Below are 56,870 nucleotides of genomic sequence, written 5' to 3' on the forward strand. Positions count from 1 at the left end.
GGACGACGACGGGCGTGCGGGGCCGGAGGGACGACCGCGCGCTGCGCGTCTGGGGGATGTGGACGATGGACCCGACCAAGCGGGGACCCGGCGAGTACGGTCACGGCGACGACCGGTCCGGAGACGACGGCGGGCGCCGACGGCAGCCCCGCGACCCGCTGACACCCGACTTCGGGCATCAGACACCGCAGAAGTCGCGCACCGTGCAGCTGATATCGGGCGACTTCCTGCTCACGGTCAACCCGGTCGACGGCAGCGAGATAGAGCCCTGCAGGCCCGGCGAGCAGCCCGGCACACCCGCGCGCCACACCGCCGCCCGCCGGGTGGAACGCGAGCGGGCGGCCGCGCCGCCCGTCCCACCCGGGCCGCCGGCCCCGCAGATGCCGCTCCTCGAACGCGAGGAGGAGCGGGAGAAGCTGGTACGGCTGCTCGCCCGAGGGCGGTCCGTCCGCCTCACCGGACCCGCGGGGTCGGGCCGCACCGCCCTCCTGGACGCCGTCGCCGCCGACTGCGCGGATCTCGCGCCCGACGGGATCGTGCGGCTGTCCGGCCACAAGCGCACCGCCGGGGAGCTGCTGTACGGGCTCTTCGAGGCCGTCCACGACGCCCCGCTGCACCGGCCCGGCCCCGAAGACCTGCGGACGCTGCTCAACGGGATCGGTGCCGTCGTCGTCATCGACGACCTGGAGATCGGCGGGTCCCAGCTCCAGGAGCTGCTCGACGCCACCCCCGAGTGCGCCTTCCTCCTCGCTCCCGCCCCCGAGGCACCCGCCCCCGAGGCCGAGGCGAACCTCGACGAAGTACCTCTCACCGGTCTCGGCCGCAGCACCTCGATCGAGCTCATGGAGCACGTCCTGGAGCGCCCTCTCACCGACGAGGAGGCGAACTGGGCCGGCGACCTCTGGTTCGAGTCCGAGGGGCTGCCCCTGCGCTTCGTCCAGGCCGGGGCGCTGCTCCGGAGCCACGACGACATGCGCGCCGGCCAGGAGGAGCCCGACCCCGACGACGACCCCGACGACGCGCCCTTCGGCCGGCGCCCGGAGCCGGCAGCCGTGCCGCTGCCCAGCCTCGGCGAGGGTGCCGCGCCGGCGCCCCTGATCGCCTCACGGCTGAGCGAGGCCGCCCGGGAGACACTGCGCTTCGCCGTAGCGCTCGGCGGCGAGGTTCCCCACCAGGCCCATCTGCCGGCCCTGGTGGGGGACACCCACGCGGACGCCGCCCTCGGCGAGCTGGCCGGCCACGCCCTGCTCTCCCCGGCGGGCCCCCGCTACCGGCTCGCCGCCGGAGTGCTGGCCCAACTGGAGGCGAGCGGCTACGGCGACGGCGCCGAGGAGTACGCCCGGAGCGCCGCACAGCACTACACCTGGTGGGCGGGGCACCCCTCCGTCACCCCCGGACGTGTGGCGGCCGAGGCCGACGCGATCCTCGCCTCGATGGCGCGCCTCGTCCCCGGTGACACACCGGGACAGGCCAGCGTGGTGGTCCTGCTCGCCCGCAGCGCCGCTCCCGCCTTCGCGGCGGCCATGCGGTGGGGCGCCTGGGAGAAGAGCCTCAGGACGGGCCAGGAGGCCGCTCGCATCGCCGGTGAGGTCGCCGAAGAGGCCTACTTCCACCACGAGTTGGGTGTCCTCGCGCTCTGCAACGGCCAACTGGACCGGGCCAGGGCCGAACTGGAGACCGCCATCGGCATGCGCGGCGCGCTCGCCGACAAGCCCGGCGCGGTGGCGGGGCGCCGGGCGCTCGCGCTCGTCGCCGACCGCTCCGGCGATCCGCTGCCCACCACCCTGGCCGGGGACGACATCCCCCTCGCGCCCCGGGACGAGCCGGCCGCGCCTCCCCGCGGCGTCCCGCCGGCCGCACCGCTCTTCCCCCGGGTGACGGAGACCTCGGCGACCCTGATCGCCCGTCAGGACCTGCCGCCCGCCAACCCCTCCAAGGGCCCCGCGGGCGTCCTCAAGGGCGCCAGGCGCAACCTGGTCGCCGTCGGGGCGGGGGCGCTCCTGGCGGCGGTCCTCGGCACGGTGGTGACCCTCGGAGCCACCTCGGGAAGCGGTGACGACCCGGAGGGGCAGAACGTCACCACCGAGCGGTCCGCGAGCGAGGACGGCGCCGACGACGGCTACACCGAGGACGAGCCGGCCGCGGGCCCGGCCACCGGTGCCCCGTCCACGGCCGGCACGCCGTCACCGGGGCCGTCCGGCACCGCCGGGCCGTCCACGAGCGGCACGCCCTCGGCGGGCACCTCGGCCCCCGGTACGAGCCCTTCGGAGACCCCGTCCGAAGGCGCCACCACGAGCCGCCCCCCGCACGGCTCCCCGTCGCCGACGCAGACGACGAGGCCGCCCACGCCCAGCGAGTCCGACACCCCGACCGTGACCCCCACCGACCCCGAGTCGCCCTCGCCCACACCGTCGGAGACGGAGACCACCACGGAGCCGTCGACGTCGGACTCCGCGAGCGGCCCCACGGCGACCGTCACCGCGTCGTCCGCGACGCAGGACACCACCGCCTCACCGACGGACACGGCAACCGCCTGAAACGCGGAACGCCGTACGGAGCCGGGAGACCGGATCCGTACGGCGTTCAGCGTTTCAGGCGGGCCCGGCTCAGAAGAGCCGCAGCTTGTCGTCCTCGATGCCGCGCATCGCGTCGTAGTCGAGCACCAGGCAGCCGATGCCCCGGTCCGTCGCCAGCACGCGGGCCTGCGGCTTGATCTCCTGCGCGGCGAACACGCCTCGCACCGGAGCGAGATGCGGATCACGGTTGAGCAGTTCCAGGTAGCGGGTCAGCTGCTCCACGCCGTCGATGTCGCCGCGTCGCTTCAGCTCCACCGCGACCGTCGCACCGTCCGCGTCCCGGCACAGGATGTCGACCGGGCCGATCGCCGTCGGGTACTCGCGGCGGATCAGGGTGTACCCCTCGCCGATCGTCTCGATGCGGTCCGCGAGCAGTTCCTGGAGGTGCGCCTCCACACCGTCCTTGATGAGCCCCGGGTCGACACCCAGTTCATGGGACGAGTCATGGAGGATCTCCTCCATGGTGATGATCAGTTTCTCGCCCGCTTTGTTCACCACCGTCCAGACGCCCTCGTCCTCGCCCGCGCCCTCCTTCAGGGTGCACGGCGGGGACATCCAGTTGAGCGGTTTGTAGGCCCGGTCGTCGGCATGGATCGAGACGCTGCCGTCCGCCTTCACCAGGATCAGACGGGGGGCGGAGGGCAGGTGGGCGGTGAGCCGGCCCGCGTAGTCGACGGAGCAACGGGCGATGACGAGACGCATGGTCGGCAACGCTACTCGACGACCCGTGCCCGGCGCGATTCCCGCCCGCCTCGTCCGGCGGGGCCCTTGACGCCCGGGGATCGGGCTTGCCCCTCTTTGCGAGTGTTCGACAATGGCCGGTTGTGTTCCCAATCTCCTGGTGCGGCCCGGACTGCGCCCTTACCGTGGAAGCAGGAGGTCGCCGCATGTGTACGCAGCGTCGCCGTCCTGCCCCGCCCGTAAGGCCCCGGTCACCCGCCGGGACCGCGAGAGGAGAACCCATGTCGCTCGACGTCTCACCGGCCCTGTTGGAACAGGCCGAGCGAGGCGAGGTCGACGAAGCCGACTTCGTCGACTGCGTCCGGACCTCCCTGCCCTTCGCATGGGAGATGATCAGCTCCCTGGTGGCCCAGCTCAAGGTCGACGGCGGAGAGTTCGCCGACAACCAGACGCCCCCGCCGGACGAGCAGGCACGTGGCCAGCTGCTGCGCGCACTCGCCAGCGACGCGATACGCGGCGCGCTGCAGCGGCACTTCGGAGTACGCCTGGCATTCCAGAACTGCCACCGCGTGGCGGTGTTCCCCCTGGACGCCTCGGCCGACGAGCGGCTGGCCCGATTCACCTCGGTGAGGGGCCAGTTGCTCAACCAGTCACCCGAACTCCGCGACTGCTGAGCGCATCTGCTGCCGCCCCTGAGCCGCGGGAGGTGCAACTGGCCCCGGGGCGGCAGTACCCGCACCACCACCAGGACGAGCACGTGAACGGGTCACACCAGCATCGGCAGCACTTCCGTGCCCAGCCGCTGCACATTCGTCTCCGTCGCCGCGAGATCCCCCGACCCCTCCACCATGAGGGCGAAGCGGGTGATGCCGGTGCGCTCCGCCGTGGCCGCGAGCCGGTCCGCCGCCAGACGAGGCGATCCCACCGGGTGCAGGCCGCACAGGAACTCCGTGTACGCCACGGGGTCCCGCATCACCCGGTGCCGCCCGTCGACCGTCACATGGGCGTCGAGCCCCTGCCGCAGCCACCCCGGCATCGCCTTCACGAGCGTCTCCACGGCGTCGGCGGGACGGTCGGCGATCTGAGCCACCCCCGCGGACACATGTGCCACCCGCTCGACCACCTCCGCCGGCTGACCGGCGTCCCGGGCGGCCGACCGCCACAGGGCGACCATGTCCGCCTTCTCCTCGTCGCCGCAATGCATCCCGAGGAGCATCGGCAAACCCTTTTCAGCGGCGAGTTTCACGCTTTTCGGGGAGGTGCACGCGACGACCACCTCGGGGCTCGGAGGACCGTCCCCGAGGATCTCGTCGGCACGCGGGACGACCGCGACCTCCCGGAAGGAGAAGCGTTCCCCGCGCCCCGCCACCCGGGGCTTGCCGAGCCAGTCGAGCAGGAGGTCCAGGGACTCGGGGAAGCCCTTCTCGTAGGCCTCCAGACCGCTTCCGAACACCTCCAGATCGACCCAGGGGCCGCCCCGCCCCACCCCGAGGGTGAAACGGCCGCCGCTGGTCAGGTGGAGCAGGGCCGCCTGCTCGCCGACCGTCACCGGGTGCTGGCTCGGCAGCACGGTCACCGCCGTGCCCACCCGGATCCTCCGGGTGCGGCCGAGCAGCAGGGCGGCCAGTGTCGTGGCGGACGGGCACACCCCGTACGGCACGAAGTGATGCTCCGCCAGCCAGACGGAATCGAGCCCGGACTCCTCCGCCACCTCGGCGGAGCGTACGGCCCGGTGCAGGGCCTCACCCTGCCCCTGGCCGGGAAACTGAGCTGCCAGTACGAACGTTCCTACGCGCATCGCCTTCTGCCTCCTTGCGGCCGACGCGGCTGCCCCCTCACGGGCAACAACGTCTGACACGTGCCAAAGGCACGGTCCAGGGCGAAGTTGTTGCGATTTTCCGGTAACCCACCCGCCCCGGCGGCGCACACGCGCCACTCCTGACACGTGCCCGCCGCCGATGGCTCTAGGCTGGACGGAACGATCCGCCCGTCACCGTTCCGTGAGGTGTTCCGTGTCCCCGCGCCGTAACCGCCCCCGAGGCGGCGAGAGTCCCACCGGCAACACGAGCGGGCTGGGGGAGCGGTACGGCGCCGGAGGCGCCACGGAGAGCTGGCAGGGCGAGGAGTGGTCCGTGCGCCCGGTGAGCGGCGCGAGCGCGGCCGGCAAGCGCTACCGCTGCCCCGGATGCGACCAGGAGATCCCCTCCGGGGTCCCGCACCTCGTCGCCTGGCCCGAGTACGGCGGGATCGACGACCGCAGGCACTGGCACAAGGCATGCTGGAACGCGAAGGACCGCCGCACCACCCGGGTGCAGCGGTCCAGGAACGCCCCGCGTCACTGAGCGGGACGCCTCAGACGTCCCGCCGGTCCAGCGCCACGAAGGCGCCGCCCATCGTCACCGCGGTCACCCCGAGGATGACCCACAGCGGCTCCCAGCCGGACGGCCCCGACCCGGTCACCGAGGCGTCGTACATCGCGCCGAGCTGGTTGGGGATCGAGTACTCGAAGAGCGCCATCCGCACGTCGGAGAGCGTCGCCGAGAACATGAACATCGCCAGCACCAGCGGGAGCAGCACCAGGGCGATCATGACGGTGATCGCGCCCGCCGAGTGCCGGATGAGGGCGCCGACCGCGAGCGAGAGCAGGCCGAGCGTCGCGACGTAGAGGCCGACCCCCACCGTCGAGCGCACCCAGAGTCCCGTGTCGGGCGTCGCGCCGTCCAGGAGCGCCGTCTGCAGGACACCGACGACGCCCGTGGTCACCGTGGTGATGGCGAAGGCCAGCAGGAAGAAGACCACCGACTTGGCGGTCAGGATCCGGGCCCGGCTCGGGCACGCCGTCAGCGTCGTACGGATCATCCCGGTGCCGTACTCGGACGTGATCGTCAGCACCCCGAGGGTGATCACACAGATCGAACCCAGCAGCACGCCGAAGAAGCCCAGGCTGAGTACGGGGGTCTCGTCCAGCGTGGCGTCCGACACGCTCACCGCGAAGGCGGTCAGCAGCCCGATGCCGAGCAGCAGCACGATCATCACCCCCAGCGTCCACATGGTGGAGCGCACGGAGCGGATCTTGGTCCACTCGGAGGCGATGGCGTCGCCGAGACCAGGAGTGCGCACGGGGATGGGCGACGAGTACATGCCGCCGTGAGCGCCCTCGTGCCGCCACGGCTGCTCATAGGGCGTCCGCGAGGGCTGCGGCGCGGACGGAGGAGTCGCCGGCATGGTCATCGGGGGTCCTCGCTGGTCTCGGGGCGCTGTCCGTCGGTGGTGACGGCGGGCGTGGGCGCGGGTGCGGCGGCGTACGGATTCCGACCGGGGGGAGGCGGCGCGTACCAGCTCTGCTGGGGGACCTCCGGGGGAGTCCGCGGCACCGGACCGGGCCCGTAGGGGGCATGACCGGGCGGCGGCGCCTGGAGCCCCGCCTTGGCGTCCGCCGTCGAGCGGTAGTCGACGGCACCCTGCGTCATCCGCATGTACGCCTCCTCCAGCGACGCCTGGTGCGGTGAGAGCTCCCACAGCCTGACGCCGGCGGCGTGTGCCAGATCGCTGATCCGGGGCAGCGGGAGTCCGGTCACCCGCAGGGCGCCGTCGGGCTCCGGCATGACACGGCCGCCGGCCTCCGCCAGCGAGGAGGACAGCTTCTCCTTCGGCCCCGCTTCGTCCGACGCGACCCGCACCCGGGCGAAGTCCGCGGAGTTGGCGGAGATGAAGTCGGTGACGCTCATGTCGGACAGCAGCTGTCCACGGCCGATCACGATCAGATGATCGGCGGTCAGCGCCATCTCGCTCATGAGATGGCTGGAGACGAAGACCGTGCGGCCCTCGGAGGCCAGCCGCTTCATCAGGTTCCGGACCCAGAGGATTCCCTCGGGGTCCAGTCCGTTGACCGGCTCGTCGAACAGCAGCACCTGGGGGTCGCCGAGCAGGGCCGCCGCGATGCCGAGGCGCTGCCCCATGCCGAGGGAGAAGCCGCTGGAGCGCTTCCTCGCGACCTCCCTGAGCCCCACGACGTCGAGCACCTCGTCCACCCGGGCTGCGGGGATCCCCGCCAGCTGCGCCAGGCACAGCAGGTGGTTGCGGGCGCTGCGTCCGCCGTGCACCGCCTTGGCGTCGAGCAGGGCCCCCACCTGACGCGGAGCGTTGGGCAGGCCCCGGAACGAGTGGCCGCCGATCGTCACATGTCCGGACGTCGGGCGGTCCAGGCCCAGGATCATGCGCATGGTCGTCGACTTCCCCGACCCGTTGGGGCCGAGGAAGCCGGTGACGGCGCCCGGCCGCACCTGGAAGGAAAGGTTGTGCACGGCCGTCTTCGCGCCGTAGCGCTTGGTCAGGCCGACCGCCTCGATCATTCTCCAGCCCCATCGACTTGTCCGTCGTCGGGGCCCCGGCGCTTCCCGCCCGCACGCCCCCGGTAAGAGTTAGGAGGATAACCAGCGCCCGGCGGTTCCGGCCAAGCCGCCGGGCGGTGCGCCCCTCACCGGGAGGAAGCCTCAGGCGTCCCGACTCCGCAGGACGAGGTAGCCGCCGGCGAGGGCCGCGATCACCCAGAGCACCATGATCCCGAGACCGCCCCAGGGTCCGTACGGCGCGGGGTCGCTGTTCATGGCGTCCGGGACCACCTGCATCACCTTGGAGCCGGCCTGGTCGGGGAAGTAGCGGGCGACGCTCTTGGCCCCGGGGACGGCGGAGAGGATCTGCGAGACGAGGAAGAAGAAGGGCATCAGGATGCCGAGCGACAGCATCGAACTCCGCAGCATCGTGGCCACGCCCATGGAGAAGACCGCGATCAGCCCCATGTAGAGGCCGCCGCCGAAGACCGCGCGCAGCACGTTCTGCGCACCGAGGTCGGTGCCGCGGTCCCCGAGCATCGCCTGGCTGAGGAAGAAGGTCACGAAGCTGGTGGCGAGCCCGACCAGCAGCGCCAGGACCCCTGCCACGGCGATCTTGCCGAAGAGGAAGGACCCGCGCTGGGGCACGGCCGCCAGCGAGGTGCGGATCATGCCCGAGCTGTACTCCGTGCCCACCACGAGGACGCCGAAGACGACCATCGCCAACTGACCCAGGACCATGCCGGAGAAGCTCACGAACGTCGGGTCGAAGGTGGCCTGCTCGGCCGCCGGGAGATCGTCGAACTGGCTGTTCAGCAGAGCGCTCAGGGCCGCTCCCATGGCCACCGTCACGAGGAACGCGGAGATCAGCGTCCAGGTCGTCGACGAGACCGTACGGATCTTGGTCCACTCCGAGTTGAGAACCGCGGGTACCGTTGCCATGGCGGTCACACCTCCTTCGCGCGGTCGTCGGCCACAGGGGCGGCGGACCGCCCCACGTCCCACCCGTCGCCCCATTGCGGGCCTGCCTGCGGGGGCGGCGCACCGGCGTCCCGCTCGGAGTGCGCGTGGTACTCCACCGAGCCCGCGGTCATCTGCATGAACGCCTCCTCCAGGGAGGCCCGCTGGGCGCTCAGCTCGTGCAGCACGATCCCGTGCCGCCCGGCGAGCTCGCCCAGCCGCTCCGGTGCCTCGCCGTCGATCTCCAGGGTGCCGTTGCCCGACTCGACCGCCACGACGCCCTCGGCGTGCAGCAGATCGCGCAGACGCTCCTGCTCGGGGGAGCGCATCCGGACGAAGCTGCGCGAGTTCTCGTGGATGAAGTCGGCCATCGAGGTGTCGGCGAGCAGCCTGCCCTGGCCGATGACGATCAGATGGTCGGCGGTCAGCGCCATCTCGCTCATCAGGTGGGAGGAGACGAAGATGGTCCGGCCCTCGGCGGCGAGGGTCTTCATCAGGTTCCGGATCCAGTGGATGCCCTCCGGGTCCAGTCCGTTCACGGGCTCGTCGAACATCAGGATCTCGGGGTCGCCGAGCAGCGCGGCCGCGATCCCCAGCCGCTGCCCCATCCCGAGGGAGAAACCCTTGGACTTCTTCTTCGCCACCGCGCTCAGACCCACCGTGTCGAGCACCTGCGAGACGCGGCTCGTCGGGATGCGGTTGCTCTGGGCGAGGCAGAGGAGGTTGTTGTAGGCGCTCCGGCCGCCGTGCATCGACTTCGCGTCGAGCAGCGCCCCGATGTGCTTGAGCGGCTCCTGGAGCTCGCGGTAGTGACGGCCGTCGATGCGCACCGACCCGCTCGTCGGGTTGTCGAGATCGAGCATCATGCGCATCGTCGTGGACTTGCCCGCGCCGTTCGGGCCGAGGAATCCGGTCACCATGCCGGGTCTGACCCGGCATGAGAGATGGTCGACGGCAACCTTGTTGCCGAAGCGTTTGGTGAGACCGTCGAGCTCGATCATGCGGCCACGCTAGAACGGCCGCGCGCCCGGCGCCACCACAAAGGCGGAACCGGGCGCGCAAGCGGTACTGCTGATGTACGTGCCCTCGGGTCAGCGGGTCTGCTGGGCGGGGACCCCGCGGGTGGCGGACTCGTCCTCGACGGGGGAGCCGGCTGCGGCGACAGCGGCGCCCGTCAGCGTCGCCAGCATCTCGCGGACGTTGGTCAGCTGGGCGTTGATCGAGTCACGGCGGTTGGTGAGCGCCGCCAGCTCGCGCTCCGACTCGCTGCGGATCCGGTCGGCCTTGGCGTTCGCGTCGGCCACGATGTCCTCGGCCTGGCGCTGGGCCGTCTCCACCGTCTGGCGGGCCCGGCGCTCGGCGTCCGTACGGAGCTTCTCCGCCTCCAGGCGCAGCTGCTCGGCGCGGTGCTCGATCTCCGCGAGGCGCTTCTCGGCCTTCGCCTGACGGGACGCGAGGTCGCGCTCCGACTGCTCACGGCGCTTGGCGAGGTTGGTCTCGAAGTCCGCGGCGGCCTGGGCGGCCTTCGCGCGGGTCTCCTCGAAGAGGGCGTCGGCCTCCTCACGCTTCTGCTGGGCGTCCTTCTGGGCGTCGGAGCGCAGCGTGCTCGCCTCGCCCTTGGCCTTCTCGACGATGCGGACGCCCTCGTCCTCGGCTTTCGCCTTGCGCTCGGCGGCGAAGGTCTCCGCGTCGTTGCGCACCTGCTGCGCGGCCGACTCGGCCAGCTCGCGGTGCTGCTCCGCCGCGCGGCGGGCCTCCTCACGCAGGTCCTTCGCCTCCTCCTCGGCGAGGCGGAGGATCTTCTCGACGCGGGCGCCGAGACCGGCGTACGACGGCTCGGCGTCGTTGACCTGGGCCTGGGCGTTCTGCGTCTCGAGGTGGAGCTCCTCGATGCGCTTTTCCAGAGAGGTGATGCGGGCGAGAGCACTGTCACGGTCGGCGACGAGCTTCGTAATGCGGTCGTCCACCTGACCGCGGTCGTATCCACGTCGCACGAGCTCGAAGCCGAAGGGGGAGGAAGGGTCGCTCATGGGGTTCCTGTCGAATGAGACCGGTGAGGTGTTAGAGGGAATCCTAGGGGCCTGGGCGGCGTGTCAAAGTGAAGATGCCGCTTTGGTATGGAGAATGACACCCCTTTTGAGTGGCTGGCCCCCGGAGCGCTTGCGACCCGAAGGCTTGAATGTTCACGGCTAAGTCCCTGGACGGCTACCCGTCCGAAGCCTTGCCGCCGGACCGCGTGCCCGCCGACGCCCCGGCCTTGACGCCCCCGGCACCGCCCGACGCCTTGCCCGATCCACCCGGAGCCTCGAAAGACTCCAACGCCTCGAGGACGTCCTGGACACGGGAGATCTCCGTATTGATGTCCTCGCGCCTCCTGACGAGCAGGTCCAGCTCCCGCCGGCCCTCGTCCACCATCTGGCTCGCCTCGGCCTCGGCGTCGGCGCGCAGCTTCTCCGCAGCGCGCGTCAGCTCGGTCTTCTTGGTCTCCGCCTCCTTGAGCAGCGACTCGGCGCGCTTCACGGCGGCGATACGGACCTTGCTCGCCTCCGAATTCGCGTCGGCCAGCAGCTCCTTGGCCTTCGTCTCGGCCTCGGCCCGCTGTTCCGTCGCCGCCTTCATCAGCTTGTCGACACGCTCGCCGGCGGTCTTCATCTGCTCGGAGGTCTCGCGCCGGGCCCGCTCGTGGAGCTCCTCGATCTCGGCCTCGATCCGGGCCCTGAGCTCCTCGGCCCGCTCCCGGGTGGCGGTGGCGTCACGCCGGGCGCCGACGAGCAGTTCGTCCGCGTCCGTACGGGCCCGCTCCACCAGGGAGTTGCCCTCGACCGTGGCGTCCGAGGTGATCCGGACGGCCTCGTTGCGGGCGGCGCCGACCATCCGGTCCGCCTGCTCCTCGGCCTCGGTGGCGGCGCGCAGCGCCTCCTCCTGGGCCTTGGCGACGAGCTGGTCGGCCTGTTCGGCTGCGTCCGAACGCCGCTTCGCGGCAGCCTCCCGCGCCTCGTCGAGCAACCGGTCCGCCTCCTGGCGGGCCTCGGCGCCGGCCTGCTCGGCGGCGGCCTCCGCGTCGGCGCGCAGCCGCTCCGCCTCCTCACGGGTGCGGGCGGCGTGCTCCTGGGCGGAACCGACGGTCTGCGCGGCCTCCGCCCGGAGCCGTTCGGCCTCGTCGGCGGCCTCGCCCACGGTGCGCTCGGCCTGTTCGGCGGCCTCCGTACGCACCCGCTCGCTCTCGCTCGTCGCCTCGGCCAGCAGCCGGTCGGACTGCTCCGCGGCCTCCGTACGGATCCGGTTGGCGTCCTCGCGGGCCTCGCCGCGGGCGCGCGAGGCGTCCTGCTCGGCCGACGCCTTGGCGTCCGAGGCCTCCGTGCGGATCCGCTGGCTGTACTCGGAGGCGTCCGAGCGCAGCTTCTCCGACTCGGTGATGGCCTCGGAGACGGTCCGCTCGGCCAGGGACTTCGCGGCCTCCGACTCCTCGTGCGCGACCTGCCGGATGCGGTTGGCGTCCTCCGTGGCACGCTCGCGCTCGGCGTAGGCGTCGGTACGGACCCGGTCCGCCTCCTCCTGCGCCTCGGTCCGCGTCCGCTCCGCCGCGTGCTCGGCGGCGGACCGCAGCCCGGTGATCTCCTGCTCGGCCTGCTCCTGCAGCCCGGCAACGGAGTCCCGTACCTGCTGGGCCGTCTGTTCGGCCGCGGAGACGATCTCGGCCGCCCGGCTCTCCGCCTCCTCGACCAGACGCTGAGCCTCGGCCTGCGCCTCCTCGACCCGCTTGCGGGCCGAGGCCAGCAGTTCCTCGCTCTGTTCGCGCGCCCGCTCCCGCTCCTGCTCCGCCTCGGCACGAGCGGAGTCGAGCGCCTCCTCGGCGCTGCGGCGGCGGCGGTTGGCCTCCTCCTGGGCGGCGGCCAGGGCCTCGGCGGCCTCGGTCCCGACCCGCTCGGCGGCGGCAGCCGCCTCGGAGCGCACCCGGTCCGCCGTCTCCTTGGCCTCGCTCCTGAGCCGCTCGGCCTCGGCCGCGGCCTCGCTGCGCAGGCGTACGGCGACGGCCTCGCCCTCCGCGCGGGACTCCGCGGCGTCGGCCGCAGCCTCGGTACGCAGCCGCTCGGCCTCGGTCGTGGCCTGCTCCTGGAGCGTGCGTACCCGCTCGGCGGCCTCCGCGCGGAGCCGCTCGGACTCCTCGCCCGTCTCGCGGCGGATGCGCTCCGCCTCCGTACGCGCCTCGCCCAGCGCCTCCTCGGCCGCGGCGACCCGGGACTCCGCCTCGGTGTGCAGCCGGGAGAGCTCCTCGGCCGCCTCCGCCTTGCGCGCCTCCACGCCGCGCTCGGTCTCCTCGCGCAGCTCCCCGGCGGCCTTCTCCGCCGCGGCGGTCAGGGCGGCCGCCTGCTCCTCGGCCTCGGCGCGGAGCTTCTCCGCCTCGGCGCGGGCGCGTTCGAGGGCCTCCTCGGCCTGCTTGCGCAGCGTGGCGGCGCGTTCGGCGGCCTCGGCCTTGACCCGCTCGCTCTCGGTGCCGGCGGAGGTCCGCAGCTCCTCGGAGTCGGACTTGGCCTTGGTGAGCAGCTCCTCGGCGGTGCGGGCACCCTCCTCGAGCTGCTGGACCGCCTCACGGCGTGCCTCGCCGCGGATCCGCTCACCCTCGGCCACGGCCTCGGAGCGCAGCTGCTCGGCCTCACCGCGGAGCCGACGGGCCTCCTCCTGCAGCTCGACCGTCTTGGCCCGGTACTCCTTGGTGTCGTCCTTGGCGGCGCCCTTGAGCTGGTCCGCCTGCTCCGCGGCCTCACCGCGCAGCCGGTCGGCCTCCGCCTCCGCCTCGCGGCGGATGCGGTCGGCCTCCTCACCGGCCGCCCTGGTCGTCGACTTCGCGTCCTCGGAGGCCTTGGTCAGGACCTCCTCGGCGCTGCGTGCCGCCTTGGCGAGCTGTGCGGCGGCGTCCTCCGCGGCGAGGGTGCGGGCCTTCTCCGCGGCCTCGGCGACGACCCGCTCGGCCTCGGCACGGGCGTCCACGAGGGCCTGTTCGGCCTCTTCCTTGAGCGTCTCGGCCTGCTTGGTGGCCTCGCCGACCAGCCGGGCGATCTCGGACTTCGCCGTACGGGTGCGCTGCTCGTTCTGCGACTCGGCCCCGGCCAGCCGCTTGACCGCGGCCTCCTTGGCCTCGGCGAGGACCTTCTCCGCCTCCAGCCGGGCCTCGCGCAGCCGGGTCTCGGCCTCCTGCATGCGCTGCTCGGCGGCGCGGTTCAGCTCCGCGGTCTGCTGCCGGGTCTGGTCCGTCTCGGCCGTGGCCGTGGAGCGCAGCTGCTCCGCGTGGCTGGTGGCCTCCTGGGCCTGGGTGGAGGCGGCGTCGAGCAGCCGCTCGGCGTCCCGCCGGGCCCGCAGCAGGGTGGCCTCGGCCTCGGCACGGGCCGCCTCCGCCTCGGAGCCGACGCGGCGCCTGGTCTCGTCCGCCAGCCTGGCCGCCTCGGCGCGCGCGGTGGCGAGCGACTGCTCGGCCTCCGCGCGGGACTCGTCCAGCAGCCTGCGCGCCTGGGACTCGGTCCTGGCGCGCAGCTGCTCCGCCCAGGCGACGTTCTCGTTGACGTGGGACTCGACGGTCTGACGGCGTTCCGCCAGCTCCTGGTCGAGCCGCTGGCGCCGCTGCACGGCCTCGGTGTGCAACTCGGCCTGCAGACGGGCCTGGTGCTCCGCGTGCTCCTGCAGGATCCGCTGGGTCTGCGCCCTGGCCTCGCGCAGTTCGCGCTCGGCGTCGCTGCGCAGCTGGTCGGCCTGGATCTGTGCGTTGCGGAGCATCTGCTCGGCCTGGTAGCCGATGTCCGCACCGTCGTGCGCCGGACGGGTCGCCAGAGTGCGCCTCGCCTCGTGCAGCTTGGCGCGCAGTACCTCGACCTGGTAGCCGAGGTCCTCGGCGTGCTGGACGGCCTTCTCCCGGTCGGTCCTCAGCCGGTCCATCTCGGCTTCGAACCGCGAGAGATGGTCGTCGTCAGCTCGGTGGCTCTGCTGGCTCTCGTAGCCCCGCATTGCGCGGTCCCATCCTTCCCCGAGCTCTCGACTTCTTCCCCAAGCTCTGAACTTCGTCCGAGCAGGGGATGCCCCACTGAGCAGGGGAGACCCCAACCCTGTCCGCAAACTCCAAACGAGCACCGCTCGCGGGCGAGCGGTTCCCCCGGGGAATGGTGACAGATCGAAGACGAGGACGCGGCGCGGCCCCGACCCGGCCCCGGCCCGGAACCGCCCACTCTACCGGGCCGGGTATCGGTCGGGTCAGTGCTCCTGTGCCGAGGTGACCAGTTCGGTCAGCACACCGTGGCAGTCCTTGGGGTGGAGGAAGGTGATGCGGGAGCCCATCGAGCCGGTCCGGGGCTCGTCGTACAGCACCCGTACGCCCTTTCCGCGGATGTCCGAGGAGTCGGCGTCGACGTCCGCGGTCCCGAAGGCGATGTGGTGCACACCCTCGCCGTTCTTCGCCAGCCACTTGCCGACGGCCGAGTCCTCCCGGGTCGGTTCCAGCAGTTGGAGGTAGGACGCCCCGCCGTCGGAGGTGCCGTTGATCTTCAGCATGGCCTCGCGGACACCCTGCTCCTCGTTGATCTCGGTGTGGTGCACCTCGAATCCGTAGGTCGCGCGGTAGAACTCCACCGTCCTGTCGAGGTCGAAACAGGCGATTCCGATGTGGTCGATTCGCGTCAGCATGGAACCAGTGCAGCGCCCCGGAGATGGTTACGCAACGTGCGCGCGATCACACCGACAGGCGGATGACGGGCGCCGTACCGCTCAGTACATTCAGGCGGGAGGGGCCGGAACATGAGGGGTGGAAGAAGGAGCAGGGCTGGGTGCGTGCAGCTGCAAGGCGGAGGAGGGAGGTATGGCGGAGCCATGCCGACCGACGACAACGCCGCGGATGTGCGTGCCCGGGCCTGTGACGCCGCCCCTCATGTTCCGGCCCCTCCCCACCCTCGTTCACAACCGATCCCAAGGGGCTGTGCCTCATGTCTGGAACGACCGGAACCACGTCAGTGATCGTCGCGGGCGCGCGCACGCCCATGGGCCGGCTCCTCGGCTCGCTGAAGAGCTTCTCCGGGGCCGACCTCGGAGGCGTCGCCATCAAGGCCGCGCTCGAACGGGCCGGCATCGGCGGCGACCAGGTCGAGTACGTGATCATGGGCCAGGTGCTGCAGGCCGGGGCGGGGCAGATCCCGGCGCGTCAGGCCGCGGTCAAGGCGGGCATCCCGCTGAACGTCCCCGCGCTCACCGTCAACAAGGTGTGCCTCTCGGGCCTCGACGCGATCGCGCTGGCCGACCAGCTGATCCGCGCCGGGGAGTTCGACGTCGTGGTGGCCGGCGGCCAGGAGTCCATGACCAACGCCCCGCACCTGCTCCCGAAGTCCCGCGAGGGCTACAAGTACGGCGCGGTCGAGATGCTCGACTCGATGGCGTACGACGGTCTGACGGACGCCTACGAGAACATCCCGATGGGCGAGTCCACCGAGAAGCACAACACCCGCCTGGGCCTGGACCGCGCGGCCCAGGACGAGATCGGCGCCCTGTCCCACCAGCGGGCGGCCGCGGCACAGAAGAACGGCGTCTTCGAGGCCGAGATCACCCCGGTGGAGATCCCGCAGCGCAAGGGCGACCCGGTCCTCTTCTCCAAGGACGAGGGCATCCGCGCCGAGACGACCGTCGAGTCGCTCGGCAAGCTGCGCCCGGCGTTCACCAAGGACGGGACGATCACCGCGGGCACCTCCTCGCAGATCTCGGACGGTGCCGCGGCCGTCGTCGTCATGAGCAAGGCCAAGGCCGAGGAACTGGGCCTGGACTGGATCGCCGAGATCGGCGCCCACGGCAACGTGGCGGGACCCGACAACTCGCTCCAGTCGCAGCCGTCGAACGCGATCCGGCACGCCCTGAAGAAGGAGGGCATCGGGGTCGAGGACCTCGACCTGATCGAGATCAACGAGGCGTTCGCCGCGGTCGCGGTCCAGTCCATGAAGGACCTCGGCGTCACCTCCGACAAGGTCAACGTGAACGGCGGCGCGATCGCGCTCGGCCACCCCATCGGGATGTCCGGTGCCCGGGTGGTGCTGCACCTCGCGCTGGAGCTGAAGCGGCGCGGTGGCGGCACCGGGGCGGCGGCGCTGTGCGGCGGCGGCGGCCAGGGTGACGCGTTGATCATCCGCGTACCGGGCAAGTAGTACTCCGTACGAGCGAGCGAGGAGGCCGAGCGTGAAGGTGGACGTCCCCACCCTGGTCGAGCAGGCGCGTGAGGGCAGGCCGCGGGCGGTGGCCCGGCTCATCTCCCTGGTGGAGGGGGCCTCGCCGCAGCTGCGCGAGGTGATGGCGGCGCTGGCCCCCCTGGCGGGCGGCGCCTACGTCGTCGGCCTGACCGGATCGCCGGGTGTCGGCAAGTCCACCTCCACCTCGGCGCTGGTCTCCGCCTACCGGAAGGCCGGCAAACGGGTCGGCGTCCTGGCGGTCGACCCGTCGTCGCCGTTCTCCGGGGGCGCGCTGCTGGGGGACCGGGTCCGGATGTCGGAGCACGCCTCCGACCCGGGCGTCTACATCCGCTCGATGGCCACCCGAGGCCACCTGGGCGGACTGGCCTGGGCGGCGCCGCAGGCGATCCGGGTGCTGGACGCGGCGGGCTGCGAGGTGATCCTCGTGGAGACGGTGGGGGTGGGCCAGTCGGAGGTGGAGATCGCCTCCCAGGCCGACACCTCCGTCGTCCTCCTCGCACCGGGCATGGGTGACGGGATCCAGGCGGCGAAGGCCGGAATCCTGGAGATCGGCGACGTGTACGTCGTCAACAAGGCGGACCGGGACGGCGCGGACGCCACCGCCCGGGAGCTCAACCACATGCTGGGCCTCGGGGAGTCGCGGGGGCCCGGTGACTGGCGGCCGCCGATCGTGAAGACGGTCGCCGCCCGGGGGCAGGGCATCGACGAGGTCGTCGAGGCGCTGGAGAAGCACCGGGCGTGGATGGAGGAGCACGGCGTGCTCGCCGAGCGGCGCACCGCGCGCGCGGCCCGCGAGGTCGAGACGATCGCCGTGACCGCGCTCCGCGAACGGATCGCCGATCTGCACGGCGACCGCCGGCTGGACACGCTCGCCGAACGCATCGTGGCCGGTGACCTCGACCCGTACGCGGCGGCGGACGAACTGGTCGCGGGACTCACGGGCGGGCACTGACGCCCCGGGGGCGGCGTGCGGGCCGCCCCCGGAGGCGTGGGCCCCTTGTGCCGCGAGCGGGTGACTCATCGCGCCCCGTGTGCCTCGCGCGATCGGTGTCCGCCGTGGCCGACTCGCCGGGTTCACCCGACGGCTCCGGGGCCGCGCGGTGGCGGTGGGTGCTGCGGCCTGCCGCGGCGGAACGTGAGTGCCTGGGCCTGCCGCGGCGGCCGGCGGGTGCTACGGCTTGCCGCGGCGGCCGCGCAGATGGTCGGCGATCGGGGTCAGCGACGCGTGCAGGGCGGCGAGTTCCTCGGGCGGCAGGAGGTCCACGAAGTGCCTGCGGACCGACTCGACATGGTGAGGGGCGACCTTCCGCATCGTCTCGCCACCGAGATCCGTGAGCACCGCGAACAGGCCGCGGCGGTCTGACTCGCAGTGCTGACGCCGCACCAGGCCGGCGTTCTCCATGCGGGTGATCTGGTGGGAGAGCCGGCTCTTCGACTGCAGGGTGGCCGCGGCGAGATCGCTCATCCGCATCCGCCGCTCCTCCGACTCCGAGAGGTTGACCAGGATCTCGTAGTCGTTCATGGTCAGTCCGAACGGCTGGAGGTCCTTCTCCAACTGGTGCGTCAGCAGCCTGCTGACGTCGAGGTGGGTGCGCCAGGCGCACTGCTCCGCGTCGGTCAGCCAGCGAGTGGCCGTCTCGGTCTCCATGTATGGATTCTACCTAAGAAGTTGAAAGCCGGACGAAGTCGGGGGGTGTGACACCGCGCACGCGTTCGCACGGCGTCACACTCCGCAGACTACCGTTCACAGCCCGAAGCGACGCTGGAGGTCCCCCAGCTGACCGGGCATGCGGGGTGTGGAGCCATGTTGACCCCCGGGTCCGGGACCGCCGCCGGGGACGCCCGGCTGGTGCGGGACCGCGCCGGTCGCCTGCTCGGGCATCAGCACCTCCGTCGACTGCAGCAGGACGGTCCCCGCACCGACGAACTCGAACTGGTGCTCCTCGCCCGAGGTGCCGCCGACCCCGGTGAGCGAGCGGAGTCCGCCCATCACCCCGGTCATGTAGCCGTGGTCGTAGTGGTGGCACGGCGACGGGCAGTCCGCCCACCCCACCAGCGCCTGCGGGTCCACCCGCAGCGGCGGCTCCATGAAGACCACCGGCCCGTTGGACGCGGCGACGAACTTCCCCGTACCGATCAGGGTGAGGAAACCCGGCACGATCGACTGCTTCAGGGCCAGCGTCGGCTGGTACGCGAGCAGGTTGCCGGACCGGATCGTGAGGTTCCCGTCCTCCAGGTCGTAGGAGTTCACGTCGAAGGCGCGGTCGGCGAGCAGCATCTTCCCGCTGCCCTCGGCCACCACCCAGTCGCTCGCGTGCAGCGGGGAGTGGAAGCTCGTACGGATCAGACCCTCGAAGCGGCCGTGGCCGATGCCGCTGAAGTCGATCTGCCCGTAGTAGGCGATCATCTTGCCCTTCTGGAGGAACCAGCGGCTCCCCTTGAGCTCCACGCAGAAGGTGTACGCGTTGACGTTGTCGTCCACCGGCAGCGTCATGGGATCGAAGACCACCGGGCCGCTCACAGCTTCTCCTCCGACGCCTGGACGTACACCGCACCACTGCCGCTCAGCTCCAGCTGGAAGGCCTCGCCGGAACCCCGTCCCACCATGTCGCGCCAGCCGAGCGCGGTGGACAGCTTGTTGGTCACGTCCCCGTGGTGCGCGACGTACGCCTGCGGGTCCACATGGACCGGACGCCCCGGGGTGACGGGCAGCTCGATGACCCCGCCGTGCGCCATGACGGCCACCGCGCCGTGTCCCCTGAGGGTCGTCGTGAACAGGCCCTGCCCGGTGACCTGGCCGCGCACCATGCCCATCACCCCGCCCTGCGAGCCCATGAACATGGTGCCCTGCTGGAGCGTGCCGTCGAAGGCGAGCAGCCGGTCGGCCTCGACGTAGAGGGTGTCGCCCGCCAGGTTGATCACCTGGATGTGGTGGCCCCCGTGGCCGAACATCACCGTGCCGCTGCCCTCGACCGTCATCAGCGGGGTGGCCTCGTTCGCCACCCGCCGGCCGATCATCGACGCCAGGCCGCCCTGGCCGCCCTGGATGTTCGGGGTGAAGGAGACCTCGCCCCGGTACGCGATCATCGCGCCCCGTTGGCTGTACATCTTCAGGCCGGGAGTCACCTGGGCCTCGACCATCTTCGAGTTGACCTCACGGAACGGCATCAGACATCGCCCCCGACGGTGTTCCGCTCGCTGGGCTGGACGTAGACGAGGCCGTCGCCCTCGAAGCGGATCTGGAAGGACTCGCCCGACCCCTCGCCCATCAGCGTCCTGAAGTTCACGCCGGACTGGAAGTGCTGCTGGAGCCTGCCCTGGTGGGCGATGTAGGCGCCCGGGTCGACGTTCAGCGGGTACTGGGGCGTCACCCGCAGCACGACGGCCGAACCGTCCGACATGATCGCCGCCTGTCCGGTCCCCTCGACGGTCGTGGTGAACAGCCCGTTGCCGGTCGCGCCGCCGCGCAGACCCGTGAACGTGGTGCCGGTGCGCAGACCGGCGTCGGTGGCCAGCAGGTTGCTCGCCTCGACGTACAGCGTCTCGCCGCGCAGCGAGACGAGGTTGATCTCACTCGCGCGGTCCGCGAAATAGCAGGTGCCCTGGCCGTTCACCTCCATCATCACCATCTGCTCGCCGGTCAGCCTGCGGGTCACCATGCCGCGTAGGCCGTCACCGCCGCCGGACAACTTCTTGAACGCCATCCGGCCGTCGTACGCGACCATCGAGCCGTTCTTCGCCTTCACCGCATCGCCCGTCAGGTCGACGGCGAGCGTCTTGCTGCCTTGGAGCCGGAACATCGCCACGGACCGACGGTAGCCGCAGGGAGGTGCGGCAGACCAGGGCCCGTCGTCCCGTTCCGTCCCTGATATGCCCCTGAAATGCACCGGTACGTGCCCGGGGGGCAGGGCGCGGACCCCCCGCCGTCACGGGGTACGGCCGATGCCACAATGGGAGGGCTTGTGCCCGCGTTCACAAGCCGACACGCCCCTCCCACCGAAGGTGCCCTCGTGGACATCAAGACCGCTTCCGCCCTGCACCGGCTGCGCCTCATCTCGCTTCCCGAGGCGCTGTCCTTCCCGGCGCTGATCCTCTTCGGCTCGGTCCTGAGCCGGATCTCGGACATCGACTTCCTGATGATGCCGCTCGGCATGCTGCACGGAATCCTCTTCACCATCTACCTGGTGTTCCTCCTCGACGTCTGGTCCAAGGCCAAGTGGCCGCTGGGCCGCGTCGCCCTGTTCTTCCTGCTCGCCGTCCTGCCCTTCGGCGGTCTCTACGGCGAGAAGCTGCTCAAGAAGTACGAGGCCGACGGTGTCATCGCCGCCCGCGCCCGCGCCGAGGGCACGGTGAACGCATGATCGTCGCCTTCTCCGTGAGCCCGCTGGGCGTCGGCGAGGACGTCGGCGAGTACGTCGCCGACGCCGTCCGGGTCGTCCGGGAGTCGGGCCTGCCCAACCGCACCGACGCCATGTTCACGTCCGTGGAGGGCGAGTGGGACGAGGTCATGGACGTCGTCAAGCGTGCCGTCGCCGCGGTGGAGGCGCGCGCGGGCCGGGTCTCGCTGGTACTGAAGGCCGACATCCGGCCGGGCGTCACCGACGGGCTCACCTCCAAGGTCGAGACGGTGGAGCGGTACCTCGCGGACTGACGCGCCGTCGCGAACGCCGCCCCGCACGAAGAGCCCCCGGTCGCCGGGGGCTCTTTCCGTTCGGGCTATAAAACCCCCTCACTCGGACCTGCCGGTTCGACAGATGATGGTTCGTCCCTTTTTCTGTGGGGATACCGGCATGTCCGATCATGGGAGGCGTGATGCCGTCGGAGGTACAGGACCACGACAGCCGCTGCCGTCTCGCGGGACCGCTCGCGCGGCAGCCGGTCACGGCGGAGCACCGGACGGAGCGCCGCGGCCGGTCCCACGGCGAGACACACCGAATAGGAGCCGCGCTCCTCACGGCCCTGGCCCCGCTCCTCGCCGGAGCGCTGCTGATCCACCTCCTGTGGCCCACCCGGTGGACCGGGCAGGGCGCCTGGCCGGTCGTCGCCGACTCCGTGTCGTTCCTCACCGCCTGCCTGGCCGAGCTCGTCCTGCTCGCGTACGCGGCCGGTGTCGTCCACGCCGTCGCGGTGGCCGGTGACCCCGCCCCCGCTGCCCCGGCGCCGGACACCCGGACCGCCTTCCTCGCCACGTACGTGCCCGGTGCGGATCCCCTCTCCGGAGTGCGGGCCACCCTGGAAGGTGCCGTACGGATGCGGCCCCCTGGACCTCTGGACGTGTGGCTGCTCGACGAGGGCGACGACCCGGAGGCGCGGATGCTCTGCGCGGAACTCGGGGTGCACCACTTCACCCGCCTCGGCGTCCCCGAGTGGAACACGGAGCGGGGCCCGCACCGAGCCTGGACCCGGCACGGGAACCTCAACGCCTGGCTCGCCAAGCACGGGGGCGACTACGACGTCCTCGCGTCCGTCGCCCCCGGGTACGTCCCCCTGCCGGAACTGCTGGAGCGGATGACCGGGCACTTCCGTCGCGCCGGTGTGGCCTTCGTCGTGGGCCCGGAGGCGCGGAGGAGCGGCGGAGGCGCCCTCACCGGGGCCGCGGGGAGCGGGCGCCACCTCCACGCGCTCCTCCAGCGCGCGGGCAACCGCTACGGCGCGCCCCTCCTCGACGGCGCCGCCACCGCCCTCCGGGCCGAGGCGCTGCGCCGGGCCGGAGGCTTCCGCGACTCCGCCGCCGGGGACCTGGCGACGGGCTTCGAGATGCTCCGGCAGCGCGATCCCGGCACCGGCGCGTTCCAGGACGCGGTCCGGATCCCCGACGCGGTCGCCGGAGCCGCCGAGGACACGCCCGCCGCCCGGCCGGCCACCGGCGGCCGACGCCCGGGCGAGGTGTGGGGGGCGCTCCTGCGGAGCTACGCGGGCGAGGCGTTCGGGATGTCCTGGGGCAGGCTGCTCGCCTGCACGCTGACGCTCCTGCGGCGCCCCGTCACCGCGGTCACCCGCCTGCTCGCCGGCCTGAGCCTCGTGGTGGCGTGCACCCACACGGGGAGAGGCGTCTGGGCGCTGCTCCCCGTGGCGGCCGCGCTGGTGCCGGAGGCCGTCAACGCCACGGTCCTCCTGCGGGAGCGGGCGCGGCGCGGGACCGGGCACCGGCCCCGCGCGGCCGCCCGTGCGAAGGAAGGGGCGCCGGCCGCCGCCCCGGCCCGGGGGAACTGACCCCACAGGTGCGGTGCACGCTCAGGTCTCCTGGGCCGCCAGCGCGATGCCCAGCGGGGTGCGCTCGTACAGCACCTGGTGGCCGTACCGCCGAGAGGTGAGCAGGCCGGCCGCGCGGAGCACCGACAGGTGCTCCGACACCGAGGACGGGGCCAGCGACAGCCGGTGCGCCAGGGTGCTCGTCCCGGCCGGCTCGCCCAGGGCGCACAGGACGTCGGCGCGCGAGCTCCCCAGCAGCCGGGCGAGCGCGTCCGGCGTCCGGTCGCGCGGCTCGGTCCACAGCCCGCCGATGCCGCGCGCCGGGTAGATCACGGCGGGCTGCCAGGGTGCCTCGTAGCCGCCGATCACATCCGGCCACGCGAACACGCTCGGCATCAGCACAAGACCTTGTCCGCCCAGGACGCGGCTGTGGTTCCCCCGGGTCCCGGCCACCGTCAGCGTCGAGTCCGCCCAGCGCAGCTGCGGGCTGATGTCGCCGAGCAGCCGCTCGAAGCCGACCTCGGCAAGGCGCCGCGAGTGGAAGGCGATGTCGGCCTCCAGCAGGGCCCGCAGGCGCGGCCAGTGCGGCTCGACCATCACGTGCCAGGCCCGCTCCAGAAGGTCCGCCAGATCCTGGACGGCCTGCTCCGGGTCGGCCAGCATCCGGCGTCCGGCGGCGGACCGCGGCCCGCCGGGGGTGTCGGCGAGCGCCAGCGCGATGTCCGCGCGGGCGGTCGCCGGATCCGTCGCGCGTACGCCCGCGATCTCCTCGGCGAAGGTGGCGAGCGGCCCGAGCGGGGGCGGGCAGATGAAGTCCGGGTTGTAGCCGGCGTCGGGCATCAGCATCCACAGCGGGGTGAGGTCCAGCGACGCCGCGTCCGCCTCGATCCGCCGGAGCCAGGGCACGTGGTAGCCGTGCCGGGCCGGGCGGTTGAGCGTGCGTACCGCCTCCTGCGTCTCCCAGAGCGGTGAGAGGGCGAAGCGGACGCGGAGCAGATCGCTCTCGTCGAAGTGCAGATGGAACGGCATGGGCCCCACTCAGGATTCGGTGTGGGCCGAAAGACTACGGCTGGGCCCGGCCGGCCGCCAGGCTGCCTCCATGCCTCAGGACACCACGACGGGTGCGACCCGTGACGAGCCCGCCGCCCCGCCCGCTCCGCCTGCCTCCCCGCCCGGCCCCGGGACGGACGGGGAGCCGGGCGGCTACCGCGCCGTGTTCGCCGTACGGGAGTTCCGGGCGGTCTTCGCCGCGCATCTGCTCTCCCTCCTCGGCGTCGTCGTCAGCGAACTCGCGCTCACCGTGCTCGTCTACGACCTCACCGGCTCCCCGCTGCTCTCGGCGCTCACCTTCGCGCTGGGCTTCCTTCCGTACGTCGTCGGCGGCACGCTGTTCGCCGGGGTCGCCGACCGCTACCCCGCACGCCGGGTCCTGGTCACCTGCGACCTGATCTGCGCGGCCTGCGTGGCGGTGATGGTGCTGCCGGGCACCCCGGTCGGCGCGCTCCTCGCCCTGCGCTGCGTGGTGGCCGCGGTGGCGCCCGTCTTCACCGGGACCCGGACGGCGGCCCTCGCCGACGTCCTCGGCGAGGGTGACCTCTTCGTCCTCGGGCGATCCCTGCTGCGCCTCGTCTCGCAGAGCGCCCTGCTCGTGGGGTTCGGCGTGGGCGGTGCGCTGCTCACCGTGCTGTCGCCCCGTGCGGCGATCACCATCACGGTGCTGACCTTCCTCTGCTCCGCCGCCCTGCTCCGTCTCGGCACACTGGACCGGCCCGCACGGGGAGGCGCCGGCGGCACCCTCCTGAAGGAGTCCCTGGCCGGTGCCCGGGCGGTCCTCGGGGACCGGCGCACGCGCGGACTCCTGCTGCTCTTCTGGGTGCCTGCCTTCTTCGTGGTCGCCCCGGAGGCCCTGGCGGCGCCCTACGCCGACGCGATCGGCGCCGGTCCCGCCGGTGTCGGGCTGCTGATGGGGGCGATGGCCGTCGGGCACATCGGGGCCGAGCTCTACGTGGGCACGGCCCTGGGCCAGGCCGCCCGCTCCCGGATCGTGCTGCCCGTCGCGGCGCTCGGCCTGGTCCCTCTGGTGCTCTACGGCTTCCGGCCCGGTACGGCCCTGTCCGTGGGGGCCCTGGTGCTCACGGGTGCAGGGGCGGCGTACGTCATCGGCCTCGACCAGTGGTTCGTCGACGCGGTCCCCGAGGAGCTCCGGGGCCGTGCCATGACGCTCCTCACCGCCGGACTGATGACGGTCCAGGGGCTCGGCATGGCCCTCGCGGGGCTGGCGGCCGAGTTCCTGCCGGTGCACCAGGTGGTGGCGTGGTCCGGCGCGATCGGCACGGTCTGCACGCTCCTGCTCGTCCTGGAGGTACGTAGAACGCGTGTCCGGTACCGAAGTGCGAGACAGGGCTGAGCGCCATGTGACCAGTGGGTAAGGTCGTGCCGTGCCGAAGCCGCTCAGCCTCCCCTTCGATCCCATCGCCCGCGCCGAGGAACTCTGGCACCGGCGCTGGGGGCCGGTGCCCTCCATGGGCGCGATCACCTCGATCATGCGTGCGCAGCAGATCCTGCTCGCGGAGGTGGACGCGGTGGTCAAACCGTACGGACTGACCTTCGCCCGGTACGAGGCCCTCGTGCTGCTCACCTTCTCCCAGGCCGGTGAGCTGCCGATGTCGAAGATCGGCGAGCGGCTGATGGTCCACCCCACGTCGGTGACGAACACCGTCGACCGGCTGGTGCGCTCGGGGCTCGTGGACAAGCGCCCCAACCCCAACGACGGACGCGGCACGCTGGCCTCGATCACGGACAAGGGGCGTGAGGTCGTCGAGGCGGCCAGCCAGGACCTGATGGCCATGGACTTCGGGCTCGGCGCGTACGACGACGAGGAGTGCGCGGAGATCTTCGCCATGCTGCGGCCGCTGCGGGTCGCGGCCCAGGACTTCGAGGACAAGCGGTAGGCCCTCGCGTCCACCGGTGGGCGGGGCATGGCCGATCCCGCGCCCTGCGCCCCGGCCCGCCGGGGTGAGGCGGTCGGGGTCCGGGGCGCCGCAAGATCGCCCCGGGTGTCCGGTTACGCTCGATGGCATGAAACGCAGTGTGCTGACCCGATACCGGGTGATGGCCTACGTCACCGCCGTGATGCTGTTGATCCTTTGCGTGAGCATGATCTTCAAGTACGGCTTCGGCACGGGTGAGAACGTGACGCTCGTCGTCTCGCAGATCCACGGTGTCCTCTACATCATCTACCTGATCTTCGCCTTCGACCTGGGGTCCAAGGCGAAGTGGCCGGTCGGCAAGCTGCTCTGGGTGCTGATCTCCGGCACGATCCCGACGGCTGCCTTCTTCGTCGAGCGCAAGGTGGTCCGCGAGGTCGAGCCGCTGATCGCCGACGGCTCGCCGCAGGCCGTCAAGGCCTGACGCGCACGACCCGAACCGCCCCGCGCGAAGCGCCGGGCGGTTTGCCGTCGACATTTACTAGGACGTCCTAGTAAATTTGTGCCATGGACGCATCTGCGATCGAGGAAGGCCGCCGGCGCTGGCAGGCCCGTTACGACAAGGCCCGCAAGCGTGACGCGGACTTCACCACGCTCTCCGGTGATCCCGTGGAGCCGGTCTACGGCCCCCGCCCCGGCGACACCTACGAGGGGTTCGAACGGATCGGATGGCCCGGTGAGTACCCCTTCACGCGGGGCCTCCACGCCACCGGGTACCGGGGCCGCACCTGGACCATCCGCCAGTTCGCCGGCTTCGGCAACGCCGAGCAGACCAACGAGCGGTACAAGACCATCCTGGCCAACGGCGGGGGCGGCCTGAGCGTCGCCTTCGACATGCCCACCCTCATGGGCCGGGACTCCGACGACCCCCGCTCACTGGGTGAGGTCGGCCACTGCGGCGTCGCCATCGACTCCGCCGCCGACATGGAGGTCCTGTTCGGGGACATCCCGCTGGGCGACGTCACCACCTCGATGACGATCAGCGGACCGGCCGTCCCGGTCTTCTGCATGTACCTGGTCGCCGCCGAGCGTCAGGGCGTCGACCCGTCGGTGCTCAACGGCACGCTCCAGACGGACATCTTCAAGGAGTACATCGCCCAGAAGGAGTGGCTCTTCCAGCCCGAACCCCATCTGCGCCTCATCGGCGACCTGATGGAGCACTGCGCCAGGGAGATCCCCGCCTACAAGCCGCTCTCCGTCTCCGGCTACCACATCCGCGAGGCCGGGGCCACGGCCGCGCAGGAGCTGGCGTACACGCTCGCCGACGGCTTCGGCTACGTGGAACTCGGCCTCTCCCGCGGGCTGGACGTCGACGTCTTCGCGCCAGGGCTCTCCTTCTTCTTCGACGCGCACCTCGACTTCTTCGAGGAGATCGCCAAGTTCCGCGCCGCCCGCCGGATCTGGGCCCGCTGGATGAAGGAGACGTACGGCGCGAGGACCGACAAGGCGCAGTGGCTCCGCTTCCACACCCAGACCGCGGGGGTGTCGCTGACCGCCCAGCAGCCGTACAACAACGTCGTACGCACCGCGGTGGAGGCGCTCTCCGCGGTCCTCGGCGGCACCAACTCCCTGCACACCAACGCCCTGGACGAGACGCTCGCGCTCCCGTCCGAGCAGGCCGCCGAGATCGCCCTGCGCACCCAGCAGGTGCTCATGGAGGAGACCGGCGTCGCCAACGTCGCCGACCCGCTGGGCGGTTCCTGGTACGTCGAGCAGCTCACCGACCGCATCGAGGCCGACGCGGAGAAGATCTTCGAGCAGATCAAGGAGCAGGGCACCCGCGCCCACCCGGACGGCAAGCACCCGATCGGGCCGATGACCTCGGGCATCCTGCGCGGGATCGAGGACGGCTGGTTCACCGGTGAGACCGCCGAATCCGCCTTCCGCTACCAGCAGTCGCTGGAGAAGGGCGAGAAGCGGGTCGTCGGGGTGAACGTCCACCACGGCTCCGTCACGGGGGACCTGGAGATCCTCCGGGTCAGCCACGAGGTGGAGCGCGAGCAGGTGCGTGTGCTCGGCGCGCGCAAGGCGGACCGCCAGGAGGCGAAGGTCCGTGACGCGCTGGACGCGATGCTGGCCGCCGCGCGCGACGGCTCGAACATGATCGCCCCGATGCTGGACGCCGTGCGGGCCGAGGCGACGCTCGGCGAGATCTGCGGGGTGCTGCGCGACGAGTGGGGCGTCTACACCGAGCCGCCCGGCTTCTGACGGGGCGGTGGCGGTCCTCCCGGGCCGGGATCAGCCCCGCGGAGAGGCCGCCGCCCCCAGCCCCGAGAGCAGCAGCTCGGTGAAGCGCCGGGCCCAGTCGGCGTCGACGGGCTCGGCGCTCACCAGAGCCCGGTGCACGACCGCGCCGGCGATCACGTCGAAGATCAGGTCCGCGGTGCGCGCGGCCGCCGCCGGGTCGGGCTCGGCGGGCAGCTCCCCGCGTCCCGTCGCCCGCTCGCGCCCCTCCAGCACCAGCCGCTTCTGCCGGGCGACGATCGAATTCCGTATCCGGTCCCGCAGGGCCTCGTCCCGCGTGGACTCGGCGACGACCGCCATCAGGGCCGTCTTGGTCTCCGGCCGCTCCAGGAGGGCGGCGAACTGCAGGACGACCGCCTCCACATCGGCCGCCAGACTCCCGAGGTCCGGCAGCTCCAGTTCGTCGAAGAGCACCGCCACCGCGTCCACGACCAGCTCGTTCTTGCCCGCCCAGCGGCGGTAGAGCGTCGTCTTGGCCACCCCGGCCCGCGTCGCCACGTCACCCATCGTCAGCTTCGACCAGCCGAGGTCGACCAGCGAAGCACGGGTCGCCTCCAGGATCGCGGCGTCGGCCTCGGCGCTGCGGGGACGCCCGGATCGGGAGGGTTCGGTGGGGCTGCGGCTCAGCATGCGGGTGACCATACCGGCCGGTAAGTAGATGTGACCGGCCCGGGAGCGGGTGAGACAGATCACCGGGCACTCTTGCCCAGCAGGGGGTGTGGGCAGTTACGCTACGGCTCGTAGCGTAAGGAGCGACGGTCCGTCCGTCGCCGCGCCACGAACGATCGACAGCCACAGGCACCGGGTGGGGACCCGGTACCGACCGCGGGGTCCCAGGACCCCCGAACCGTTCTCCGTCCGCGTGTCACGCACTCCGGTGTGGCCGGGGACGGGGGCGGTTCACGGATCGCTTTCCGGAACGGCGCGCACAGGGGGGAGGATGTACGTATGCAGCCTAGGAACATGTCCATGAGCGGTGTCGTCGACCTCGCCGCTGTGAAGGCGGCCGGCGACGCGAAGGCGAAGGCCGAGCAGGCCCGCGCGGAGTCCGCCCGCCAGGGCGGCGGCGGTGCCGTGTCACCCGCCTCCCTGGTGATCGACGTCGACGAGGCGGGATTCGAGTCCGACGTCCTCCAGCGCTCAACCGAAGTCCCCGTCGTCATCGACTTCTGGGCCGAGTGGTGCGAGCCCTGCAAGCAGCTCGGCCCGCTGCTGGAGCGGCTCGCCGTCGAGTACAACGGCCGCTTCCTGCTGGCCAAGGTCGATGTCGACGCCAACCAGATGCTGATGCAGCAGTTCGGCATCCAGGGCATCCCGGCGGTCTTCGCCGTGGTGGCCGGTCAGGCCCTCCCGCTCTTCCAGGGCGCGGCCCCCGAGAGCCAGATCCGCCAGACCCTGGACCAGCTGATCCAGGTCGGCGAGGAGCGCTTCGGCCTCACCGGGATCACCGTGGACCCGGAGGCCGGGGGCGACGCCGCCGAGGGCGTCCCCGCCGAGGTGCCGCCGGGTCCGTACGACGCACAGCTGGAGACGGCCGCGCAGGCGCTGGACGCCAACGACTTCGACGGTGCGGTGCGCGCCTACAAGGGGATCCTCTCCGACGACCCGGCGAACACCGAGGCGAAGCTGGGCCTCGCGCAGGCCGAACTGCTCGGCCGCGTCGCGGGCATGGACCCCCAGCAGGTCCGCAAGGAGGCAGCCGAGAACCCGGCCGCACCGGCCGCGCAGATGGCGGCGGCCGACCTCGACCTCGTCGGCGGTCATGTCGAGGATGCCTTCGGGCGGCTCGTGGAGACGGTCCGCCGCAACTTCGGCGACGACCGCGACGCCGTGCGGGTCCGGCTCCTCGAGCTCTTCGAGGTGATCGGCCCCGAGGACCCCAGGGTCACCGCGGCGCGGACGGCGCTCGCGAGGGTCTTGTTCTGATGTGACAACACGGCCGTGGAGCCCTCGTGGCACCACGGCCGTTTTCGCGGGTGAACGACAAGGAACACCCTCGCTTTACCAAAACTTGATAAAAGAACGTGCTGTTACTGCCAGTAAATCACCTCCTGGAGTCTGTCCCGTTTCGGACAGTAATGCGACCGTTCGCACGTCCCTTTGATGCCACCCTGTGTGGCCGTTCGGTGCCGCTTTGTCGTGTCCGGGTTATCGGGTCGTTACCAGTGAGTAACGACCCCCCTTGTGTCACGGCCGCGAATGCACCACGATCGGCCACGCTCGGTCCAATACCCGCCGGTCCGGCTGCCAGTCGGCACAGGCGGGTCCGTTGGGTCCCCACCGAGTGGTCGGCGGCAGTGGCGCCGATCGCGGACAGGGGGGTTCCTGCCCCTGGGCAGGGCCTGTCCGAACCGGTCGCGCAGACGCGCGGTCAGTGGTTGTCGCTCGGGGGTGATCGCCGGTGATTCGGACGCGGTACGCGCTTCCGGTCCGGGCGCTCTCCTTCCCGAGGACGTAGCACTTCTCCCATCCCAGGGCGGGCACGAAGCCCGTACCGGAGATGTACGTCCGAGAAGGAGGAATTACATGAGTTCTCAGGTTCGCGGTGGTACGAGATGGAAGCGTTTCGCTCTGGTCATGGTGCCGAGCGTCGTCGCGACCGCCGCGGTCGGCGTCGGCCTGGCGCAGGGCGCGCTCGCCGCGTCGTTCAGCGTCTCCGGCCAGAGCTTCAAGGTCTCCACCGACAAGCTCGTCGGTGAGGACTTCGTCCAGTACGGCAGTGTCGCTGTCGGCAAGGACCTCAAGGGCGGCGACGCGGCCCACCCGGTGGCCGTGTCGGGCTTCAGCAAGGCCACGATCACCAACATGTGCCAGTCGGTGGTCACCCCCGACCTGCCCTTCGGTCTCGGCAGCGTCAGCCTTCAGCTGAAGGCCGGCACCGACCCGAAGAAGCCGGTCGAGGCGACCAACCTCTACCTCGACGTCGCACAGCTCGACGCGGACGCGTACTTCGAGCAGATCGACATCGGCGTCGCAGCCGGTTCGGTCGGCAAGCCCGGCATCCAGTCCGGTACGGAGAAGGCCGTCAACCCGAACGGCTTCGCCCAGCGTGCCAAGACGGCGACGCTGTCCAACGTGGAGCAGACGGCCTGGGCGACCACGGCCGGCACGTTCAAGCTCAGCAACCTGAGCCTGAAGCTGCACAAGGGCGTCAAGGAGTGCTTCTAGCACTCGCCCGGGTGGCCGGTGCCCCGTGAGGGTCTCCGGCCACCCACCCCTTCTCTTCTCACAGCAGTACCGGTTCCAGGGAGCTGTTTTCCATGAGCCCCGAGTCCACAGGGCAGAACGAGCACTACCTCACCGTCTGGCGGCGGGGATTCCGCACCTGGCGGGGTAACCGGCCTTTCTGGGCGGGCCTGTTCACCATCCTGGGCGGTGTACCCATCGCGTACTTCCCGTACGCCAACATGCACCTCGGCAACATGACGATCGCGATGTCCACCACCGCCGGTGCGGGGTCGCTGATCATCGGGGTCCTGCTCATCACGCTGGGTCTCACGATGTGGTTCCACCACATCGTGCGGGTGTTCGCCGGTGTCGCAGCGATCCTGCTCGCACTCATCTCCATACCCGTCGCCAACATAGGCGGCTTCATCGTCGGATTCCTCTTCGCCCTGCTCGGTGGAGCCCTCTCCGTCTCCTGGGCCCCGGCCGAGGCGAAGGCCGCCGAGACCCCTCAGGCCGCGACGGCCGATGGCGGTACCCCCGGGGGCCAGGAGCCCCACGAGACGTCCGAGGCTCCGCGGAAGCCGGGGTTCTTCCAGGTGGCGGATGCCGACGGTGGGAGGCACCGTGCGGGGTGACGACGGGCAGACGAACGAACTCGGGCCGGAGGACCTCTCCGAGCGAAGAGGGCCGCGCCACGCGGCCCCGAGGAAGTCACTCCTGACGAAGCTCCACATGCCGGCCGGCAAGAAGGCCTTCGCCCTCGCCGCGATGCCCACGGCCGTCTTCGTCGGGATGGGACTCACGCCCAGGCTGGCGATGGCCGACGACAACTCGGACATCCCCTTCGCCCCAGGGCCGTGCGTGACCCGGTCGGACGAGCCTTCCGAGTCGCAGACCCAGGAGGAGAAGCCGGACCCGAGCGCCACGGAGTCCGACGACGCCTCCAAGGACGATGCCGGCAAGGACGACGCCGGCAAGGACGAAGGCTCCAAGGGCGACGGCTCCGAGGGTGCCGGGAGCGGCTCGACCGCCACGCCGAAGCCCTCCGCGAGCGCGGGGACGTCCGACGAGAGCGGCACAGCCGCCACAGCGGCCACCCCGGAGCCCGCGAAGTCGAAGAACCCCCTCGACCCGCTGGGCCTCGGCGACGCGCTCAAGGACCTCTTCGACGGGCCGGACAAGACGACGGCGGAGCCGGCTCCCGAGGAGACCCCGGCGAGCGAGGAGCCGTCCGGCAGCGCCACCACCGAGCCGGTGGAGAAGGCCGCTGAGGGTGCGAAGGACACGGTCGAGAAGACCACCGACGCCATCCGCGGCGCGGCCGAGAAGGCCGGTGAGGACGTCGAGGAGCTCGACGACGACGTCAAGGGCCTCGACCCGGTGAAGGACGAGGACATCCCGGACGGCGCCAAGGAGCGCTTCCCCTGCCCGACCGCCGACCCCGAGGCGCTCGCCGCGGCCGACCTGGAGCAGGGCATCCCGCTGCTCCCGGACGACCCGTGGACCCTGGAGACCTCCAAGCTCACGCTCACCGGGCTCGACTACAAGGGCATCGTCGAGGTGAGGACGTACAACGGCACCGTCAAGAAGGTGCTGAAGTTCACCGCCGACACCATCGACATCAAGGACCTGCACCAGCTGACGAAGGGTCCGGCCGGCACCACCGGTCACGTCAAGGCGGAGGAGGGCTCGACCTCCACCATCCGCCACGGCACGGTGACCATGTACACGGAGAGCCTGAAGGGCAACCTCTTCGGCATCATCCCGATCACCTTCAGCCCGGAGTCCCCGCCGCCGCTGAACGTGCCGTTCGCCTTCTTCACCAACGCGACGGTGAAGCAGGCCGGCCAGTTCGGCGGATCGCTCAAGGTCCCCGGCCTGCAGAACTACTTCACCGGCGGCAACAGCTGACCGGTGATCCGGACCCGTCCGGGAGCCGCACGACGACGGTGGCCCGCACCCCCCAGGGGGGTGCGGGCCACCGTCGTGTCCGCCGTCAGGCGAGTCAGGCGCGCTCGCCGCTCAGGTGGTGCACCCGGACCATGTTGGTGGTGCCGGGGACGCCGGGGGGCGAGCCGGCGGTGATGACCATCGTGTCGCCGTCGCTGTAGCGGTTCAGCTTCAGCAGCTCGGCGTCGACCAGATCCACCATGGCGTCGGTGTTGTCCACGTGCGGCACGACGTACGACTCGACGCCCCAGCTCAGCGCGAGCTGGTTGCGGGTCGAGTCCTCCGTGGTGAAGGCCAGGATCGGCTGCGCGGTGCGGTAGCGGGAGAGACGGCGGGCGGTGTCACCGGACTTGGTGAAGGCGACCAGGGCCTTGCCGTCCAGGAAGTCCGCGATCTCGCAGGCCGCGCGGGCGACCGAACCACCCTGCGTGCGGGGCTTCTTGCCCGGAACCAGCGGCTGGAGGCCCTTGGACAGGAGCTCCTCCTCGGCGGCCACGACGATCTTCGACATCGTCTTGACCGTCTCGATCGGGTACGCGCCGACCGAGGACTCGGCCGACAGCATGACCGCGTCCGCGCCGTCCAGGATCGCGTTGGCGACGTCGGACGCCTCGGCGCGGGTTGGCCGCGAGTTGGTGATCATCGACTCCATCATCTGGGTCGCCACGATCACCGGCTTGGCGTTGCGGCGGCACAGCTCGATGAGGCGCTTCTGCACCATGGGGACCCGCTCCAGCGGGTACTCCACGGCGAGGTCACCGCGGGCGACCATCACACCGTCGAAGGCGGCGACGACGCCCTCCATGTGCTCGACGGCCTGCGGCTTCTCGACCTTGGCGATGACGGGGACCCGGCGGCCCTCCTCGTCCATCACCTTGTGCACGTCCTTGACGTCCTCGGCGTCCCGCACGAAGGACAGGGCGACCAGGTCGCAGCCCATCCGCAGCGCGAACCTGAGGTCCTCGACGTCCTTCTCGGACAGAGCGGGGACGTTGACCGCCGCACCGGGCAGGTTGATCCCCTTGTGGTCGGAGATGACACCGCCCTCGATGACGATGGTGGTCACCCGCGGGCCCTCGACCGAGACGACCTTCAGCTCGACGTTGCCGTCGTTGATCAGGATCGGGTCGCCCTTGGCGACGTCGCCGGGCAGCCCCTTGTAGGTGGTGCCGCAGATCGACTTGTCGCCGGGGACGTCCTCCGAGGTGATGACGAACTCGTCCCCGCGGACCAGCTCGACGGGACCCTCGGCGAACTTCGCGAGGCGGATCTTGGGGCCCTGGAGGTCGGCGAGCACGCCGACCGCGCGGCCGGTCTCGGCGGCGGCCTTGCGGACGCGGTCGTAACGGCCTTGGTGCTCCTCGTGGGTACCGTGACTGAAGTTGAAACGGGCCACGCTCATGCCGGCCTCGATCAGAGCGACGAGCTGCTCATGGGAGTCGACGGCGGGACCGAGGGTGCAGACGATTTTGGAACGGCGCATGAGGCGGATCCTATCGGTTTGTTTCACTGCGGAATATTCCGTCTGGTGGAAGATACAAAAGGGCGCGGGTCCGCTCAGTTGTGGACCAGGTCGAAGGTCTGGCCGGCGATCTCCAGCTCCTCGTCCGTGGGTACCACGGCCACGGCGACGAGTGCGCCGTCCGGCGAGATCAGCCGCGGTTCCCCGGACCGCACGGCGTTGAGGTCCGCGTCCACGGAGAGGCCGAATCCCTCCAGCCCCGCGAGCGCAGCCTCCCGTACGGGAGCCGAGTTCTCCCCGACCCCCGCCGTGAACGCCACGGCGTCCACCCGGCCGAGGACGGCCGAATAGGCGCCGATGTACTTCTTCAGCCGGTGGATGTAGATGTCGAAGGCGAGCGTGGCCCGCTCGTCGCCCTCGTCCACCCGGCGCCGGATCTCCCGCATGTCGTTGTCGCCGCAGAGTCCCACCAGCCCGCTGCGCTTGTTCAGCAGCACGTCGATCTCGTCCGCCGACATGCCCGCGACCCGCTTCAGGTGGAAGGTGACGGCGGGGTCGACGTCCCCCGAGCGCGTGCCCATGACCAGCCCCTCCAGCGGGGTCAGCCCCATGGAGGTCTCCACGCACCGGCCGCCCCTGACCGCGGACGCCGACGCGCCGTTGCCCAGGTGCAGCACGATCACGTTCACCTCGTCCACCGGCCGGCCCAGCAGTCCGGCCGTCCTGCGCGAGACGTAGGCGTGCGAGGTGCCGTGGAAGCCGTACCGGCGGATGCGGTGCGCGTCCGCGGTCTCGACGTCGATCGCGTACCGCGCCGCGTACTCCGGCATCGTGGTGTGGAAGGCCGTGTCGAACACGGCGACCTGGGGCAGGTCCGGGCGCAGCGCGCGCGCCGTACGGATCCCGGTGATGTTCGCCGGGTTGTGCAGGGGCGCCACCGGCACGAGCCGCTCGATCTCCTTCAGCACCTCGTCGGTGATCACCGTGGGCTCGGAGAAGCGCAGCCCGCCGTGCACCACCCGGTGCCCGATCGCGGCGAGTTCCGGGGAGTCCAGTCCGAGCCCGTCGGCGGCAAGCTCGGCGGCGGCCGCCTCCAGCGCCTGCGCGTGGTCGGCGATCGGGGTGGTGCGCTCGCGGGGGCCGCCGCCGGTCAGCGGGGTGTGCACGAGCCGGGACGACGACTCGCCGATCCGCTCGACCAGGCCGGTGGCCAGCCGTGAGCGGTCACGCATGTCCAGCAGCTGGTACTTGACCGACGAGGAGCCGGAGTTGAGCACGAGCACGCGGTGGGCGTCATTCATGGGGCGGGAACCTTCGCTGGTGGGGCGGGTGGTCATCGCGGTCAGTCCTCTGCCTGCGCCTGGATCGCGGTGATGGCCACCGTGTTGACGATGTCCTGGACCAGCGCGCCGCGCGACAGGTCGTTGACCGGCTTGCGCAGGCCCTGCAGGACCGGGCCGACCGCGACCGCGCCCGCCGAGCGCTGGACCGCCTTGTAGGTGTTGTTGCCGGTGTTGAGGTCGGGGAAGATCAGCACGCTCGCCCGGCCCGCCACCTCCGACGCCGGCAGCTTGGTCGCGGCGACGGACGGTTCGACCGCGGCGTCGTACTGGATCGGGCCCTCGATCCTCAGGTCCGGCTGCGAGGCGCGTACCCGTTCCGTGGCCTCCCGCACCTTGTCGACATCGGCGCCCGAGCCGGAGGTGCCCGTCGAGTACGAGAGCATCGCGATCCGGGGTTCCACGCCGAACCGGGCGGCGGTCGCTGCGGACTGCACCGCGATGTCCGCGAGCTGCTCCGCGTCCGGGTCCGGGTTGACCGCGCAGTCGCCGTAGACCAGGACCCGGTCGGCGAGGCACATGAAGAAGACCGAGGAGACGATCGCGGCGTCCGGCCGGGTCTTGATGATCTCGAAGGCCGGACGGATCGTCGCCGCCGTCGAGTGCACCGAGCCGGAGACCATGCCGTCGGCCAGACCCTCCTGGACCATCAGGGTGCCGAAGTAGTTGACGTCGGAGACGACGTCGTACGCCAGCTCGACGGTCACCCCGCGGTGCGCGCGCAGCTGGGCGTAGCGCTCGGCGAAGCCCTGGCGCAGCTCGGAGGTCTGCGGGTCGACGATCTGGGTGCCCGCGAGGTCGATGCCCAGGTCGGCGGCCTTCTTGCGGATGACGTCGGGGTCCCCGAGGAGGGTCAGGTCGCAGACGTCGCGGCGCAGCAGCACGTCGGCCGCGCGCAGGACGCGTTCCTCGGTCCCCTCGGGGAGGACGACCCTGCGCCGGTCGGCACGGGCCTGTTCCAGCAGTTCGTGCTCGAACATCATCGGCGTGACCCGCCCGCTGCGGGCCACGGAGATCCGCTCCAGCAGGGCGCCGGTGTCCACATGGCGTTCGAAGAGGCCGAGCGCGGTCTCCGCCTTGCGCGGTGTGGCGGCGTTCAGCTTGCCCTCCAGGGAGAAGAGCTCGGCGGCCGTGGGGAAGGAACCTCCGCTCACCGCGACGACCGGGGTGCCCGGAGCCAGCCGCGCGGCCAGCCGGAGGATCTCCTCGCCGGGGCGTTCGTTCAGGGTCAGCAGGAGTCCCGCGATGGGCGGGGTCCCCGCGCTGTGGGCCGCGAGCGAACCGACGACCAGGTCCGCGCGGTCCCCGGGGGTGACGACCATGCACCCGGGGGTGAGGGCCTTCAGGAGGTTGGGCAGCATGGCCCCGCCGAACACGAAGTCCAGGGCGTCCCGGGCCAGGCCGGAGTCGTCGCCGAGCAGAACCGTTCCGCCGAGGGCGCTGGTGATCTGGGCGACGGTGGGCGCCGAGAGCGCCGGATCGTCCGGCAGCACCGAGCAGGGGACGGGGAGCTGGGCCGCCAGGCGCTCGGCGATGTCCTCGCGGTCCTCGGACGCCACCCGGTTCACGATCATCCCGAGGACGTCGCACCCGAGCCCCGCGTACGCCCTGAACGCGTTGCGCGTCTCGGCCCGCACCGACTCGGCGTCCTGGTCCTTTCCGCCCACCACCGCGATCACCGAGGCGCCGAACTCGTTGGCCAGGCGTGCGTTCAGGGCCAGTTCGTCGGGGAGCTGGGTCGCCGCGAAGTCGCTGCCGAGGACCAGGACGACCTCGTAGTCCCGGGCCACCCGGTGGAACCGTTCGACGAGCAGGGAGACCAGCTCGTCCGTGCCCTTCTCCGCCTGGACCGCGGAAGCCTGGTGGTAGTCGAGGCCGAAGACGGTCTCGGCGCTCTGCGAGAGCCGGTAGCGCGCCCGCAGCAGCTCGAAGAGGCGGTCGGGGCCGTCGTGGACGAGGGGCCGGAAGACGCCGACCCGGTCCACCTGACGCGTCAGTAGCTCCATGACTCCCAGGTCGACGACCTGGCGGCCGTCCCCCCGGTCGATCCCCGTCACGTACACACTGCGCGCCACGCGTGGTCTCCCGTCCTGTTTGGCTGGCATTGTCCTTTTGACGATACCTACCCGTGCAGGTGGACCGCCCGCCGGGCACCGGGCCCCCTCCGGCGCCGGGCCGCCCGGCCGACGAGCCGGAAGCGGTGGTGCCCGGCCAGGCGTGGGACAATCGTCCTGGCTCACGGTACGGGGGTTTCTCGACGGGTTCCCGGAACGCAGGACACAAGCGAGCAGGAGACAGAGCAGGATGCGCATCGGAATTCTCACCGCAGGCGGCGACTGCCCAGGCCTGAACGCCGTGATCCGGTCGGTCGTGCACCGTGCCGTGGTGGGTCACGGCGATGAGGTCATCGGCTTCGAGGACGGCTTCAAGGGGCTTCTGGACGGCCACTTCCGGCCCCTCGACCTGAACGCCGTCAGCGGCATCCTGGCCCGCGGCGGCACGATCCTCGGCTCTGCCCGGCTGGAACGCGACCGTCTCCGCGAGGCGGCCGAGAACTGCGCGGAACTCTCCCGCCGGTACGGCATCGACGCCCTGATCCCGATCGGCGGCGAGGGCACGCTCACCGCGGCCCGCATGCTGTCGGACGCCGGGATGCCCGTCGTCGGCGTCCCGAAGACCATCGACAACGACATCTCCGCGACCGACCGGACCTTCGGCTTCGACACGGCGGTGGGCGTCGCGACCGAGGCCATAGACCGTCTCAAGACCACCGCCGAGTCGCACCAGCGGGTCATGGTCGTCGAGGTCATGGGGCGTCACGCGGGCTGGATCGCGCTGGAGTCCGGCATGGCCGGCGGCGCCCACGGGATCTGCCTGCCGGAGCGGCCCTTCCAGGTCGACGACCTGGTCAAGATGGTCGAGGAACGCTTCGCGCGGGGCAAGAAGTTCGCGGTCATCTGCGTCGCCGAGGGCGCGCACCCCGCCGAGGGCTCCATGTCGTACGCCAAGGGCGAGATCGACCAGTTCGGTCACGAGCGCTTCAAGGGAATCGGCAACCGCCTCGCAGCCGAGCTGGAGCTGCGCCTCGGCAAGGAGGCCCGGCCGGTCATCCTCGGGCACGTGCAGCGCGGTGGCACGCCGACCGCGTACGACCGGGTGCTCGCCACCCGCTTCGGGTGGAACGCCGTGGAGGCCGTGCACCGCGGTGACTTCGGCCGGATGACCGCCCTGCGCGGGACCGAGATCGTGATGGCCCCCCTCGCGGACGCGGTGACGCGGCTGAAGACCGTGCCCAGCGACCGGATGTACGAGGCCGAGTCGGTCTTCTGACCGCAGTCGAGCGGCCCGTCCGTCCGCGCCGGGCTCACCGGTTCCGTCGGGCGGGGGCGGCCCGCGCCGGGCTCACCGGTTCCGTCGGACTCGAGTCCGTCCGTGTCCCGGGCGAGCCGCGTCGGCGCCTTCGGTGCGGGCCTCTTCCGTGCCATCGGGCGGGGGCCCGTCGCCCGAGGACCCGTTCGTCTTCGTCATGCCCGGTCCTGCCGCCCTGGCCGGTCGTGCCGGCCGTCTCCTGCCGGCCGTCGAGGGTGTGTCGTCCTGGACGGCCGACGCCCGCTCGGGGCGGCGGGACCGGGGGGAACGGCGGCGGGCGGATCCGTGAAGGCGCTCCCGCCCGGTGGCCTCAGACGCCCGCGGTGCGCCAGAACTCCTCGACCACCCGGTCCAGGAACTCCCGGCCCTCGTCGCCGGCCGTGCCCGCCCGGTCCCGGCCCGTGGTGTTCCAGCTGAGCGTCGAGACCATCAGCGACTGGTAGTCGGTGTGCAGTTGCTCCAGCACGTCCTGGATCAGGATGCGGTCCAGCGGTACGAGCTTGTCCACCGGGCGTACGTATGCCTGCCACCGGGTGGTGACCGCGCGGGTCAGCAGATCCGCCAGCTCCTCGTTGCGGCCGGTCGCGGTCAGGAACTGGGCCGCCGACATGTCGAGTGCCTCGCGGAGCGCCTCGGCCTGGCGGTCGTTGCCGCGCCAGCGGCCGGAGTCCTCGATCCGCTGGTAGGCGCTCGCCGTCATCCCGAGGGCCCTCGCGAGGTCGTCCACCGAGATGTCCCGGGCGATCCGGTGCTCGCGCAACGTGCTCGCCGCCGCCAGCAGTTCACCCGGCGCGCACCACAGCACGCCGGCCAGTGCCTTGATCTCGCGCTCCCCGGGCAGGGCCGTGCCGCGCTCCCATGCCATCACGGTCTCGGCCGTGATCCGCATGCCGTACTGCGCGGCGAGGCCGTACGCAACATGTCCGGGAGCCATTCCGAGTGCCTCACGCAGGCGGCGCGCGGCGGGGGCGTTGAAGGGCGGGGTGGGGTGCACGGCCCCACCGTAGAAGCCCGCGAACGGCCTGGCTACAGGCTGTTCCTATCAGTTCACCCTTCGTGCGATCCTCCTAGAACGCCCTTGCTGGGGCGTCTCGGACCATCAGCGGGTTTCGGCCACCCAGTGGTAGTGCAGTTCCGGTCGCCCCACCTGACCGTAGCTGGGCCGCCGGACCGCCCTGTCCACCGTCACGAGGTGCTCCAGGTAACGGCGGGCGGTGATCCGGGAGATCCCCAGCTCCTCACCCGCGGCCGCCGCGGTGATGCCCTGAGCGGCCTCCCGCAGGACCCTCGTCACGGCCTCCAGCGTCGGACCGCTCAGCCCCTTGGGGAGCGCGGCCGGGTCGGCGACCCGCAGAGCACCCAGCGCACGGTCCACCTCCTCCTGTCCGCTCGCCTCACCGGCCGCGGCCCGGAACTCGGCGTACCGCACGAGCCGGTCCCTGAGGGTGGGGTAGGTGAACGGCTTCAGCACGTACTGCACGACGCCGAGGGACACGCCCTCGCGGACCACCGCCAGGTCACGGGCCGAGGTCACCGCGATGACGTCGGCGCCGTGCCCCGCGGCCCGGAGGGAGCGCAGCAGCTGCAGCCCGTGGCCGTCGGGCAGATAGAGATCGAGCAGCAGCAGGTCCACCTCCGTGCGCTCCAGTGCCCGCACGGCCCCGGCCCGGGAGTGGGCGACGGCGGCGACCTCGAAGCCCGGCACCCTGCCGACGTACATCTGATGGGCGTCGGCCGCCACAGGGTCGTCCTCCACGACCAGCACCCGGATCACGGCGCCACCACCGCCGTCCGCCGGTCCGCCGCCCGCTCCTCCAGGGGCAGCCGCACCGTGAACCGCGCGCCGCCGCCCGGCGCCCGTCCCAGGACCACCGTCCCGCCGTTGCGGTGGACCGCCTGCCGTACGAGCGCGAGACCGAGGCCGCGTCCGGTGCCGTGGGTCGACCAGCCGCGCCGGAAGACCTCGTCCGCCTCGTCGGGGCCGATGCCGCGACCGCTGTCCTCGACCCGCAGCAGCAACTCGCCCGGCTCCGTGCGCGCGGTCACCGTGACCACCGCCCGCGACGAGGTCCGCCGGGCCGGCACCGGCCCGCCGCCGCCCGCGGCCGACTCCGAGGCCGCGTCCACCGCGTTGTCGATGAGGTTGCCCAGGATCGTCACCAGGTCCCGTGGGGCCGTCGAGGCGGGCAGCGCCCCGTCGTCGATCAGGCTGTCCGGCGCCAGCACCAGTTCCACGCCCCGTTCGTTGGCCTGCGCCGCCTTGCCGAGCAGCAGCGCGGCCAGCACCGGTTCGGCGACGGCCCCCACGACCCGGTCGGTGAGCACCTGCGCCAGCTCCAGCTCCGCCGTCGCGAACTCCACCGCCTCGTCGACCCTGCCGAGCTCGATCAGCGACACCACCGTGTGCAGCCGGTTCGCCGCCTCGTGCGCCTGCGAACGCAGGGCCCGGGTGAAGCCGCGCTCCGAGTCGAGCTCGCCGGAGAGAGCCTGGAGCTCGGTATGGTCCCGCAGCGTCACGACCGTACCCCGGCGCTCGCCGCCCACCACCGGACTGGTGTTGACGACGACGACCCGCTCCGCCGTCAGGTGGACCTCGTCCACCCGGGGCTCGGACGCCAGCAGCGCCCCGGTCAGCGGGGCCGGAAGGTCCAGCTCGTCCACCCGGCGCCCCACCGAGTCCGGCGCCAGCCCCAGCAGCTCACGGCCGGCGTCGTTGATCAGGGCCACCCTGCGACGGCCGTCCAGCATCAGGAGTCCCTCGCGCACCGCGTGCAGGGTCGCCTCGTGGTACGTGTGCATCCGGCTCAGCTCGCGCGCGTTCATCCCGTGGGTGTGCCGTCGCAGCCTGGCGTTGATCACGTACGTCCCGAGCGCGCCCAGCGCCAGGGCCGCGCCGGCCGCGGTGGCGAGCGCGCGGAGCTGCTCCCGCACCTGGGTCGACACCCGCTCGACGGTGATGCCCGCGCTCGCCAGGCCCACGATCCGGCCCTCGTCACGGATCGGCGTGACCACCCGTATCGAGGGGCCGAGCGTCCCGGTGTAGGTCTCCTCGAACGTCTCGCCGAGCAGGGCGCGCTCGGTGTGCCCGATGAACCGCCGGCCGATCTGCGACGGATCGGGGTGCGTCCACCGCACGCCCCGGGGGTCCATGATCGTGACGAAGGCGATCCCGGTGTCCGCACGGACCCGTTCCGCGTACGGCTGGAGCGCGGCGGAGGGGTCCGGGGTACGGATCGCCTCCCGCACCGAGGGTGATCCGGCCATGGCGAGGGCGGCGGCCCGCACCTGGCGGGCCGCGGTCTCCTCGGCCTGCGAGCGGCCGGAGGCGTAAGCGAAGAAGGCGCACCCGGCCACCACAGCCGCCACGAGCAGGGCCTGCATCGCGAACAGCTGGCCGGCCAGGCTGCGGGGGAGGGCACGGGACAGGCGCATGCCGCACAGTCTGCCTGGCGGTGCCCACCGGCCCAAGATGGCCGATAAGCGTCTGTGAACGATATGAACGCAAGGGTGACGGCCATCACAGGGGAGGTGAATAGTCGCCGGGGCCCCCAGGGACGGGGGAGCAACCCCGTAAGCAGCCGAGGAGGGCCCCCGTGGTTGAGAAGACCGCACGACGGGACCGTACGCACTATCTCTACCTGGCCGTGATCGCCGCGGTGGTGCTGGGCATCATCGTGGGCCTGGTCGTCCCGGACTTCGCCGTGGAGCTGAAGCCCATCGGCACCGGGTTCGTCAACCTCATCAAGATGATGATCTCGCCGATCATCTTCTGCACCATCGTGCTGGGGGTCGGTTCCGTACGCAAGGCCGCCAAGGTCGGCGCGGTCGGCGGCCTCGCCCTCGGCTACTTCCTGGTGATGTCCACCGTGGCCCTGGCCATCGGCCTGGTCGTCGGCAACATCCTCGAGCCCGGATCCGGCCTCCACCTGACCGAGGCGGCCCGCGCGGCGGGTGAGGCCCAGGCGGGCGACAGCGATTCCACCGTGGACTTCCTGCTGGGCATCATCCCCACGACCATGGTGTCGGCCTTCACCGAGGGCGAGGTCCTGCAGACCCTGCTCATCGCCCTGCTCGCGGGCTTCGCGCTCCAGGCCATGGGCTCCGCCGGCGAACCGGTCCTGCGGGGTATCGGCCACATCCAGCGGCTCGTCTTCCGCGTCCTCGCCATGATCATGTGGGCGGCGCCGGTCGGCGCGTTCGGCGCCATGGCGGCGGTGGTCGGCGAGACGGGCGTGGACGCCCTGAAGTCGCTCGCCGTCATCATGATCGGCTTCTACGTCACCTGCGCGCTCTTCGTCTTCCTGGTTCTCGGCGCGATCCTGCGCGTGGTGGCGGGGATCAACATCTTCTCGCTCCTGAAGTACCTGGGGCGCGAGTTCCTGCTGATCCTCTCCACCTCCTCGTCGGAGTCCGCCCTGCCGCGGCTGATCGCGAAGATGGAGCACATGGGCGTCAGCAAGCCCGTCGTCGGCATCACCGTGCCGACCGGCTACTCCTTCAACCTCGACGGCACCGCGATCTACCTCACGATGGCCTCGCTCTTCATCGCCAACGCGACCGGCGACCCGCTGAGCATCGGCGAGCAGATCTCGCTGCTCGTCTTCATGGTGATCGCCTCCAAGGGCGCGGCCGGAGTCACGGGCGCCGGTCTGGCGACCCTCGCGGGCGGACTCCAGTCCCACCGCCCCGAACTGGTCGACGGCGTCGGCCTGATCGTCGGCATCGACCGCTTCATGAGCGAGGCCCGCGCCCTCACCAACTTCGCGGGGAACGCGGTGGCCACGGTGCTCGTCGGCACCTGGACCAAGGAGATCGACCGGGACCGGGCGGACCAGGTCCTCTCCGGTGCGCTCCCGTTCGACGAGCAGACGATGACGGACGACCACCGCCCGGCGGACGCCGAGGTCCCCGAGGCCAGGGACGGCGGCGAGGAGAAGCCCTCACTCACCAAGGTCTGACCCACGACGACGCGGCCGGTACGGGAACCCGTACCGGCCGCTCCGTCAGGCGCCTCCCGGCTCCCGTGATCATTCCGTGCTGTCCCGGTGAACCAATTGTGTGCACCATCGATCTTCTGATCGTTCGACAGGGGCTGGGGACATTGAAGACCGTACGACGCCGGGGCATCGCACTCGTGGTTCTGCTGCCGGTTCTCATCGGCGTGGCCGGATGCGGGGCGCAGGACGAGCCGGAGCCGGGGAAGGCGGTCTACGGGCGACCGCTCGCCGAGCAGTTCCGGGCGGCGACCGACTCCACGCACGGTGCGGGCAGCGCGGCCTTCGTGGCGACCCTGACCTACGGAACCGAGGACGGGGAAGCCGTACAGCGGACCCAGGGGGTCCTGGACTACGCCGGGTGGACAGCTCGTGCGACGCTCGGCTTCGACGCCCCGAGCACCTTCCCGCAGGAGACGCTGGAGTACATCCGGGGCGGGGCCGGTGAGAAGCAGGAACTGGCCACGGCCGACGAGGACGTCTACGTACGCGTTTCCGGCGCATGGCTGCGCTACACCCCGGAGGCCGTCAACCGGTTCGGCGAGGACGCCGGCGACGTCGCCTGGCACGCCGCCGGGGACGCGGCGCCCTACAGCGGCACCCTCGCGGACTTCGTCCCCCGGACCGCTCCCGGCGGGGCGCCCGAACGGCGCGCCGACGGCAGCAGGGTGTACCGGGCGAGCCTGCTGCCCGAGGTCGCCCAGGAGATCCTCCCGGCGCACCTGCGGGCCGTCGGCAGCGAGTGGGGGACGGGCTCCGTCGGGATGACGGTGAAGCTGGACGCCGACGGCCGGCTGTCCTCGGCCACCGCGGACCTCACGCCCGTACTGACCGTGCTGCACGACCAGGGAGTTCTCGTCGACGTGGAGCGGCTGAGCGCGACCTACCGGCTCCGGGCGTTCGGCGAGCCGGTGAAGGCGAAGGCGCCGTCCGCCGGCGGCGGGAAGGTCGAGGACGCGGGCAAGGTGCTGTCCGTGATCGGATCGCTGGAGGCCGGCCGGTGCGCGAACACCGACGGCACGGGGCTGGGCAGCCGCAGGATCGTCCGGCCCGTCGACTGTTCCGGCCGACACGAATTCCGGGTGGTGGGCCAGGTCGAGGTGGACCGGTCGTTCCCCGGCAAGGTCGCGGTCGGCAACGGTGACCGCTACGGGATGGAGGCCTGCGACCGCGCCGAGGCCCGGGCGCGGCAGGACTGGCGGAAGGGCGGCACCTACGCGGGTGCGGTGACGGCGGTGGGGGAGTCCGAGGTGAGCGTGTCGGTCACCATGGACGGCACGGGCAACGGAACCGCGACCCAGGTGAAGGGCTCGTACACCTGCCTTCTGACCACCACGGGCTGACCGCCTGGTCCTGCTCGACGCGGCCGGCACGGGAGTCCCGTACCGGCCGCGTCCGCGCGTCCGGGTCACAGGTCGTCCGGCAGGAGGCGGAACGCGGAGTGGCCGGTGAGCGGACGCATGAACCGGAAGCGGCGGTCGGACGTGAAAAGGTCGGCCGTGCGGTGGGCGGCGGCCAGTACGACGTTCATCGCGTCGGTCAGCCCGACGCCACGGCTGTCGTCCGCGTCCTGGTACCCGCGCATGACGGCCATGGTGCCCCGCACGTGGGGCGCGACCTCAGGGATCTCGAAACGGCGGACCTCGACCTGACGCGCCACGAAGTCGAGCGCGTTCATCGAGGCGCTCGCGCCGATCTTCGAGGTCAGCAGGTAGTCCAGTTCGGTCAGAACCATCGGGGGGCACCACGAGATGACGCAGGCGGGTCGGCAGGCCCGGCACCTGTCGCGGGCGCCGTGACCTCTTGCCTTGACGCCTACGTCAAGGACTACGGTCGCGGCATGCGAATCGGGGAACTGGCCGAACGCGCAGGGACGACGACACGGACGCTGCGCTACTACGAGTCGCGGGGCCTGCTGCCCGCACGCCGTGCGGAGAACGGCTACCGCACGTACGACGAGGGCGACCTGCGGATGGTCCGGCAGATCCGGACCCTCCAGGACTTCGGGTTCGGCCTGGAGGAGACCCGCCCCTTCGTCGACTGCCTGCGCGCCGGTCACCCGGCGGGCGACTCCTGCCCGGCCTCGCTGGCCGTCTACCGGCGCAAGCTCGACGAACTGGACGCCCTGATCGTCCAGTTGCAGGGTGTTCGGGCCGAGGTGGGCGCACAACTGGCCCGCGCGGAACTGGAAGCCGCCGCCGGGGTGCCGGGCGGCCCCGAACCACGATGCGAACTCACCTGGGAGGACGAGGAATGATCCACGCGCAAGGTGTCGCCGAGGTCACCGACACGACGTTCGACGCCGAGGTCCTGGGAGCCGGCCTGCCGGTCCTGGTCGAATTCACCGCCGACTGGTGCGGGCCGTGCCGTCAACTGGCCCCGGTGCTGGGCGCGATCGCCGGTGAGGAGGCGGGCCGCCTGAAGATCGTGCAGATCGACGTGGACCGCAACCCGGAGACCGCGAGCCGTTACGCGGTGCTGTCGATGCCGACCCTGATGGTGTTCCGGGACGGCGAACCGGTGAAGTCGATGGTCGGCGCCCGCCCCAAGCGCCGCCTTCTCCAGGAACTGGAGGACGTGCTCCCGTCGGCGGTCTGACGCGGGGCCGACCGAACTCCGCCAACCGGCGGAGCGGCCCGGGAGGCCGCCCCGCCGGTCGGCGTCCGGATCCGCCGGGCGGTCCGGATGCGTGCCGCCTGCACGTTCATCGGGGCGACCGGCCTCCGGTGCTCCGGCCGGCCGCGGCCCCATGTCGGCCACAGTCGTGAGCGTGACCTTTCCTCCCGTGCCGGCGCCGCTAGCGTGACCGCTGGATGCCGGACACCCGCGCATCCGGCGACCTCAGGGGGAACAGCCATGCAGTCACGATCACTTCACTTCTTACCCAGGGCGCTCACGGTCCTTGCCGCCGTCCTGGCCACCGTCCTGGGAGCGACCGTCCAGGCGGACACGGCCCGGGCGGGGGAGACGTCGGCGTCCGGACTGACCGGGCTGACGTTCACATCCGTCAACAGCGGCCGGAACCTGGACGTGCAGAACGGGAACACCGGCAACGGCGTGTTCCTCGTGACCAACTCCGCTCCCGGCTACCACCAGGAGTGGAACGTCAACCAGCAGACCGACGGCTCCTTCACCCTCTCCAACGCGGACACCGGCAAGTGCATGGAGACGGGACTGCCGATGAGGCAGCAGACCTGCGGCGGAGCCACCGCCCAGCGCTGGTACTTCCAGCCCGTCACAGGAGTCCGGAACGCCTTCATGATCCGCAACGCGGGTGACAACAGGTGCCTCGACGTGGTCCTGGCCGCCCAGAACGACGACGCCTGGACCCAGACCTACAACTGCAACGGCAGCAGGGCCCAGCAGTGGGCCATCCCCGCCACGGCCACCGGCGACGCGTTCGCCGCCGCGGTGGACCACGCGTCCAAGCGCTGCCAGAAGGACTCTGCGACCTGCTCCTGGACCAAGGGCACCCAGGCCCCGGCCGAGCCGCTACCCACGGAGTGCGTGTCCCCGGTCTGGTTCAACGGCACGGGTGCCGCGGTGCCGTGGACCTTCTCACTCAGCACCACCAGCGGATGGTCGAGCGAGATCTCCGTCTCCTTCGAATCGAGCGTCACCGTGGGTGAGCCGAGTCCTGTGCAGACCAAGCTCGGCCTCACCACCACGGGCAAGGTCACCTACAGCCTGAGCGAGACTCTCGGGAACAGTCTGACGATCACCGTTCCGCCCCAGCACTACGGCTGGGTGGCGCTGTCGGCGCTGGCCACGAAGGTGACCGGTGAGTGGACCTTCGACGCCGGCGGCTACCCGTGGACGGCGCACGACACCGTGACCGTGCCGCTGACCAGCGACGACCAGGGGCACGCGAGCGTCTACCTGGCGAAGACCGACACCGAGTTCGCGACCTGCGGCGGCTGACGTGACGGGGCCCGCACCGTGCACACGGTGCGGGCCCCGTAACCTGCCGCGGATCAGGCCGGCCGCAGCCAGACCGTCGCCAGCGGTGGGAGCGTCAGGGTGATGCTGGAGTCCCGGCCGTGAGCGGGGACCGCCTCGGGCTTCAGCGGCTCCTCGTTCCGTACGTCGCTCCCGCCGTAGCGGGCCGCGTCGGTGTTCAGGACCTCCACCCACGCCTCCGGGCCGTCCGGCACGCCGATGCGGTAGTCGGCGCGTACCACCGGCGAGAAGTGCGAGACGGCGATCAGCGGGGAGCCGTCCGCGTCGTAGCGGACGAACGAGAACGCGTTGTCCTCCGCCGCGCCGCCGTCGATCCAGCTGAAGCCCTCCGGTGAGGTGTCCCGCTGCCAGAGCGCGGGCAGCGCGTTGTAGACGGCGTTGAGGTCCGTCACCAGGGTGCGTACGCCCCGGTGGTCGCCGGATGCCTCGTACGTCTCGTCGAGCAGCCACCAGTCCGGGCCGTGGCCCTCCGACCACTCGGCCCCCTGGGCGAACTCCTGGCCCATGAAGAGCAGCTGCTTGCCCGGGTGGGCCCACATGAAGCCGAGGTACGCCCGGTGGTTCGCGCGCCGCTGCCACCAGTCGCCGGGCATCTTGCTCACCAGCGCCTGCTTGCCGTGCACCACCTCGTCGTGCGAGATCGGCAGCACGTAGTTCTCGCTGTACGCGTACACCATCGAGAAGGTCATCTCGTCGTGGTGGTACTTGCGGTGGATGGGCTCCTTGGACACGTACACCAGGGAGTCGTGCATCCAGCCCATGTTCCACTTCAGGCCGAAGCCCAGCCCGCCCTGGTCCGTGGCGCGGGTGACGCCGTCCCAGGCGGTGGACTCCTCCGCCATCGTGACGACGCCGGGGTTGCGCCGGTAGACCGTCGCGTTCATCTCCTGGAGGAAGGCCACCGCGTCGAGGTTCTCCCGGCCCCCGAACTCGTTCGGCGACCACTGGCCGTCCTCGCGGGAGTAGTCGAGGTAGAGCATCGAGGCGACCGCGTCGACCCGCAGCCCGTCGATGTGGAACTCCTCGCACCAGTAGGTGGCGTTGGCGACCAGGAAGTTGCGCACCTCCTTGCGGCCGTAGTCGAACTCCAGGGTGCCCCAGTCCGGGTGGGCGGCACGCCTCGGGTCGGAGTGCTCGTACAGCGGACGGCCGTCGAACTCCGCCAGCGCCCAGTCGTCACGCGGGAAGTGCGCCGGGACCCAGTCCATGAGGACGCCGATGCCCGCCGCGTGCAGCGCGTCGACCAGGAAGCGGAAGTCGTCGGGGCCGCCCAGACGGGAGGTCGGGGCGTAGAAGCCGGTCACCTGGTAGCCCCAGGAGCCACCGAAGGGATGCTCGGCCACCGGCATCAGCTCGACGTGGGTGAAGCCCAGATCCTTCACGTAGGCGGGGAGCTGCGAGGCGAGCTGGCGGTACGACAGACCCGGCCGCCAGGAGGGCAGGTGCACCTCGTAGACGGAGAACGGGGCCTCGTGGACCGGGCGGTCGCCCCGGTGCGCCATCCAGTCCGCGTCCTGCCACTCGTGGTGCGAGGCCGTGACCACCGACGCGGTCGCCGGGGGCACCTCGGTGCTGCGGGCCATCGGGTCGGCGCGCTGGGTGTGCGACCCGTCGGGGCGGCAGATGTCGTACTTGTACACCGCGCCCTCGCCCGTTCCGGGGAGGAAGAGCTCCCACACACCGGTGGAGCCGAGGGAACGCATGGGGAAGGCCGTGCCGTCCCAGTAGTTGAAGTCGCCGGTGACACGGACCCCTCGCGCGTTCGGGGCCCAGACGGTGAAGCGGGTGCCCGCCACGCCCTGGTGCTCCATCGGCTGGGAGCCGAGCGCCTTCCAGAGCTCCTCGTGCCGCCCCTCCCCGATGAGGTGCAGGTCCAGCTCGCCGATCGCCGGCAGGAAGCGGTACGGGTCGTCCACCTCGATGGTGTTGTCCTCGTAGGCGATCCGCAGCCGGTATCCGGCGGGCACCTCCGGCAGCGCCAGGATCCCGGAGAAGAACCCGTCGCCGTCGCTCTGCAGCTCCGCCCAGGTGCGCTTGCCCGCGACCAGCACGGAGACGGAGCGGGCGTAGGGGCGCAGCACCCGGAAGAGCACACCGCCCGGGGCCGGGTGCGCACCCAGGACTCCGTGCGGGTCGTGGTGTTCACCGGCGAGCAGCCTGCCCCGGTCGGCCTCGTCCAGGGCGGTGGCCGGGAGGACGTTCCTGCTGCCTCCTCCGCGCCGGGGGCGGGGCGGGGTGCCCGAGGCCGCGGCGGCCGGCTTCCTGGCGCGCGGGCGCTTGGCGGGGGCGGGGTCCTTCGCCGCCGGCGGCCCGGCCGGAGCGGCGGGGGCTGTGGCCGTGACCTCCGCGGTCACCGGCTCGGCCGTGGGCGGGACCTCGATGGACTCGGACGACTTTCGGGACGGCTTGCGGGCGGTCACAGAGACTGCCTCCTCGAACGGATCGAAGGGTGGGTGGGAAGCGGGTGTCACGCGGGCGCGGCGGCCAGCCGCTGGATGGCGGCCATCGGCACGGGCAGCCAGTCGGGGCGGTGGCGGGCCTCGTACAGCACCTCGTACACCGCCTTGTCGGTCTCGTGGGCGCGCAGCCACTCCGGCTCGCCGCGCGGATCGGTGCCCGCGACGCTCGTGTAGCCGTCGCAGTACGCGGCACGGCAGCGGGCCGCCCACTCGGGGTTCCACGGATGGTGCGAGCGCGCCGCGTAGTCGAAGGAACGGAGCATGCCCGCGACGTCGCGGACCGTGGGCTGCGGACTGCGGCGCTCCGGGAGCGGCTTCGCGGGCTCGCCCTCGAAGTCGATGAGCGACCAGAAGCCGTCGTCGTCCCGCAGGGTCTGGCCGAGGTGGAGATCGCCGTGGACACGCTGGGCCGCCCAGCCGTGCCCCGTCTCCCCGAGCGCCGCCACCGCGTCGAAGGCGGCGCGCAGGCCGGGGACGTACGGGACGAGGGCGGGGACCGCCTGGGCGGCGGCCTCCAGGCGCTCGACCATTCCGGCCACCAGCCGCCGGGTCCGGTCGTGGGCCAGCGGCGGGGTGGGGATGGCGGCGGCGAGAGCCGTGTGCACCTCGGCGGTGGCCCGGCCGAGCGCATGTGCCTCGTCGGTGAAGTCCCGTCCCTCCTGGAGTGCGGCGAGCGCCAGCTGCCACCCGTCCTGCGCGCCGCGCAGGAACGGCTGGAGCACGCCGAGCGTGAGCGGTTCCGGGCCGGTCGTCGCCTCGAACCACGCCACCGGCGCCGGGACCCGGCCGCAGCCCTCGCGGGCGAGCGCGAGCGGCAGCTCCAGATCGGGGTTGGTGCCCGGGAAGACCCTGCGGAAGATCTTCAGGATGAAGGCGTCCCCGTACACGAGCGAGGAGTTGGACTGTTCGGTGTCCAGCACGCGCGGGGCGAGACCCGGCGGGATGGGTTCGGCGCGGTCGAACCGGAGCGGGCCGAGGGAGCCGGGGTTACGGAATCGTTCCAGCAGCAGGTCGGCCACGCGCGGGTCGTGCAGGCCCTCGTAGAGGGTGCGCCCGGCCAGGGGCCCCTCCGTGACCACGCCGATGCGCGCCTCCGCCAGCCTCGGCGGCAGGGTGTTCCGCACCCCGAGCAGCAGCTGGTAGCAGTCCCCCGGTGACGTGCCGGGGCGGCTGCCCGGCTGGTGGACCCGGACGAGGAGGTGCAGCAGCCCGGGGCTCGTGCCGGCGGCGTCCAGAGGCAGTATCTCGGTGGCCGCCACGAGGGAGAAACCGGTCACCGACTGCCCCTTGCCGGCGAACCAGCGCTGCCGGGGCACCCACTCGTGGAGCAGCGGGGCGAGCGACGGAAGCAGGGCTGTCGAGCCCTGACCGCCCGTCGGATGTCTTCTTGTCGTCTTTCTCGATGTTGTGCTCTTCGCCAGGGCGACTCGAGTGGATGCAGCCTCCGACATGGCATCGCGTCCTTTCCCCGGGCACACCACAGGATGCGAAGAGTGTCCCGGATTGCGGCAATGGCTGTCCGGCTGTGCGGGACGTGTCGGGTGAGGAAAGTCCGTACGGACCTGATCAACGGGCCTCGGGAGCCCCAAGGAGCCCGTAAGGGCCCGATATCGGGGAGAGTGCCCCGTGCGGGGCGGTGGAAACCGCCCCGCGGGCGGCGCCTCCGCGGTGAGGCGCCGACGGCGGTCCGTGACCCGTGGTCAGCCGACCGGAGCTTCCTTCCGCATCCGGAACCAGTAGAAACCGTGTCCCGCGAGCGTCAGCAGGTAGGGCCACTGACCGACGGCGGGGAAGCGCACCCCGCCGATCAGCTCCACCGGATGACGCCCGCTGAACGCCCGCAGATCGAGCTCCGTGGGCTGTGCGAACCGCGAGAAGTTGTGGACGCACATCACGAGGTCGTCCTTGTACTCACGCGTGAACGCGAGCACCGCCGGGTTGGACGACGGCAGTTCGCTGTACGTGCCGAGACCGAACGCCGGATTCTGCTTGCGGATCTCGATCATCCGGCGCGTCCAGTGCAGCAGCGAGGACGGCGACGCCATCGACGCCTCCACGTTGGTGACCTGGTAGCCGTAGACCGGGTCCATGATCGTGGGGAGGTAGAGCCGCCCCGGATCGCTGGAGGAGAAACCGGCGTTGCGGTCGGGCGTCCACTGCATCGGCGTGCGTACCGCGTCGCGGTCGCCGAGCCAGATGTTGTCGCCCATGCCGATCTCGTCCCCGTAGTAGAGGATCGGGGAGCCGGGGAGCGAGAGCAGCAGCGCGGTGAACAGCTCGATCTGGTTGCGGTCGTTGTCCAGCAGCGGGGCGAGGCGCCGGCGGATGCCGATGTTGGCGCGCATCCGCGGATCCTTGGCGTACTCCGCGTACATGTAGTCGCGTTCCTCGTCCGTGACCATCTCGAGCGTGAGCTCGTCGTGGTTGCGGAGGAAGATGCCCCACTGGCAGCCCGACGGGATCTCCGGGGTCTTGGCCAGGATCTCCGAGACGGGGTAGCGGCTCTCCCGGCGCACCGCCATGAAGATCCGGGGCATCACCGGGAAGTGGAACGCCATGTGGCACTCGTCCCCGCCGGCCGTGTAGTCGCCGAAGTAGTCGACGACGTCCTCCGGCCACTGGTTGGCCTCGGCCAGCAGGACGGTGTCGGGGTAGTTGGCGTCGATCTCCTTGCGGACCCGCTTGAGGAAGTCGTGCGTCTCGGGAAGGTTCTCGCAGTTGGTGCCCTCGCGCTGGTAGAGGTACGGCACCGCGTCGACCCGGAAGCCGTCGATCCCCAGGTCCAGCCAGAAGCGCAGCGCGGAGATGATCTCCTCCTGCACCGCCGGGTTCTCGTAGTTGAGGTCGGGCTGGTGCGAGAAGAACCGGTGCCAGTAGTACTGCTTGCGCACCGGGTCGAAGGTCCAGTTGGACGTCTCCGTGTCGACGAAGATGATCCTGGCGTCGGGGAACTGCTTGTCGTCGTCCGCCCAGACGTAGTAGTCGCCGTACGGCCCGTCGGGGTCCGTACGGGACTGCTGGAACCACTCGTGCTGGTCGCTCGTGTGGTTCATGACGAAGTCGATGATCACGCGCATCCCGCGCTGGTGCGCGGCGTCGACGAACTCCACGAAGTCGGCGAGGTCGCCGAACTCGGGAAGCACGGCGGTGTAATCGGAGACGTCGTAACCGCCGTCGCGCAGAGGTGACTTGAAGAACGGCGGCAGCCAGAGGCAGTCGATTCCCAGCCATTGCAGGTAGTCCAGCTTGGCGGTGAGGCCCTTGAGGTCACCCACACCGTCCCCGTTGGAGTCCTGGAAGGACCGGACGAGTACCTCGTAGAAGACGGCGCGCTTGAACCAGTCGGGGTCGCGGTCCTTGGCGGGAGTGTCCTCGAACAGGTCGTGGACGGGCTCATTGACGATCATGGCGTGGGTGACCCTCCGGTCGGCGGGGACGGTCGCAGAACCGCGATGTGCGCGGGCGTGACGCCCGGCTCGAGGCGCACATAGAAGGTCCTGCCCCAGTGATAGGTGTCGCCGGTGAGCTCGTCGCGCACCGGCACGCTCTCGTGCCAGTCGAGGCCGAGTCGCGGCATGTCCAACGAGACCGTGGCCTCATGGGTGTGGTGAGGGTCGAGGTTGACGACCACCAGGACGGTGTCCGGGCCGGACCGCTTGCTGTAGGCGATCAGTGCCTCGTCGTCGACGTGGTGGAAGTGGACGTCGCGCAGTTGCTGGAGCGCCGGATGGCGACGGCGGATCCGGTTGAGCGAGGTGATCAGGGGAGCGAGCGAGCGGCCCTCACGTTCCGCGGACTCCCAGTCCCTGGGCCTGAGTTGGTACTTCTCGGAGTCCTGGTACTCCTCGCTCCCGGGACGCACCGGGGTGTTCTCGTACAGCTCGAAGCCCGCGTACACGCCCCAGGAAGGGGAGAGCGTCGCGGCCAGCACGGCCCGGGTCTCGAAGGCGGGACGCCCGCCGTCCTGGAGATGACCGGGAAGAATGTCGGGCGTGTTCACGAAGAAGTTGGGCCGCATGTACGAGGAACTCTCGCCCGAGAGCTCGGTGACGTAGTCGGTGAGTTCCTGCTTCGTGTTACGCCAGGTGAAGTACGTGTAGGACTGCTGGAAGCCGACCGCGGCCAGAGCGCGCATCATCGCGGGGCGGGTGAAGGCCTCCGCCAGGAAGATCACGTCCGGATCGGTGCGGTTGACGTCGGCGATCACCTTCTCCCAGAAGACCACCGGCTTGGTGTGCGGGTTGTCGACCCGGAAGATGCGTACACCGTGCTCCATCCAGAACCGCAGGATGCGGACGGTCTCCGCGACGATTCCGCTCATGTCCTTGTCGAAGGCGATCGGGTAGATGTCCTGGTACTTCTTCGGCGGGTTCTCGGCGTAGGCGATGGAGCCGTCCGCACGGTGGTGGAACCACTCCGGGTGCTCCTTCACCCAGGGGTGGTCCGGGGAGCACTGCAGGGCGAAGTCCAGCGCGATCTCCATGCGGAGCGTGCGGGCCGTCTCCACGAAGTGGTCGAAGTCCTCGATCGTGCCGAGTTCCGGGTGGACGGCGTCGTGGCCCCCTTCGGCCGAACCGATCGCCCAGGGCACGCCCGGGTCGCCCGGGCCGGGGGTGAGGCTGTTGTTCGGGCCCTTGCGGTGCGTCGTCCCGATGGGGTGGATCGGCGGGAGATAGACCACGTCGAACCCCATCGCCGACACCGCGGGCAGACGCTCCGCCGCCGTACGGAAGGTGCCGCTGACCAGCCGGGTGGCCGGCGGGGCCGCGATCTCGGCGGTGACCTCGGGGCTCTTCCCGCGTGTGGCGGCGGCCGTCTTCGCGGTCTTCGCCGTCCTCGTCCTGCGGGCGGGCTTCGGGGGTGCGACCGTTTCCTCCCGCGCGCCCTCGGAGCGGGGGAACAGCTCGTACCAGGAACCGTAGAGGGCGCGCCTGCGCTCCACCGTCAGCGGCATCGGCCGGGACGCGGTGACCAGTTCGCGCAGCGGGTGGCGGGCGAGAGCCTCGTCCACCTCGGGGGTGAGCGCGGCGGCGAGCCGGGCGGCCGGTGAGCGGCCGGGGTCGCGGAGCGCGTCGACGGCGGCCAGCACGGCCTCCCGCCCGTCCCGCTTGGGCACACCCTCGGCCGCCCGGGCGTAGAGCTCCGCGCCCTCGTCGAGGACCAGTCCGGTGTCGATGCCCGCCGGGATCTTGATCCGCGCGTGGGCCCGCCAGGTGGTGACCGGATCGCTCCACGCCTCGACGGTGTACGTCCAGGTCCCCTCGGACTCCGGGGTGACATCGGCGCCCCACCGGTCCGTGCCCGGAGCGAGCTCACGCATCGGCGTCCAGGGGCCGGGCCGTCCACTCGGGTCGCAGAGGACGACATTGGCGGCCACGGCGTCATGGCCCTCGCGGAACACGGTGGCGCTGACCTCGAAGGTCTCGCCCGCGACGGCTTTGGCGGGCCGTCTGCCGCAGTCGACGAGCGGACGGACGTCCAGGACGGGAATGCGACCGATCATGGAATCACCTGGGGGTCGGATCTCGGCGTGCGCGGGGCGAGACATGGGCGTGAGAGGCCGTCCGCGCGCGCCGCGATGGTGGGGTTGCGTCCTTTGTAGCTGCTCGGTCGTCGGCTGGCGGGCTGTGGGCATGGCCGCTCCTGTCCGCGTTCACTCGAATGGCACTCGAATGGCAGGTGCACGGGGGTTCCACCTCGGACCGGGGCACCTCGGGTCGTGCAGCGCGGGGGGTGTCACCGGGGGAGCCTTCCCACCGCTTTCGGGCGTCCAACCCGCCGGTGTGTTAACTCCTGGGTCCAACCGGTGTGCGCGCTCCGGGCCGCGCGCCGGTCTTCCGGCCGTCACGCGGGCACCTCCGCAGCCTTCCCTGTGGTGCGGGGTGCCACAAGTCCGCGTGAGGAGGGGAAATCAGCCATATCGCCCGTGACAGAAGGGTGTGTATCTGGCGCATCTGGCCCATGGTGCGGGTGGTGCGGACGAGGTG

General features: G+C 71.5%; 48 protein-coding genes. 22 read left to right on the forward strand and 26 right to left on the reverse strand.

The features are described 5' to 3' along the window. Positions 1-65 precede the first annotated feature (65 nt). The gene (locus ACFXOA_RS09250) at positions 66-2,537 is read left to right on the forward strand and encodes an ATP-binding protein (RefSeq protein WP_385024267.1); all 2,472 of its coding nucleotides are present in this window, start codon (positions 66-68) and stop codon (positions 2,535-2,537) included. A gap of 69 nt (positions 2,538-2,606) precedes the next feature. Here the strand turns inward: ACFXOA_RS09250 and nucS are convergent, their stop codons facing one another. Further along, the gene (nucS, locus tag ACFXOA_RS09255) at positions 2,607-3,278 is read right to left on the reverse strand and encodes an endonuclease NucS (RefSeq protein ID WP_385024269.1); all 672 of its coding nucleotides are present in this window, start codon (positions 3,276-3,278) and stop codon (positions 2,607-2,609) included. A gap of 260 nt (positions 3,279-3,538) precedes the next feature. Here nucS and ACFXOA_RS09260 point away from each other — a divergent pair, with 260 nt between their 5' ends. Next, a complete protein-coding gene (locus ACFXOA_RS09260) occupies positions 3,539-3,931 on the forward strand; it encodes an SCO5389 family protein (RefSeq protein WP_385024271.1) in 393 nt (130 codons plus the stop codon). Positions 3,932-4,023: 92 nt separating this feature from the next. Here the strand turns inward: ACFXOA_RS09260 and ACFXOA_RS09265 are convergent, their stop codons facing one another. Beyond that, positions 4,024-5,055: an LLM class flavin-dependent oxidoreductase gene (locus ACFXOA_RS09265; protein WP_385024273.1), complete on the reverse strand. Its 1,032-nt coding sequence runs from the start codon at positions 5,053-5,055 to the stop codon at positions 4,024-4,026. Between the two features lie 214 nt (positions 5,056-5,269). Here ACFXOA_RS09265 and ACFXOA_RS09270 point away from each other — a divergent pair, with 214 nt between their 5' ends. Continuing rightward, positions 5,270-5,599, forward strand: coding sequence for an ATP/GTP-binding protein (locus tag ACFXOA_RS09270; protein WP_385024275.1), 330 nt, complete (start codon positions 5,270-5,272; stop codon positions 5,597-5,599). A 10-nt stretch (positions 5,600-5,609) separates the two neighbouring features. On the opposite strand, the gene ACFXOA_RS09275 is transcribed toward ACFXOA_RS09270, so the two are convergent. From ACFXOA_RS09275 to mce, 7 genes are all read right to left on the reverse strand, one after another. Then, the gene (locus ACFXOA_RS09275; RefSeq protein WP_385024277.1) at positions 5,610-6,488 is read right to left on the reverse strand and encodes an ABC transporter permease subunit; all 879 of its coding nucleotides are present in this window, start codon (positions 6,486-6,488) and stop codon (positions 5,610-5,612) included. Beyond that, entirely contained in the window at positions 6,485-7,609 is a 1,125-nt protein-coding gene (locus ACFXOA_RS09280; protein WP_385024279.1) for an ABC transporter ATP-binding protein, read from the reverse strand. The genes ACFXOA_RS09275 and ACFXOA_RS09280 overlap by 4 nt, the downstream gene beginning before the upstream one ends. 141 nt (positions 7,610-7,750) lie before the next feature. Next, positions 7,751-8,530 (reverse strand): ABC transporter permease subunit, encoded by a 780-nt coding sequence (locus ACFXOA_RS09285; RefSeq protein WP_385024281.1) that lies wholly within the window; start codon positions 8,528-8,530, stop codon positions 7,751-7,753. A 5-nt stretch (positions 8,531-8,535) separates the two neighbouring features. Further along, the gene (locus ACFXOA_RS09290; RefSeq protein ID WP_385024284.1) at positions 8,536-9,549 is read right to left on the reverse strand and encodes an ATP-binding cassette domain-containing protein; all 1,014 of its coding nucleotides are present in this window, start codon (positions 9,547-9,549) and stop codon (positions 8,536-8,538) included. Between the two features lie 90 nt (positions 9,550-9,639). Then, positions 9,640-10,578, reverse strand: a complete 939-nt coding sequence (locus ACFXOA_RS09295) for a cellulose-binding protein (protein ID WP_362542222.1) — start codon at positions 10,576-10,578, stop codon at positions 9,640-9,642. 175 nt (positions 10,579-10,753) lie between these two features. Next, complete coding sequence (scy, locus tag ACFXOA_RS09300) at positions 10,754-14,545, reverse strand: polarized growth protein Scy (RefSeq protein WP_385024286.1); 3,792 nt, start codon at positions 14,543-14,545, stop codon at positions 10,754-10,756. 243 nt (positions 14,546-14,788) lie between these two features. Continuing rightward, positions 14,789-15,217 carry a methylmalonyl-CoA epimerase gene (mce, locus tag ACFXOA_RS09305; RefSeq protein ID WP_385024288.1) on the reverse strand — a complete coding sequence of 143 codons (429 nt, stop codon included), beginning with the start codon at positions 15,215-15,217 and terminating at the stop codon, positions 14,789-14,791. A gap of 296 nt (positions 15,218-15,513) precedes the next feature. On the opposite strand from mce, the gene ACFXOA_RS09310 reads away from it, so the two are divergent. Both ACFXOA_RS09310 and meaB read left to right on the forward strand, forming a co-directional pair. Next, on the forward strand, positions 15,514-16,716 hold the full coding sequence (locus ACFXOA_RS09310) for an acetyl-CoA C-acetyltransferase (RefSeq protein WP_385024290.1): 1,203 nt from the start codon (positions 15,514-15,516) through the stop codon (positions 16,714-16,716). Between the two features lie 31 nt (positions 16,717-16,747). Beyond that, positions 16,748-17,710, forward strand: coding sequence for a methylmalonyl Co-A mutase-associated GTPase MeaB (meaB, locus tag ACFXOA_RS09315; RefSeq protein WP_385024292.1), 963 nt, complete (start codon positions 16,748-16,750; stop codon positions 17,708-17,710). A 219-nt stretch (positions 17,711-17,929) separates the two neighbouring features. On the opposite strand, the gene ACFXOA_RS09320 is transcribed toward meaB, so the two are convergent. The 4 genes from ACFXOA_RS09320 to ACFXOA_RS09335 form a co-directional block, all read right to left on the reverse strand. Beyond that, positions 17,930-18,406: a MarR family winged helix-turn-helix transcriptional regulator gene (locus ACFXOA_RS09320; protein ID WP_385024294.1), complete on the reverse strand. Its 477-nt coding sequence runs from the start codon at positions 18,404-18,406 to the stop codon at positions 17,930-17,932. A 96-nt stretch (positions 18,407-18,502) separates the two neighbouring features. After that, positions 18,503-19,279, reverse strand: a complete 777-nt coding sequence (locus ACFXOA_RS09325; protein WP_385024296.1) for an AIM24 family protein — start codon at positions 19,277-19,279, stop codon at positions 18,503-18,505. After that, positions 19,276-19,926 (reverse strand): AIM24 family protein, encoded by a 651-nt coding sequence (locus tag ACFXOA_RS09330; RefSeq protein WP_385024298.1) that lies wholly within the window; start codon positions 19,924-19,926, stop codon positions 19,276-19,278. The genes ACFXOA_RS09325 and ACFXOA_RS09330 overlap by 4 nt, the downstream gene beginning before the upstream one ends. Further along, positions 19,926-20,558, reverse strand: a complete 633-nt coding sequence (locus ACFXOA_RS09335) for an AIM24 family protein (protein ID WP_365527363.1) — start codon at positions 20,556-20,558, stop codon at positions 19,926-19,928. The genes ACFXOA_RS09330 and ACFXOA_RS09335 overlap by 1 nt, the downstream gene beginning before the upstream one ends. Before the next feature lie 210 nt (positions 20,559-20,768). On the opposite strand from ACFXOA_RS09335, the gene ACFXOA_RS09340 reads away from it, so the two are divergent. From ACFXOA_RS09340 to ACFXOA_RS09350, 3 genes are all read left to right on the forward strand, one after another. After that, complete coding sequence (locus tag ACFXOA_RS09340; protein WP_385024300.1) at positions 20,769-21,119, forward strand: DUF3817 domain-containing protein; 351 nt, start codon at positions 20,769-20,771, stop codon at positions 21,117-21,119. Next, positions 21,116-21,409 (forward strand): MTH1187 family thiamine-binding protein, encoded by a 294-nt coding sequence (locus ACFXOA_RS09345; RefSeq protein ID WP_014048385.1) that lies wholly within the window; start codon positions 21,116-21,118, stop codon positions 21,407-21,409. Before ACFXOA_RS09340 ends, ACFXOA_RS09345 begins: the two co-directional genes overlap by 4 nt. 161 nt (positions 21,410-21,570) lie before the next feature. Beyond that, a complete protein-coding gene (locus ACFXOA_RS09350; protein WP_385024302.1) occupies positions 21,571-22,971 on the forward strand; it encodes a glycosyl transferase in 1,401 nt (466 codons plus the stop codon). A gap of 21 nt (positions 22,972-22,992) precedes the next feature. Here the strand turns inward: ACFXOA_RS09350 and ACFXOA_RS09355 are convergent, their stop codons facing one another. Then, positions 22,993-23,979, reverse strand: coding sequence for a DUF5937 family protein (locus tag ACFXOA_RS09355; protein ID WP_385024303.1), 987 nt, complete (start codon positions 23,977-23,979; stop codon positions 22,993-22,995). A 70-nt stretch (positions 23,980-24,049) separates the two neighbouring features. Between ACFXOA_RS09355 and ACFXOA_RS09360 the strand changes: the two genes are divergently transcribed. From ACFXOA_RS09360 to ACFXOA_RS09375, 4 genes are all read left to right on the forward strand, one after another. Then, on the forward strand, positions 24,050-25,357 hold the full coding sequence (locus ACFXOA_RS09360; protein ID WP_385024305.1) for an MFS transporter: 1,308 nt from the start codon (positions 24,050-24,052) through the stop codon (positions 25,355-25,357). Between the two features lie 31 nt (positions 25,358-25,388). Then, positions 25,389-25,901, forward strand: a complete 513-nt coding sequence (locus ACFXOA_RS09365; RefSeq protein WP_385024307.1) for a MarR family winged helix-turn-helix transcriptional regulator — start codon at positions 25,389-25,391, stop codon at positions 25,899-25,901. Positions 25,902-26,028: 127 nt separating this feature from the next. Further along, a complete protein-coding gene (locus ACFXOA_RS09370) occupies positions 26,029-26,361 on the forward strand; it encodes a DUF3817 domain-containing protein (RefSeq protein WP_385024309.1) in 333 nt (110 codons plus the stop codon). Between the two features lie 83 nt (positions 26,362-26,444). Beyond that, positions 26,445-28,145 (forward strand): methylmalonyl-CoA mutase, encoded by a 1,701-nt coding sequence (locus ACFXOA_RS09375; RefSeq protein ID WP_385024311.1) that lies wholly within the window; start codon positions 26,445-26,447, stop codon positions 28,143-28,145. A 30-nt stretch (positions 28,146-28,175) separates the two neighbouring features. Here ACFXOA_RS09375 and ACFXOA_RS09380 read toward each other — a convergent pair whose 3' ends face one another. Then, the gene (locus ACFXOA_RS09380; RefSeq protein WP_385024313.1) at positions 28,176-28,811 is read right to left on the reverse strand and encodes a TetR/AcrR family transcriptional regulator; all 636 of its coding nucleotides are present in this window, start codon (positions 28,809-28,811) and stop codon (positions 28,176-28,178) included. Between the two features lie 318 nt (positions 28,812-29,129). On the opposite strand from ACFXOA_RS09380, the gene ACFXOA_RS09385 reads away from it, so the two are divergent. From ACFXOA_RS09385 to ACFXOA_RS09400, 4 genes are all read left to right on the forward strand, one after another. Further along, positions 29,130-30,107: a tetratricopeptide repeat protein gene (locus tag ACFXOA_RS09385; RefSeq protein WP_385024315.1), complete on the forward strand. Its 978-nt coding sequence runs from the start codon at positions 29,130-29,132 to the stop codon at positions 30,105-30,107. 600 nt (positions 30,108-30,707) lie between these two features. Further along, entirely contained in the window at positions 30,708-31,349 is a 642-nt protein-coding gene (locus tag ACFXOA_RS09390; protein WP_385024317.1) for a DUF6230 family protein, read from the forward strand. Positions 31,350-31,441: 92 nt separating this feature from the next. Continuing rightward, entirely contained in the window at positions 31,442-31,984 is a 543-nt protein-coding gene (locus ACFXOA_RS09395) for a DUF6114 domain-containing protein (RefSeq protein WP_385024318.1), read from the forward strand. Further along, positions 31,974-33,260 (forward strand): hypothetical protein, encoded by a 1,287-nt coding sequence (locus tag ACFXOA_RS09400; protein ID WP_385024473.1) that lies wholly within the window; start codon positions 31,974-31,976, stop codon positions 33,258-33,260. Before ACFXOA_RS09395 ends, ACFXOA_RS09400 begins: the two co-directional genes overlap by 11 nt. A 94-nt stretch (positions 33,261-33,354) precedes the next feature. On the opposite strand, the gene pyk is transcribed toward ACFXOA_RS09400, so the two are convergent. The 3 genes from pyk to pta all read right to left on the reverse strand — a co-directional run bounded on the left by pyk (position 33,355) and on the right by pta (position 38,176). Beyond that, the gene (gene pyk, locus ACFXOA_RS09405; RefSeq protein WP_385024320.1) at positions 33,355-34,782 is read right to left on the reverse strand and encodes a pyruvate kinase; all 1,428 of its coding nucleotides are present in this window, start codon (positions 34,780-34,782) and stop codon (positions 33,355-33,357) included. Between the two features lie 74 nt (positions 34,783-34,856). After that, positions 34,857-36,062: an acetate kinase gene (locus ACFXOA_RS09410; RefSeq protein ID WP_385024322.1), complete on the reverse strand. Its 1,206-nt coding sequence runs from the start codon at positions 36,060-36,062 to the stop codon at positions 34,857-34,859. A gap of 41 nt (positions 36,063-36,103) precedes the next feature. Further along, positions 36,104-38,176, reverse strand: coding sequence for a phosphate acetyltransferase (pta, locus tag ACFXOA_RS09415; RefSeq protein ID WP_385024324.1), 2,073 nt, complete (start codon positions 38,174-38,176; stop codon positions 36,104-36,106). 229 nt (positions 38,177-38,405) lie between these two features. On the opposite strand from pta, the gene ACFXOA_RS09420 reads away from it, so the two are divergent. Continuing rightward, positions 38,406-39,431, forward strand: a complete 1,026-nt coding sequence (locus ACFXOA_RS09420) for an ATP-dependent 6-phosphofructokinase (RefSeq protein WP_362542142.1) — start codon at positions 38,406-38,408, stop codon at positions 39,429-39,431. 349 nt (positions 39,432-39,780) lie between these two features. Here ACFXOA_RS09420 and ACFXOA_RS09425 read toward each other — a convergent pair whose 3' ends face one another. From ACFXOA_RS09425 to ACFXOA_RS09435, 3 genes are all read right to left on the reverse strand, one after another. Next, positions 39,781-40,404, reverse strand: coding sequence for a helix-turn-helix domain-containing protein (locus tag ACFXOA_RS09425; RefSeq protein ID WP_385024475.1), 624 nt, complete (start codon positions 40,402-40,404; stop codon positions 39,781-39,783). Between the two features lie 165 nt (positions 40,405-40,569). Continuing rightward, complete coding sequence (locus tag ACFXOA_RS09430; protein ID WP_385024326.1) at positions 40,570-41,244, reverse strand: response regulator; 675 nt, start codon at positions 41,242-41,244, stop codon at positions 40,570-40,572. Next, complete coding sequence (locus ACFXOA_RS09435; protein WP_385024328.1) at positions 41,241-42,902, reverse strand: ATP-binding protein; 1,662 nt, start codon at positions 42,900-42,902, stop codon at positions 41,241-41,243. Before ACFXOA_RS09435 ends, ACFXOA_RS09430 begins: the two co-directional genes overlap by 4 nt. Positions 42,903-43,063: 161 nt before the next feature. Here ACFXOA_RS09435 and ACFXOA_RS09440 point away from each other — a divergent pair, with 161 nt between their 5' ends. After that, the gene (locus tag ACFXOA_RS09440; protein WP_385024330.1) at positions 43,064-44,428 is read left to right on the forward strand and encodes a cation:dicarboxylate symporter family transporter; all 1,365 of its coding nucleotides are present in this window, start codon (positions 43,064-43,066) and stop codon (positions 44,426-44,428) included. A 143-nt stretch (positions 44,429-44,571) separates the two neighbouring features. Next, positions 44,572-45,807: a hypothetical protein gene (locus ACFXOA_RS09445; RefSeq protein WP_385024332.1), complete on the forward strand. Its 1,236-nt coding sequence runs from the start codon at positions 44,572-44,574 to the stop codon at positions 45,805-45,807. 65 nt (positions 45,808-45,872) lie between these two features. On the opposite strand, the gene ACFXOA_RS09450 is transcribed toward ACFXOA_RS09445, so the two are convergent. Beyond that, a complete protein-coding gene (locus tag ACFXOA_RS09450; protein WP_385024334.1) occupies positions 45,873-46,199 on the reverse strand; it encodes a VapC toxin family PIN domain ribonuclease in 327 nt (108 codons plus the stop codon). A 105-nt stretch (positions 46,200-46,304) separates the two neighbouring features. On the opposite strand from ACFXOA_RS09450, the gene ACFXOA_RS09455 reads away from it, so the two are divergent. The 3 genes from ACFXOA_RS09455 to ACFXOA_RS09465 all read left to right on the forward strand — a co-directional run bounded on the left by ACFXOA_RS09455 (position 46,305) and on the right by ACFXOA_RS09465 (position 48,385). Further along, positions 46,305-46,721 (forward strand): MerR family transcriptional regulator, encoded by a 417-nt coding sequence (locus ACFXOA_RS09455; protein WP_385024336.1) that lies wholly within the window; start codon positions 46,305-46,307, stop codon positions 46,719-46,721. Beyond that, positions 46,718-47,062 (forward strand): thioredoxin, encoded by a 345-nt coding sequence (gene trxA / locus ACFXOA_RS09460; protein ID WP_385024338.1) that lies wholly within the window; start codon positions 46,718-46,720, stop codon positions 47,060-47,062. The genes ACFXOA_RS09455 and trxA overlap by 4 nt, the downstream gene beginning before the upstream one ends. Positions 47,063-47,320: 258 nt before the next feature. Further along, the gene (locus ACFXOA_RS09465; RefSeq protein WP_385024340.1) at positions 47,321-48,385 is read left to right on the forward strand and encodes an RICIN domain-containing protein; all 1,065 of its coding nucleotides are present in this window, start codon (positions 47,321-47,323) and stop codon (positions 48,383-48,385) included. Between the two features lie 53 nt (positions 48,386-48,438). Here the strand turns inward: ACFXOA_RS09465 and glgB are convergent, their stop codons facing one another. From glgB to ACFXOA_RS09485, 4 genes are all read right to left on the reverse strand, one after another. Further along, complete coding sequence (gene glgB, locus ACFXOA_RS09470; protein ID WP_385024342.1) at positions 48,439-50,844, reverse strand: 1,4-alpha-glucan branching enzyme; 2,406 nt, start codon at positions 50,842-50,844, stop codon at positions 48,439-48,441. A gap of 47 nt (positions 50,845-50,891) precedes the next feature. Further along, entirely contained in the window at positions 50,892-52,334 is a 1,443-nt protein-coding gene (locus tag ACFXOA_RS09475) for a maltokinase (protein ID WP_385024344.1), read from the reverse strand. A gap of 249 nt (positions 52,335-52,583) precedes the next feature. Next, complete coding sequence (gene treS, locus ACFXOA_RS09480; RefSeq protein WP_385024346.1) at positions 52,584-54,290, reverse strand: maltose alpha-D-glucosyltransferase; 1,707 nt, start codon at positions 54,288-54,290, stop codon at positions 52,584-52,586. Then, positions 54,287-56,386, reverse strand: a complete 2,100-nt coding sequence (locus ACFXOA_RS09485) for a maltotransferase domain-containing protein (RefSeq protein ID WP_385024348.1) — start codon at positions 56,384-56,386, stop codon at positions 54,287-54,289. Before ACFXOA_RS09485 ends, treS begins: the two co-directional genes overlap by 4 nt. Between the last annotated feature and the right edge of the window lie 484 nt (positions 56,387-56,870).

The sequence above is a fragment of the Streptomyces sp. NPDC059166 genome, from assembly GCF_042755185.1.
Lineage (GTDB): Bacteria > Actinomycetota > Actinomycetes > Streptomycetales > Streptomycetaceae > Streptomyces.

Coding starts and splice junctions, on each gene's coding strand:
- ACFXOA_RS09250 (WP_385024267.1), top strand. CDS start 66: ATGGACCCGACCAAGCGGGGACCCGGCGAGTACGGTCACGGCGACGAC.
- nucS (WP_385024269.1), bottom strand. CDS start 3,278: ATGCGTCTCGTCATCGCCCGTTGCTCCGTCGACTACGCGGGCCGGCTC.
- ACFXOA_RS09260 (WP_385024271.1), top strand. CDS start 3,539: ATGTCGCTCGACGTCTCACCGGCCCTGTTGGAACAGGCCGAGCGAGGC.
- ACFXOA_RS09265 (WP_385024273.1), bottom strand. CDS start 5,055: ATGCGCGTAGGAACGTTCGTACTGGCAGCTCAGTTTCCCGGCCAGGGG.
- ACFXOA_RS09275 (WP_385024277.1), bottom strand. CDS start 6,488: ATGACCATGCCGGCGACTCCTCCGTCCGCGCCGCAGCCCTCGCGGACG.
- ACFXOA_RS09280 (WP_385024279.1), bottom strand. CDS start 7,609: ATGATCGAGGCGGTCGGCCTGACCAAGCGCTACGGCGCGAAGACGGCC.
- ACFXOA_RS09285 (WP_385024281.1), bottom strand. CDS start 8,530: ATGGCAACGGTACCCGCGGTTCTCAACTCGGAGTGGACCAAGATCCGT.
- ACFXOA_RS09290 (WP_385024284.1), bottom strand. CDS start 9,549: ATGATCGAGCTCGACGGTCTCACCAAACGCTTCGGCAACAAGGTTGCC.
- ACFXOA_RS09295 (WP_362542222.1), bottom strand. CDS start 10,578: ATGAGCGACCCTTCCTCCCCCTTCGGCTTCGAGCTCGTGCGACGTGGA.
- scy (WP_385024286.1), bottom strand. CDS start 14,545: ATGCGGGGCTACGAGAGCCAGCAGAGCCACCGAGCTGACGACGACCAT.
- mce (WP_385024288.1), bottom strand. CDS start 15,217: ATGCTGACGCGAATCGACCACATCGGAATCGCCTGTTTCGACCTCGAC.
- ACFXOA_RS09310 (WP_385024290.1), top strand. CDS start 15,514: ATGTCTGGAACGACCGGAACCACGTCAGTGATCGTCGCGGGCGCGCGC.
- ACFXOA_RS09320 (WP_385024294.1), bottom strand. CDS start 18,406: ATGGAGACCGAGACGGCCACTCGCTGGCTGACCGACGCGGAGCAGTGC.
- ACFXOA_RS09330 (WP_385024298.1), bottom strand. CDS start 19,926: ATGCCGTTCCGTGAGGTCAACTCGAAGATGGTCGAGGCCCAGGTGACT.
- ACFXOA_RS09335 (WP_365527363.1), bottom strand. CDS start 20,558: ATGTTCCGGCTCCAAGGCAGCAAGACGCTCGCCGTCGACCTGACGGGC.
- ACFXOA_RS09345 (WP_014048385.1), top strand. CDS start 21,116: ATGATCGTCGCCTTCTCCGTGAGCCCGCTGGGCGTCGGCGAGGACGTC.
- ACFXOA_RS09350 (WP_385024302.1), top strand. CDS start 21,571: ATGCCGTCGGAGGTACAGGACCACGACAGCCGCTGCCGTCTCGCGGGA.
- ACFXOA_RS09355 (WP_385024303.1), bottom strand. CDS start 23,979: ATGCCGTTCCATCTGCACTTCGACGAGAGCGATCTGCTCCGCGTCCGC.
- ACFXOA_RS09360 (WP_385024305.1), top strand. CDS start 24,050: ATGCCTCAGGACACCACGACGGGTGCGACCCGTGACGAGCCCGCCGCC.
- ACFXOA_RS09370 (WP_385024309.1), top strand. CDS start 26,029: ATGAAACGCAGTGTGCTGACCCGATACCGGGTGATGGCCTACGTCACC.
- ACFXOA_RS09375 (WP_385024311.1), top strand. CDS start 26,445: ATGGACGCATCTGCGATCGAGGAAGGCCGCCGGCGCTGGCAGGCCCGT.
- ACFXOA_RS09380 (WP_385024313.1), bottom strand. CDS start 28,811: ATGCTGAGCCGCAGCCCCACCGAACCCTCCCGATCCGGGCGTCCCCGC.
- ACFXOA_RS09385 (WP_385024315.1), top strand. CDS start 29,130: ATGCAGCCTAGGAACATGTCCATGAGCGGTGTCGTCGACCTCGCCGCT.
- ACFXOA_RS09390 (WP_385024317.1), top strand. CDS start 30,708: ATGAGTTCTCAGGTTCGCGGTGGTACGAGATGGAAGCGTTTCGCTCTG.
- ACFXOA_RS09395 (WP_385024318.1), top strand. CDS start 31,442: ATGAGCCCCGAGTCCACAGGGCAGAACGAGCACTACCTCACCGTCTGG.
- pyk (WP_385024320.1), bottom strand. CDS start 34,782: ATGCGCCGTTCCAAAATCGTCTGCACCCTCGGTCCCGCCGTCGACTCC.
- ACFXOA_RS09410 (WP_385024322.1), bottom strand. CDS start 36,062: ATGAATGACGCCCACCGCGTGCTCGTGCTCAACTCCGGCTCCTCGTCG.
- ACFXOA_RS09420 (WP_362542142.1), top strand. CDS start 38,406: ATGCGCATCGGAATTCTCACCGCAGGCGGCGACTGCCCAGGCCTGAAC.
- ACFXOA_RS09425 (WP_385024475.1), bottom strand. CDS start 40,404: ATGGCTCCCGGACATGTTGCGTACGGCCTCGCCGCGCAGTACGGCATG.
- ACFXOA_RS09435 (WP_385024328.1), bottom strand. CDS start 42,902: ATGCGCCTGTCCCGTGCCCTCCCCCGCAGCCTGGCCGGCCAGCTGTTC.
- ACFXOA_RS09450 (WP_385024334.1), bottom strand. CDS start 46,199: ATGGTTCTGACCGAACTGGACTACCTGCTGACCTCGAAGATCGGCGCG.
- ACFXOA_RS09455 (WP_385024336.1), top strand. CDS start 46,305: ATGCGAATCGGGGAACTGGCCGAACGCGCAGGGACGACGACACGGACG.
- trxA (WP_385024338.1), top strand. CDS start 46,718: ATGATCCACGCGCAAGGTGTCGCCGAGGTCACCGACACGACGTTCGAC.
- ACFXOA_RS09465 (WP_385024340.1), top strand. CDS start 47,321: ATGCAGTCACGATCACTTCACTTCTTACCCAGGGCGCTCACGGTCCTT.
- ACFXOA_RS09475 (WP_385024344.1), bottom strand. CDS start 52,334: ATGTCGGAGGCTGCATCCACTCGAGTCGCCCTGGCGAAGAGCACAACA.
- treS (WP_385024346.1), bottom strand. CDS start 54,290: ATGATCGTCAATGAGCCCGTCCACGACCTGTTCGAGGACACTCCCGCC.
- ACFXOA_RS09485 (WP_385024348.1), bottom strand. CDS start 56,386: ATGATCGGTCGCATTCCCGTCCTGGACGTCCGTCCGCTCGTCGACTGC.